This is a genomic window from Mesorhizobium sp. M0768, assembly GCF_040320195.1.
GTDB lineage: Bacteria > Pseudomonadota > Alphaproteobacteria > Rhizobiales > Rhizobiaceae > Mesorhizobium.
The window spans coordinates 228,399-273,733 of the sequence record NZ_JAMYPD010000005.1 but is presented as its reverse complement, the minus strand read 5'-3'; the positions used below and the strand labels follow the sequence as shown (position 1 = coordinate 273,733).

Below are 45,335 nucleotides of genomic sequence, written 5' to 3'. Positions count from 1 at the left end.
GTCCACAACGACCCCTCCCAATGGACACAAGGAGTGGGATGTGGGACGCCGCTCATTGGCGCTGTCGATGCGAAGGCCGCAGAACGGTCGCGGTCAGTCTTCGAACTCGGGCGGAACGTCGGCATCGGAGCCGAGACTTAACATTCACGGCATCACCGGCAAGGTCCGGATATGGCGCAACGTGCTCGTTCTCGCAGATGAGATGTACGGCAACTTCCCGCCCATCTCGGCCATGACGACGGCCTGGGACGTGGCGGTCTCGAAGCAGGTCAGGTATCGAGTTCTTCGACTTCCTCGACGAGTTGGGGACGCATGTGCAGATAACGCGTCGCCTTGCGCTTGGCGATGATATCGGCCCAGACGTGTTCCACTTGTGAGGCGGCCAACCCCGCCGCCTGCCCCACCGCCTCAGCCGCCACGCCGTTGTTAAGACCGTAAAGGCAAAGATCCATACGGTCATAGCGAAGCGAGAAGTAGAACTCCTCCTGGGTCTGCGCCAGCGAGTAGGTATCGGTGGTCGGAGGCCGGTTGCGGATTTCTTCCGGAATACCGAGATGGGCCGCAAGCGCATAGACCTGTGTTTTATAGAGGTGGGCAATCGGCTTGACGTCCGCGGCGCCGTCACCGTTCTTCACGAAGAAACCCTGATCGTATTCCAGCCGGTTCGGGGTTCCAAGAACGGCGAAGTTCAGGCGATCCGCATGATAGTATTCAATCTGCTTGCGGGTGCGCTGCTTCATATTGGTAGCGGCGACGACGCCGAGATAGACAGGCAGCGGCATTCTCAGTTTCGTCTGCTTGCCCTCCGGGTCTTGCACCACCAGGGACGAGATATTGTAGCCCCCGCCCTCAAGCGCGTTCGCGATCACGATCTTCGAAGCCCAGCCTTCGCCGTATTCCGGGACCAATTCGCGGATGAAGGCGTCGCGACGCCTGTAGCAGCCCATTGCGCGCAGGATCGGCCCGATATCCTCCGTCACAGCCTCGACACCGAAAGTTTCGGCGACGAGGCGGCCGAGCCGCAGACTTTCAGGATCGGAATCGCTTTCCGGCATGAACAGGCAAAGTACATTCTTGGGGCCAACGGCTCGTGCCGCCAACGCGACCGACACGCTCGAATCGATCCCGCCCGAAAGACCGAGCACAAGGCCCCGCTTGCGAAGCCCGCGCAACTGCTGGCGCAAGGCCGTTACGATACGGTCCGTTTCGGTGATCAGGTCGATTGCCAGAGCCTGCGCCAGAAAGGTCCGCGCATCCTCGGTCGGGCGAACATTCATTGCGCGGCCTCCATGGTTTCTGCCGCAAGCCGACGGCTGACCTTGCCGGTATCGGTCTTCGGCAGCTCGCGGCGGAACTCGACGACCTTGGGGACCATGAAGTCCTCAAGGTGGCGTGCACAGTGACGTATGATATCCTTTTCGGTAAGCGCCGGGTCGGACCGTACTATAACTGCGCCGATCGCATGCCCGAGCACGGGATCCGGCACACCGACAACCACCGCTTCCGCGATGCCCGGATGAGCGTGAAGCACGGCTTCCACTTCCTTGGGCGCCACCTTCTCTCCCCGCGACTTTATGATGTCGTCCTTGCGGCCGACGAAATAAAGAAAGCCTTCCTCATCGGCCCTGAAAAGATCGCCGGTGTAGAGAACCTTCTCCCAAGGGTTCGGACCCGGGCGCAGGGCTCGTGCCGTCGCAGCTTCGTTTCGCCAATAACCCTGCATGACGTGCGGCCCGCGAATGACCAGCTCACCCGCTACGCCCGGCGGCACCCGTTGCCCCTCGTCGTCGACGACAAAGGCTTCGGTGTTCGGAATGGCTATTCCGACCGAGCCCGGCCGGCGGTCGAGCTCCTCGGGCGGCAGATAGGTGCAGCGCTTGCATTCCGTCAGGCCATACATCGAATAGAGCCTGACGCCGGGGAAAAGGAACTGAAGGCGTTCTATGTGAGGCGGCGGCAAGGCAGCCGCCGTGTTGGAAATATAGCGAAGGCTGGGCAGGAAGCCCGGCGCCAGGTCCCTCATCTGCAGGATCATCGCTGCCATCGTGGGCACGAGCGGAAGCCCGGTGACGCCTTCCTGGCGGATGCGTTCAAAGACCGCCTGGGGAAAAGCGAAGGACTTCTCGAGCACGAGCGTGGCGCCGAGCCTGACGGCCATCAGCAATTGATAGAGGCCGTAGTCGAAAGCGAGGGGCAGAACATTCAAGATGATGTCGTCGGCCGAGTTGCGCAAGTAGTTGGTGATGGAGTCGGCCGCCGCGTCGCAATTGCGGTGCGTCATCATCACACCCTTGGGCCGGCCGGTCGAGCCCGAGGTGTAGATCAACATCGCAAGATCGACGTCAACGCCGCGATGGTCAATCTCCCTGGCTTGGACCGTCAAGCACTCCGCCAGGGATGTGGCCCCTGCCGGGCATTGGCTATCGGCAGCAACGGTGGAAGCCACGAAGATGCCGGTCTTGCCGGAGGACGTCTTGCCGCAGGATCCGGACGCCTCGGCGACTACGGGCATCAGTCTTGCTTGAGTGAGGATCGCGGCGGCATCGCAATCGGCGATGATGTAGGCCAGCTTTTCGGCCTTGGTGGATGCGTTGATCGGACTGAAAGTCGCCCCTGCTTTAAGAACTGCGAAAATCGAAACCGCAGCCTCCCAGCAATTGTCCATGAAGATCAGCACCCGGTCGTCGCGCCTGACGCCATTCATGAAAAGGGCGGCGGCCAGGCGGCTCGAGAGATCGTCCAGCTCTTTGTAGCACAGCCTTTTGTGCTGGGTGATCAATGCCGTTTTGGCTGGATGGGCAGCGGCCTTCGCCGTCAGAAAATGTTCGATCCGCACGGACGCTCCTCACCGATGGCGCCTATGCTGCCAGCGCTTCTGCTTTTGCCTTGACGAAGGCTGAGATACGGTCAATCGAATCCAGATTGGCCGGTACGATGTCGGCATCGACCATCGCTATGCCGAAATCATCCTCTATGAATGCCACTAGCTCCAACACGGCCGTCGAGTCGATGATGCCGTTCTCGATCAGTGATGCGGTGTCTGCAAGCTCGTAGGACCTGTCGCCGAACAGGAAGTTGTCGACGATAAAGGTTTTGACCTTGTCCTTGATTGCTACCATGATTTTTCATTCCCTCGATTTCTCAGGCCGCTCGTGCTTCACCGACCTTTTCGCCGGTGAAAATCTTCTGCCACAGTTGCGCCGACAAAATGCCGACGAAAGCCGCATTGTCGCGGAATCCGGACGCTGGCTGCAAGCGGCATTTCTCGTGCAGGTTCGCCACCGCCTTGGCGTTGAATAGTCCTCCGGAGGCGATACTCGCCTCGCTCAGCGAGTCGCGTACGTAGTCCAATTCTCCGGCTCCCACGAAGGAGCGGGCTTCCGGCGCCCGGTAAGGCTGTTTGGTGCGCTCGCGGATGGCCGTCGGAAGCAGGTGTCTGGCAGCTTTGCGCAATATGTGTTTTTCCACCAGTCCCTTCAGCTTCATCTCCGGCGGAAGTCTTGCCGCAAACTCCACCAAGCGATGGTCAAGGAAGGGGAACCGCCCTTCGATACCGTGCGCCATGGCCATGCGATCGCCCTGGCTGGAGAGGATGTAGCCCGGCAGGAGGAAGCGGGTTTCTAGATATTGCGCCTGATGCAGCGGATGCCACCGGGAAAACGCCTCAGGCAACCGGCTGGCCAGGTCCTCGGCTGCGTCATACCCCTTCAATGTCGCGCGCAGGTCACCGGAAAAGAACATCTTCGCCGCTGATGTGGTCTTGAAACGCGGCCGATGCGAGAACAGCGGATCGTCCAGGGCAGCGCTGCCGGTTCCGAAGAACGCAGCCAGGTACTCCACGGACTGCTGTTGCAGGCCCGGCAGATAGGGATAAAGCTTGCGGAACAGTTGTGGCCTTATGCGCGATGCCGGCTGTCGCGCGCAGAAACGGCGAACCCGCGCTTCCTTGAAGACATCATAGCCGGCAAAGACCTCGTCGGCGCCTTCGCCTGTCAGCACTACTTTCAAACCGGCCTGGCGAACGAGGCCGGACAGTTGATAGAGGGGGGCTGGAGCCGTGCGAATGATCGGCCGCTCGGTAAAGCGGATGACTTCGGGAAACACACCGGCGATATCGCCGGCACGGCACGCAATGGTTCGATGGCGCGTGCCAAGTGCTGACGCCATTTCGGTCTGGAAGGCGCTTTCGTCATGCTCGGCGCTGTCGAACGTCACGGAAAATGTCTGCAGCTTATGAGGAGTCATGCCGGCCGCGAGTGCCGAAACGAGGGATGAATCGAGCCCGCCCGAAAGGTAAGAACCGACCGGCACGTCGGCGCGCATGCGAAGCCTCACCGCGTCGGTCAACAGGGCCTGCAGTTCCTCGGCCGCGTCGTCCTCATTGGTGATCTTCGATGGCCTATCCGGATACGGGTAGTCTAGGTGCCAATATGGTTTGACCGTGACTTGCCCCTGTGTCGCGATCATCACGCTTGCCGGCTCCAGCTCGTGGATGTTGCGGAAAACCGTGCGTGGAGCAATCGGCGCCCACAGCGTAAAGATCTGGTCGAGTGCAATCGGATCGATTTCGGCCGAGACGCCGGGTACCGTCAGCAGGGCCTTTATCTCCGACGCAAAGTAGAGCACCCCGTCCTTGCTGGTGTAGAACAGCGGCCGAACACCCATGCGGTCTCTTGCAAGCACCATCCGCCGCCGCCGGTTATCCCAAATCGCGAAGGCGAAATCACCGTTCAGGAGCGACAGGCAGTCTTCGCCCATCTCGTCATACAGCTGCAGGAGAACTTCGGTATCGCTCGACGTGCGGAAGCGTCGGCCCTTGGCCAGCAGCCCTTCGCGCAATTCCACGTAGTTGAATATCTCGCCGTTGAACGCAATCGTCAAATTGCCGGTTTCGTCGGACATCGGCTGCTGGCCATCACCAATTCCAATCACCGACAGCCGCGCATGCCCAAGTCCAGCCTCGGGCGCTACGAATTTCCCTTGTTCATCCGGCCCGCGATGGGCGATCGCAGACGTCATGCGCGCAAGCAAAGCTTCCGCATCCCGGACTGAACCGAAATAGCCCCCGAATCCGCACATCCACACAGCTCATACTGAACAGCAAGGCACGAAACATAGCGGTCATAAGCGCCTCAAAGGTTAATCGGATACGTTTCAGCGAGCATGTGGTTAACAGGATGTTAGGACAAAATGATGCTTTTGCGGATCGACTTGCGCCCCACTTCAGATGTCAGCTTGAAGGCATCACGGCGAGCGGTGCAAATCACTGCTTCGAGTACGGCCGGTACCAGTCGACAAACTTCTTCAGCCCGTCCTCTATCGAAACGCTAGGCCTGAAGCCGAAATCCCGCCCCAGCGCGGTCATGTCGGCGTAAGTCTTCTCGACGTCGCTCGCCTGCATCGGCTCGTTGTGGCGGATTGCCTTGACCTTGAGCAGCCTTTCCAGAATGTCGATGAAGTCGCCCAGACGCACCGGCCGGTTGTTGCCGACATTGTAGAGCCTGTTCGGCGGAACGTCAGCCGCCGGCGGCTTGTCGAGCACGGCGACAACCGCCTTCACAACATCGTCAATGTAGGTGAAATCGCGCCACATTTCGCCATTGTTGAAGACCCGGATCGGCTTGCCCTTGAGCATCGCCTGGGTGAACATCCAATAGGCCATGTCGGGACGGCCCCAGGGACCGTAGACCGTGAAAAACCGCAGGCCGGTCTGCGGTATGCCGAACAGATGGGCGTAGGTGTGGCTCATCAACTCATCGGTTTTCTTGGTGGCGGCGTAAAGCGAAACGGGCCTGTCGACCTGATCGGCTTCGCTGAACGGCACGCTGCGGTTGCCGCCATACACCGAGCTCGACGAGGCATAGACCAGATGCTCGAATGCCGGTTCGGCGCGACAGAATTCGAGCACTTCGAGGTGGCCCATGACATTGGAGCGGATATAGAGCCGCGGATTGTCGAGTGAGTGGCGCACGCCCGCCTGCGCGGCAAGGTGCACGATCCTAACGATGCCTTGCCCGGCCAAAGCGGCTGGAAGCGCGCCCTGTTCGGCAATATCGATCTGGTGGAACGAAAAATCCTTATGGGGCAGAAGGCCGGCAAGCCGCCCCTTTTTGAGCGCCAGGTCGTAATAGTCGTTCATGTTGTCGACGCCGACGACCGCTTCTCCCCGGTCGAGCAGATGGTGGCAAACGTGGCTGCCAATGAACCCCGCGGCTCCGGTGACAAGTATAGGCAACAAGCTTCTCCACGCGCATAGCCGGGCCGGCATCTGGAGCGGCAGATCCGGCCCATTTTGTCGTGCTATAGTCGAAAGCCGAGGTGGAGACCACCATTAAGCTGATGCGTCAGCTTGCTTCGCGCATGGCTTCGGCCGCCTGCAGGTCAACCGACACCAGTTGGCTGACGCCTTGCTCGGCCATGGTCACCCCAAACAGCCGGTCCATGCGCGCCATGGTGATCGGGTTGTGTGTGATGATGACGAAGCGCGTTTCGGTGGTTGCGGCCATTTCGTCCATCAGATTGCAGAAACGCTCGACATTGTGGTCATCGAGCGGCGCGTCGACTTCGTCGAGCACGCAGATCGGCGCCGGGTTGGTCAGGAACACGGCGAAGATCAGCGACATCGCCGTCAACGCCTGCTCGCCGCCGGACAGCAGCGTCATCGTCTGCGGCTTCTTGCCGGGCGGACGCGCCAGGATCTCGAGCCCCGCTTCGAGCGGATCGTCGGACTCGATCAGTTGCAGCTCGGCGGTGCCGCCGCCGAACAGATGCGAAAACAGCCGTTGAAAATGGCCGTTGACCACCTCGAAGGCGGCGAGCAGCCGCTCGCGGCCTTCGCGGTTCAGGCTATGGATCGCCTGCCGCAGCTTGCGGATCGCCTCGATGATGTCGTCGCGCTCGGAGACGATGGTCTCCAGCCGGTCCGACAGTTCCTTCTGCTCCTCCTCGGCGCGCAGATTGACGGCACCGAGCCGTTCGCGTTCGCCCTTCAGCCGGTCGAGCTGACGCTCGATCTCGGGCATTTCGGGCGTCGGGCTGTCGGGTTCGAGGCCGGTGTGGCGGATCACCAGATGCGGCGGCGTGTTCAGCGTTTCCTGGATGCGCGCCTCGACTTCCAGCCGACGCTCGTCGGCGGCGGTCAGCCGCTCTTCGGCGCGAACGCGGGATTCGCGCGCCTCGGCCAGCGACTGGATGGCAGCAGTCGCAGCCTTGTCCAGCTCGGACTGGCGGTTCTCCGCTTCCTGCAAGCGGTCGCCCGCTGCCTTGCGCAGGCTTTCGGCCTCGGCGAGTTGCGACAGCAGGGCGCGCCGCTTGGCGTCGATCTCGTCGGGGGCGTCGGCCAGTTGCTCGCGCTCGGCCTCGGCCTCTGCCTTGCGTTCGCCGAGCGCCGCGATCTGTGTCGAGGCGTTTTCGGCGCGCTCCACCCAGTTGCGCCGTTCCGCGCCGATGGCATCGAGCCGACGCGCACGTGCCTCGGCTTCCCGCCTCAGGCCCTCGTGAACGGCACGCGCATCGGCAAGGGCGGCGCGATCGCGGGCGACGTTGGCCGCCGACTGCTCGAGCTGCAACTGCAGGTCGCCGAGATCGGGCGCGTATTGCAGCAGCATTTCCGCCTCGACGAATGCCGCCGCCGTTTCCTCATGGCTGTCGACAATGCGTGCGCGCGCCTCGTCAAGTGCGGCACGCCGGCTCGACAGCTCGCCGCCGGCTTTTTCGGCCTCGGCCAGCGTATTGCGGGCAGCGTCGAGCCCGTGCTGGGCGTCGCGCCCGGCCTGTCGGGCGTTGCGTTCGGCCTCGCTCGCCTGGGCAAGCGCCTGTTCGGCCTGGGCAAGGGCTTGTTCAGCTTCGCGCAGGGTGCGCGTGGCATGGACTGCTTCGGCATCGAGTTCGGCCAGCCGGTTTTTCTGCGCCAGCCGCTGCGCGGCGGCGGTCGGGGCATCGGCGCTGGCGGTGAAGCCGTCCCAACGCCAGAGCGCGCCTTCGCGGCTGACCAGCCGTTGACCGGAAGCAAGCAGCGTCTGCAGCCGTCTTCCATCGGCGGCTTCGACAATGCCGATCTGGGCCAGCCTGCGGGCCAGCTGTGCCGGCGCACGCACAACGCTGGCGAGGCTCCTTATGCCTTCGGGCAATGCGGCGTCGGCAGGCTGGATTTCGCTCTGGCCCCAATGCACCGGCGCACTGCGGTCGAGCGGCACGTCGAGATCTTCGCCAAGCGCGGCACCCAGCGCCGTCTCGTAGCCACGCTCGACGCTGATCTGCTCCAGCACCGAGGGAAATAGATCGCCGCTGGCGGCGTTGAGGATCTTGGCCAGCGTGCGGGCCTCGGTTTCGATCCGCGCCAGTTCGGCGTTTGTGTCCTGAACCGGTGGGCGGGCAGCACTTTCGTCTGCACGCGCCTCGGCGACCGCCTGTTCGGCGGCAATGGCGGCTGCCTCGGCCTTTTCGAGCAGCGCCAGCGCCTGATCGACCAGTAGCCGCTTCTCGGCGGGATCGGGCAGGCCGGCGACCCTGGAGACGATCTCCGACAGTTCGCGGTCGACATCGGCAAGCTGGCGGGCAAAGCGGTCGCGGCGCTCAGCGGTGTCGCGCAGCGTCCGTTCGATCTGGTTGCGCGAGGCGGCAGCCTCCGCCCGTTCGGCGGTCAGCGCGGCGAGCCTGGCCTCGCTCGAGGCAAGCGTCGATGCCGCCTGCTCGAAAGCCGCGCGGGTGCTGGCCTCGCGCTCGGCGGCGCCGGCGTTTTCGGCATTGAGCGCGGCTTCTTCGGCGGCGAGGCGTTCGAGGATATCCGCATTATCGCGGACCATGCGCTCCTCGCGGGCAAGGTCGCCATCGAGCTGTTGCAGTCGGCGGTCGAGCTCTGCCTGGCGGGCGCGGATGCGGCCCGCCTCTTCCTCGATCTGCGCCTTGGCGATCGACAGACGCTGGAAGGCGGCGGCGGCAGCGGCTTCCGCATCGCGCAAGTCCGGCAGCCGGTGGGCGTTGATACCTTGTTCCCTGGCGGCAGCCATTTGGGCGGCGGCACGGTCGCCGACCAGCGCGGTGGCAATCGCCAGCGCCGAACGCGCTTCGCCTTCCTGCGTCTTGGCCAGCGTCCAGCGCAGATGCAGCAGCGTCGCTTCGGCCTTGCGGATGTCGGCCGACAGGTTCTTGAAGCGCGAGGCCTGGCGGGCCTGGCGTTTCAGGCTTTCTATCTGGCTTTCCAGCTCGCCGACGACGTCGTCCAGCCTTTCGAGGTTCTGTTCCGCCGCCTTCAGCCGCAGCTCGGCTTCGTGGCGGCGCGTATGCAGGCCGGAAATTCCGGCCGCCTCTTCCAGCAGCGCGCGGCGCGCCTGCGGCTTTGCCTGGATCAGCTCGCCGATGCGGCCCTGGCCGACCATCGAGGGCGAGCGGGCGCCGGTCGACTGGTCGGCGAACAGCAGCTGAACGTCCTTGGCGCGAGCCTCCTTGCCGTTGATGCGGTAGAGCGAGCCGGCCTCGCGCTCGATGCGGCGCGAGACCTGCAACTCATCGGCGTCGTTGAAGGCGGACGGCGCGGTGCGGTCGCTATTGTCGAGGAACAGCGTGACTTCGGCGGTGTTGCGGGCCGGACGCGTTCCCGAACCGGAAAAGATGACGTCGTCCATGCCGGACGCACGCATGTTCTTGTAGGAGCTTTCGCCCATAACCCAGCGCAGCGCCTCGACCAGGTTCGACTTGCCGCAGCCGTTCGGCCCGACTATGCCGGTCAGGCCGCGTTCGATGACGAACTCGCCGGGTTCGACGAAGGATTTGAAGCCGAGCAGGCGAAGGCGCGAGAACTTCATTCGCGCCGGCCCATAGCCAAGTTTCGCAACGCTGTTCCGCGGTTTTGCAAGGAGACCCCGCGGCAAGACAAAGAAGTGCGCACGCCGAAGCGACGCCGCTTCGGCGCTGCCGAAACGTCAGAGCAGAGGGTCGATGATGGCCGACATTTCCGCAATCGACATCGCCCCTTTGTAGGTCTTTCCGTTGATGAAAAAGGTCGGTGTGGAATCGACCTTGAATTCGTCGGCGCCGCGCTTCTGGACGGATCTCACATCGTCCAGAAGTTTCTGGTCCGTCAAGCAGGCCTCGAAGGACTCCTGTGTAAAACCGGCAAGCTTGGCGATTTGCAGCAGTGCGTCCTTGGTATTGTTCACACCAACCCAGTTCGCCTGCTGCCTGAACAGCACGTCGACCATCGGGAAATAGTTGTCCTTGGAGCAGCGCGCCAGCATGAAACCGGCCTCGGCGCTGGGATCGAACGGAAACTCGCGCAGTATGTAACGGGCCTTGCCGGTGTCGATATATTTCGTCTTCAGCTCCGGAAAAGTGGTCTCGGCGAAATGCGCGCAATGCGGGCAGGTCATCGATGCATATTCGACGATAGTGACCTTTGCATCGTCCTTGCCGAATTGCATGTCGGGCAATGCGCCGGGCTTCAGCAGTGCCGCCATATCGACCGTGCCCTGAGCCTCCGGCGCCGCCGCGGCGGCCGGAGCGGCCGGCTTCGCAGGTTCCGGAGCCGCAGGCTTCACATCCTGCGCCTCGGCTTTCTCGCCCGAGTCGCTGCAGGCGGCAAGCAGCGCCACCGCTGGTATTGCGACCAGCGAAGTCAAAAGGTTTCTGCGGGACAAGGAACGGATCATACGAATCACCTGGCAATAGTTGGATTTTGCAATGCAAAGTCTACAAAAAGCGAGAGTTGGCGCGAATTAAGGCATTACCGCCCCTATTCCAATCGCCAAATCCGGGCATACCATCACGATAGCGCGAGATCACGGTTTCTTTTGACCGAGAATGGTGGCGCCAAGCCGCTCTAGCGAGGCGCGCAGCCCGCCGTCCTCGATCAAACCAACGGTGCCCGACAGCTTCGCTTTCTCGGCCGCAGTCAATGGCCGCAAACTGGGTTTCGGCTTGTCCTTGCCCGCCAATATCGGCTTCTGCACGATCCTGATCCGGCCGATCGCATTGAAACCGAGGAAGGCATTGACCCGGTTGATGATCTCGCCGGTCTCGTGCTGCAGATGCAGCGCCGCCACACCCTCGCAGGCAATCACCAGCACCGCCGGTTCGAAAGGATCGTCCTCGTGCATGCGGCGCGGCCACTGGATCTTTTCCGGGCGCGAGCGGCCGGCAAGCCGCGGCCCGGCAATTTCTTCCCATGACTGGACCAGTCCGATCGACATACCGGCCCGTTTGCGCAGCACTGGGTCGAGGATCTCGGTTGCGAGATCGCTCACCGGAACGGGATTGCCGAAGGGCCTTTTCCCTGCCATGTGCGTTCTCCAGCTTCAGCACTAATGGATTAGGGCCGACCCTCGATCAATGGCACTGCACGACCAGACCCGCAAGGCCGTATCCGGAGACAATGTCGAGATCGCCTCCCGGCTGCTTGCCTGGTACGACGCGCATCACCGCGACTTGCCCTGGCGCGTTTCACCGCGCGCGCTGGCGAGCGGGGCGCGGCCCGATCCCTATCTGGTCTGGCTTTCCGAGGTGATGCTGCAGCAAACCACGGTCGAGGCGGTAAAATCCTATTTTCGGGCGTTCGTGCAGAAATGGCCAACGGTCCAGGCGCTGGCGGCGGCACCGACCGAAGACGTCATGAAGGCCTGGGCCGGGCTCGGCTATTATTCCCGCGCCCGTAACCTCAAAGCCTGTGCCGATCTCGTCGCGCGGCAAGGCGGCCGCTTTCCGGACAGCGAGTCCGGCTTGAAGGAACTGCCCGGCATCGGCGCCTATACGGCGGCGGCGATCGCAGCGATCGCCTTCGACCGACCAGCCGCGGTCGTGGACGGCAATGTCGAACGGGTCGTCTCACGGCTGTTTTCGATCGCCACTCCGCTGGGCGAGGCCAAGGGCGAGATACGCGGCCAGGTCGAGCACATGGTTCCCCCGACAAGGCCCGGCGACTTCGCGCAGGCGATGATGGACCTGGGCGCGACGATCTGCACGCCGCGACGGCCCCGCTGCATGCTCTGCCCCGTTCGCGAGAATTGCAGCGCCACGATCTCGGGCGACCCCGAACGCTTTCCGGTCCGCCTGCCCAAGGCCGAAAGACCCTTACGCCGCGGTGCCGCCTTCGTTGCCGTCAGGTGCGACGGCGCCATCCTTCTGCGCAAGCGCGCGGACAAAGGCCTGCTCGGCGGCATGACTGAGGTGCCGACGACCGGCTGGACGGCGCGCATAGACGGCGCTACCACGGAAGCGGCGGCCCCGCTCCCCGGCAACTGGCAGCAGGCCGGACGCATCGGCCATATCTTTACCCATTTTGCGCTTGAACTCGACGTGTTCAAGGCGGAGACCGACGTTGCCGCCCCGGTCGGGCATTTCTGGTCGCTGGCCCATGAAATTTCCGGGGAAGCGCTGCCGAGCGTCATGAAAAAGGTAATCGAAGCGGCGATACCGGGCGCGACGAAAAAGCAGCGGCCGCGTTGAAAGAGAGAAGAATGACTGAAATCCGCCACATCGTTTTCGACATCGGCAAAGTGCTGATCCACTATGATCCGGACCTGCCCTTCAGTCGCTTGATCCCCGATCCCGACGAACGGAAATGGTTCTTCGACAATGTCTGCACGCATGATTGGAACATCGAGCAGGATCGCGGCCGCAGTTGGGAAGAGGCCGAAGCGCTGGCGATCGCGCAATATCCCGAGCACGCCGAAAATATCCGCAATTTCCGCCGGCACTGGCACGAGATGGTGCCTCACGCCTATGAGGACAGCGTCGCCATCATGATCGGCCTGATCGACAGCGGCCATGACGTGACGATGCTCACCAATTTCGCTGCAGATACGCTCGCCGAGGCCCGCGAGCGCTTCGATTTCCTCAATCGGCCGCGCGGCGTCACCGTTTCCGGCGACATCCGCCAGATCAAGCCGGATCGCGCCATCTATGACCACCACGTCGCCGCGTTCAGCCTCGAGCCGTCAGCGACGCTGTTCATCGACGACAGCCAGAAGAACGTCGACGGCGCCAAGGCGGCGGGCTGGCAGTCGGTGCTGTTCACCGATGCAAAGACGCTCAGGGCGGACCTTGAGAGTCTTGGGATCAAAGTGTGATTTGAATCGGTTCCAGGAGTTGGTTGAGCCTTCGCATTAACCGATCTGCCGCAACTCGGAAGCCGTCAGGCGCCCGCCCGCTCCATGCCCAGCCGAGCAATGCGGCGAAGCTCGTCGATCGGGGTCAGGCCGCCGCTGCGCTCATAATGCCAGAAGGTCCATCCGTTGCAGGCGTCCAGCCCCTGCACCTCGGCGCCGATCTTGTGGATCGACCCGGCACTGTCGCCGATGGCCAGCGTGCCGTCGGCGCGCACTTTTGCCGCCCAGCGCTTCTTGGCGTCGTAGAGCGTGGCGCCTGGCGCCACCAGGCCATTGTCGAGAAGGGTGACGAAGGCGACGCGCGGCTCGGCGCGCTTGCCGGTCAGTACCGTCAAATTGGCGCCTTCCAGCGGCCGGACCGCATCGATACGTTCCATGGCGGCATCGATATAGGTTTGTTCGCGCTCGATGCCGACGAAGTGGCGGCCAAGCCGCTTGGCCACAGCCCCGGTGGTGCCTGAACCGAAGAACGGGTCGAGCACGATGTCGCCCGGCCTGGTCGATGCCGTCATGATGCGGGCAAGCAACGCTTCCGGCTTCTGCGTCGGATGCAATTTGTCACCATTGTCGTTCTTCAGGCGCTCGCCGCCGGTGCAGATCGGAAACAGCCAGTCCGAGCGCATCTGGACATCGTCGTTCGATGCCTTCAGCGCCTCGTAGTTGAAAGTGTAGCCCTTGCCCTTCTGGTCGCGCGATGCCCAGATCATCGTCTCATGCGCGTTCTGGAAACGGCGGCCACGGAAATTCGGCATTGGATTGGTCTTGCGCCAGACGACGTCGTTGAGGATCCAGAAGCCCAGGTCCTGCATCTTGGCGCCGACCCTGAAAATATTGTGGTAGGAGCCGATAACCCAGATCGTGCCGTTGGGCTTCAACACACGGCGCGCCGCCAGCAGCCAGGCGCGGGTGAAGGCGTCGTAGGCCTCAAAACTGTCGAACTGGTCCCAATGGTCGTCGACGGCATCGACCTTGGATTGATCGGGCCGGTGCAGATCGCCATCGAGCTGCAAATTATAGGGCGGATCGGCGAAGATCACGTCGATCGACTTTTCCGGCAGCCGTTCGAGCGCGGCAACGCAGTCGCCCTTCAGGATCGTATCCAGCCACTCGGATTGCTGGGGAACATCGGAAAGCTCGTCGAGAAGACGCACGGCAGACATTGTGACACCCAAGGCACGCGTTACTGTTTACTGTCCGTTATGGTTACCGATCAGCGTAAATATTCAGTGAAGCAGCCCGCCGAATTTGCGAAGCCCGGCCTGTTGGTGTATGCCGCGCCGCCTGAGCCGTTTGGACCAAAAAGCCCTCGGCATTCCCTTCATCCCGCTTTCCGGATCACCATGCCCCAGCCAGACCTTGTCATCTTCGATTGCGACGGCGTGCTCGTCGATTCCGAAATCATCGCCGCGCGGATCGATGCCGAGCTGTTGACCTCGGCCGGCTACGAGATATCGGCCGAGGAGATTTCCGAGGTCTATGCCGGGTTGACTTTCAAGGACATCATGATGCGGGTCGAGGAAAAGTCCCGGATCCCGTTCCAGGCCTCGCTGATCGACAAGGAGGAACAGCTGGTCGATCGTAGGCTGCGCAGCGACGTGCGTGCCATCGACGGGGCGCACGAGGCTGTCGCCGCGGTAGCAGTGCCGCGCTGCGTCTGTTCGAATTCGCGCTCGGAGCGGATCGAATTCATGCTGGAGAAGGTGCAGCTTTTGCCGTTCTTTGCCGGCCGTATCTTTTCCTCGCTGGAAACTCCGACCGGGAAAACCAAGCCGGCGCCGGACGTGTTTCGGTTCGCCGCGGAAAAGCTCAAGGCCGATCCTGCCAACACCTTTGTCATCGAGGATTCGGTGCATGGCGTCACCGGCGCCAAGACGGCGGGAATGCGCGTCATCGGCTTCACCGGCGCGGCGCACAGCTATCCCGGCCACGCCGATGCGCTGACCGAGGCCGGCGCGGAAACGGTCATCCGCCGCTGGGCGGAGCTGAAAAGCGTGATCGCCGCGCTGTCGGAATGGTCGGCGGACGCCTGAGAGGCCGCCTCCAACCGCCGTGGCACGAATGCAGCGGCTTAGTTGGTCGCGGCGGCTTTCTTCTTCCTCGGCTTGTCTGTCCCTACTTTCGGAGCGCCCTCGTCATACCCGGCATATGCCTGGTAGTCCTTCGCCGTCGGCTCCGGAACGACGACGTTGGAATCGGTGAAGACGAACTGCGTGGCACTCGAAGGATCGGTAACCTGGACCTGATAGGAGTGAAGCTGCGAATAGAGAACTTCGGTGCCGTGCATCACCGCGATGCGGATCGGCATGGTGATGGTCCCGGGGGTGAACATCGGGCCAGGCACGACCTTGCCGGCGACGGCTATCTTCATCGACAAGGAGCCGTTGGCGCGGCTGCAGTCGCGGGTCACATCGGTGATCGAAGCCTGATAGATGATCTTGGCGGAATCGTCCGGCTGATCGACGCCTGCCGCGTCCACTGCCGGCTGGGCGGCTTCCTCGGCGGCAACATCGGGTTTTTTCTTCGGCTTCGGACCGCTCTTGGCGTAGGTATTGAAGAAGGCGGTGCCGTCACGCAACGTCACTTTCGGGCAATAGGCCTGCAACTGGCTGGAAAGCACCTTTGGATCGGGTGGCGGTGGCGGCGTCGCATCCTTTTTGCCGAAGCCGAGAATTCCATTGTCGCTCGATTGGCAACCTGCGGCGGCAAGCATAAAGCCGGTGAGCGCCACACCCGCGACAAAACGACCGTTGAATGAATGAAACGCCATGAACTGCACTTCCCTCTCGCAAAGCCGGTGACGTATATCAACCGCGCGGCAAAAATGCGACTGATCCAGCGCAGAAATCCACCACCTCGCGGCGGGCGAAAATTCCCGGCAGCAATGGAAACGTGACGATGCAATATGTGAGTACCCGCGGGGAAGCGCCCGCGCTTGGATTTTCCGACGCGGTGCTGGCCGGACTGGCGCGCGACGGCGGGCTCTACCTGCCGAGCGCCTGGCCGCATTTTTCCGCAGCCGAGATCCGCGCCATGCGCGGCCTTGCCTATCCCGATCTTGCCATCCGCGTGCTGTCGCCGTTCCTCGGCGGCGAGATCGCGGCGCCGGTGTTCGAACGGCTGGTGCGCGAAGCCTATGCAACCTTCCGCCATGAGGCCGTCTGCCCGCTGGTGCAGACCGGGCCGAACAGCTTCGTGCTCGAGCTCTTCCACGGCCCGACGCTCGCTTTCAAGGACGTGGCGATGCAGCTTCTTGCACGGCTGATGGACCATGTGCTGGCCGAGCGTGACCAGCGCGCCACCATTGTCGGCGCCACCTCCGGCGACACCGGAGGGGCCGCCATCGATGCCTTTGCCGGGCGCAACCGCACCGACATCTTCGTGCTTTTCCCGCACGGCCGCGTCTCGCCGGTACAGCAGCGGCAGATGACGACCTCGACCGCCGCAAACGTCCATGCGTTGGCGATCGAAGGCAATTTCGACGACTGCCAGAGCCTGGTAAAGGACATGTTCAACGACCACGGTTTTCGTGACCGGGTATCGCTGTCCGGCGTCAACTCGATCAACTGGGCCCGCATCATGGCCCAGATCGTCTATTATTTCTCCTCCGCGCTGTCGCTCGGCGCGCCCGACAGGCCGGTTTCCTTCACCGTGCCGACCGGCAATTTCGGCGACATCTTCGCCGGCTATGCCGCCAAGAAGATGGGGCTGCCGATCGAACGGCTGATCATCGCCACCAACGACAACGATATTCTGGCGCGCACGCTGGCGACCGGCGAATACCGCATGAAGGGGGTCTTTTCGACCACGTCCCCCTCGATGGACATCCAGGTGTCTTCGAACTTCGAACGCTTGCTGTTCGAAGCGTCCGGCCGCGATGCCTCGACCGTGCGGCGCTACATGAACGGGCTCAAGCAGTCCGGCGCCTTCACCATCGAGGCCGGCGAAATCGCCAAGATCCGCTCCGAATTCGACGCCGGCCGCGCCACCATGGACGAGGTCGCCGCCACCATCCGCACCACACTTGCGGCGAGCGGCTATCTGCTCGACCCGCATACCGCCGCGGCCGTGCATGTGGCCGCCGGCAAGGGTGCGGGTGAGGTGCCGATGGTGGTGCTGGGCACTGCGCACCCGGCAAAGTTTCCCGCCGCCGTCGAATCCGCCAGCGGCGTGTCGCCTGCCCTGCCTGCATGGCTAGGCGGGTTGATGAGCGCCGAGGAAAAATACACGGTACTTCCATCCGACCTGAAAATGGTGGAAGATTATGTCGGCCGCCACACGCGGGCGGCGCGTTAGGGAGTAATTGCCATATGGGTGTTGAGGTAAGCCGTCTGTCGAACGGCCTGACAGTCGCCACCGAAACCCTTCCAAGCCTCGAATCTGTTGCCCTTGGCGCCTGGGTCAAGTCGGGCGCACGCAACGAGCGTGACGAAGAGCACGGAATGGCGCACTTGCTCGAGCACATGGCTTTCAAGGGCACCAGTCGGCGAAGCGCCTTCGAGATTGCCTCGGAGATCGAGGACGTCGGCGGCGAGATCAATGCCGCCACCAGCGTCGAGACGACCTCCTATTATGCAAGGGTTCTGAGCGACGACGTGCCGCTGGCCGTCGATATCCTTTCCGACATCCTGCAGGAATCCGAATTCGATCCGCAGGAGTTGGAACGAGAGCAGCATGTGATTCTGCAGGAGATCGGCGCCGCGCACGATACGCCCGACGACGTCGTTTTCGATCACTTTACCGAGACCGCCTTCCGCCACCAGACTATCGGCCGCTCGATTCTTGGCACGCCGGAAACCGTCAAATCCTTCACTTCGAAGCAGCTGCACGACTTCATCGAACGACAGTACGGCGCCGAGAACATGGTGATGGTGGCGGCCGGCGATATCAAGCACGACGATTTCGTGCGGGAGGTCGAAAAGCGTCTCGGCAGCTTCCGCGGCAAGGCCGACGGCACCATCCCGCAATATGCGCAGTATGTCGGCGGCGATTTTCGCGAGGACCGCGACCTGATGGACGCGCAGATCGTGCTGGGTTTCGAGGGCCGCGCCTATCACGTCCGCGATTTCTACGCCTCCCAGGTCCTGTCGATGATCCTGGGCGGCGGCATGTCGTCGCGGCTTTTCCAGGAAGTCCGCGAGAAACGCGGCCTGTGCTATTCGGTCTACGCCTTCCATTGGGGTTTTTCCGACACGGGCGTCTTCGGGGTCCATGCGGCGACCGGACAAAGCGATATTGCCGAGCTGGTGCCTGTGATCATCGACGAGCTGCAAAAGGCCGGTGAAAACATCCTGCAGGAGGAGCTCGACCGGGCGCGTGCGCAGTACCGCGCCGGGCTGATCATGTCGGCCGAGAGCCCGGCCAGCCGCGCCTCGCAGATCGCCAGGCAGTTGCTTCTGTTCGGCAGGCCGATAGCCAAGGAAGAGTTGATGGAGCGGCTGTCGGCGCTGACGGTCGAGCGGCTGACGGACCTGTCGTCGCGGCTTTTTTCGACCAAGCCGACGCTTACAGCCGTCGGGCCGGTGGGTACGCTCGCGCCCTATGAGGCGATCCTCGATTCGCTTTCGGGCACGCAGACCACTGCCCGCAAGCTCGCCGTCTAAGCCTACTCGAGCGTCGTGTTCGCGCTCCCTTTCTTTCGCCGCGACCTGCCGGCACTGAAGGGCGAGCTTGTCACGCTGCGCGTACCGCTGACCAACGACTATCGCGAGTGGTCGGTGCTGCGCAGTGAAAGCCGCGCCTTCCTCGAGCCGTGGGAGCCGCGATGGACGCCTGACGAGCTCGACCGCACTGCGTGGCGGCACCGTATCGGGCGCTACCGCGAGGACTACGCGCAGGGGACGGCGATCGCCTTCTTCATCTTCGAGAAAAGCAGCGGCAAGCTGGCCGGCGGTATCACCCTCGGCAATATCCGCCACGGGGTCGCCCAAAGCGGCCATATCGGCTACTGGATCGGCGAGCGCTTCAGCGGACGCGGCCTGATGACCGATGCCGTCAAAGTGGTGACGCGTTTCGCCTTCGAAACGCTGCGATTGCACCGGATCGAAGCTGCCTGTATTCCCGACAACGCCCGGTCGATCCGCGTGCTTGAAAAAGCCGGATTCCGGCGCGAAGGACTGCTACGATCCTATCTCAGGATCAACGGCATCTGGCAGGACCATTACCTATACGCCCGAATCGCGGACGATCCGCCGGGCGTTGGAACAAAGGGCTGATTTTGACGAATTTTCTGCGCAAGGGGTCGCTGCTTGCCTTTATGCTGGCGGCAATCGTCACGCTCTGCGCGGCGTCCTCGGCCTTTGCCGTAGAACCGATCAAGATCGCCCGCGACGACGTTGCGCTCGATCTTTCGGGGGCCGTCTTGATCTACCGGAACCAGGGCGAGAATTTTCAGGTGTCGACCGCGCCAGGCCCGGACGGCATCGTGCGGCGCATCGAGGTCGAGGCAAATGATGCGCGCTCGAGCGGTGACTGGGCGGTGTTCGCGCTGGCCAATACCACCGACCAGCAGCTCGACAGGCTGATTGTCGCACCGCATTTCCGGCTGGTAAATTCCGGCCTGTTCTGGCCGGATCTCGGCTCGACCCGTATCGCCGCGATCACGCCCAGCGAAGGCTTTGCGCTCGACCGCCAGACCAGCCCCGACGCCGACGTCTTCCGGGTCACGCTGAACCCGGGAACGGTGATTACCTTCATCGCCGAGCTCGCCTCGCCCAAGCTGCCGCAGGTCTATCTGTGGGACCCTGAATCCTACAAGGATTCGGTCAATTCCTACACGCTGTTTCGTGGCATCGTCATCGGCATTGCCGGCCTGCTGGCGCTGTTCCTGACCATCCTTTTCGTCGTCAAGGGGACCTCGATGTTCCCGGCAACGGCGGCCCTAGCGTGGGCGGTGCTTGCCTATATCTGCGTCGATTTCGGCTTTCTCAACAAGATCATAGAGATCTCACCGGGCAATGAGCAGATGTGGCGCGCCGGAACGGAGGTGGCGCTCGCGGCGACCTTCGTGGTGTTCCTGTTTGCCTATCTCAACCTCAACCGGTGGCACGGCCATTTCAGCTACGGCGCGCTGGTCTGGATTCTCGGGCTGGTGCTGATCGCCGGTGTCGCCATCATCGATCCGGCGGTTGCCGCTGGCATTGCCAGGCTGTCCTTCGCCGCCACCTCGCTGACCGGGCTCGGCCTGATCATCTTCCTCGGTATCCGCGGTTACGACCGCGCCATCATGCTGGTGCCCAGTTGGGTGATGGTTCTGCTGTGGCTATGCGGATCGTGGATGGCGATCACCGGCATGCTGGACAACGATATCGCCCAGCCGGCGCTGGGCGGCGGGCTGATCCTCATCATCCTGCTGATCGGCTTCACGGTGATGCAGCACGCTTTTGCCGGCGGCGCCCTGCATCAGGGCCTGTTCTCCGATCTCGAGCGCCAGGCGCTGGCGGTTGCCGGATCGGGCGATACCGTGTGGGACTGGGACGTGCTGCGCGACCGCGTCGTCACTCGTCCCGACGTCAGCATTCAGCTCGGCCTTGCCCCCAACAGTCTCGGCGGGCCCGCCCGCAACTGGCTGCCGGTGCTGCATGCCGACGACCGCGACACGTTTCGCACGACGCTCGACGTGGTGCTCGAGCACCGGCGCGGCCGGGTGTCGCAAAACTTCCGCCTGCGCGGCGCCGACGGGCACTATCACTGGTTTTCGCTGCGCGCCCGGCCGGTGATCGGCTCGGACGGCGAGGTCATCCGCTGCGTCGGCACCATGGTCGACGTGACGGAGCAGAAGAAGTCCGAGGAACGGCTGCTGCATGACGCCGTACATGACAATCTCACCGGCCTGCCCAACCGCGAGTTGTTCATGAACCGGCTGGAGGCGATCATTTCGATCGCCCGCACCGAAGAGAAGGTGCGCCCGACCGTCTTCGTCATCGACATCGACCGCTTCAAGCAGGTCAATGACGGGCTCGGCATCTCGGCCGGCGATACCATCCTTTTGACCATCGCGCGGCGGCTGCACCGGCTGCTCAAGCCGAAGGATTCGCTGTCGCGCTTTGCCGGCGACCAGTTCGCGCTGATGCTTTTGTCGGAGCAGGATCCGGCTCGCATCGCGGGCATTGCCGATGCCATCAAGCACGCCATCAACAACCCGATCACCTTCGCCAAGCGCGAGATCGTGCTGACCGCCTCGATCGGGCTGATCACCTGGACCGCCACGCAGACCTCAGCCGAGGACATGGTCAAGGATGCCGAGCTTGCCATGCATCAGGCCAAGCGCTTCGGCGGCGACCGGATCGAGCCATTCCGTCCCGCCTTCCGCACCGTCGGCACCGACCGGCTGCAGTTCGAGTCCGATCTGCGCCGCGCCATCGAACGACGCGAATTCACGCTTGCCTACCAGCCGATCGTGCGGCTGGAGGACGGCAGCGTCGCAGGCTTCGAAGCGCTGCTGCGCTGGGACCATCCGCGTCGCGGCATGATCCCGCCGGCTGATTTCATTCCGGTCGCCGAAAACTGCGGCCTGATCGTGCAGCTTGGGCTGTTCGCCATGCAACAGGCTGCCGAAGACCTGGCGGGATGGCAAAAGCAGATCGGCGATGCGCCGCTGTCGGTCTCGGTCAATCTGTCCAGCCGTCAGCTCATCCGCCGCGACCTGGTCAGCGACGTCCGCTCGGTGATCGCGCGAGCCAACCTGAAACCGCGCTGCTTCCGGCTCGAACTCACCGAATCGCTGGTGATGGACAATCCCGAGCAGACCGCCCATGTGCTGACCAAGCTGAAGCAGCTTGGCATCGGCCTGTCGCTGGATGATTTCGGCACCGGCTATTCATCGCTGGCCTATCTGACGCGCTTTCCATTCGACACCATCAAGATCGACAAGAGCTTCGTCGACGACGCGACGCCGAAACGTGCGGTGCTGCTCAAATCCATGGTCAATATGGCGCATGAACTCGGCCTGTCGGTTGTCGCCGAAGGCATTTCGGACGAGAGCGATGCGCTGGAGTTGCGGCAGATGGGCTGCGAGTACGTGCAGAGCTTCATGTTCGGCGCGCCGATGCCGGGCGACCAGGTGCTGAAGACGCTGAAGGAACAGTATCCGTTGACCCAAGCGTGACAAGTTTCAGGACGTAATGAGGTTCAGGCGTGACCGGCAGCCAGGCTGAGATGCGCGAGATCAATGCCGATCGAGGCGAGGATCCGGTCATATTTGCGATCGATGTCGGCGTCGAACAGAAGCTCGGCACTTGCCGGGCAAGTCAGCCAGCCATTCTCGACGATCTCGTTTTCAAGCTGGCCCGCACCCCAGCCGGCATAGCCAAGCGCCATCAGAGCCCGCCGGGGTCCGCGGCCGGAGGAGATGGCGCGCAATATGTCGACGGTCGCGGTCAGACAGACATCGTCGGACACGGCGAGCGAGGATTCCACCCGGTAGTCGCCCGAATGCAGAACGAAGCCGCGGCTACGATCCACCGGTCCGCCATTGCGCACGACGAAGTCGCGCGCCGGTGGCGGCAGGCGAATTGCCTCCAGCTCGTTCATGATGCCGAGTTGCACGAGCAGGTCCGGAAACAGCATCTGCTGCGTCTGGTTGATGATCAGCCCCATCGCGCCTTCGTCGCTGTGCGCGCAAATGTAGATGACAGAGCGCGTGAAGCGGTCATCCTTCATGCCGGGCATGGCAATCAGGAACTGATCGTCGAGAAAGCCGGGTCCTGCGGCCGTCCTTTTATGGCGCAACAAATCCATGGCCACAGCGTAACGCGTTTCCGGGGCGTCGAAAAGATGGGCGGCGCCCGATTTGATCGGGCTCGTAAATCGAAGGTCACGCAAATATGATGCCGGCGGCGTCATGAAATCATTGTGCGGCCATCAACAGACGATCAAATCATTGCCATGCAAAGCTTGAAAATCCTGCTGCTTGGCGTAGCCATTGGATCGGCGACCGGCCTCCCCGCCTCAGCCTCCTCATCGGCCTGGTACAACAGCGAAGGCGGCAGGGTGCGGCTGGTGACGAGCGGCAAGGCCGATGAGGCCGGGCGTCTCCAGGGCGTCCTCGACATTGCGCTGAAGCCCGGCTGGAAGACCTATTGGCGCGATCCGGGCGATGCGGGCGTGCCGCCACAGATCGACGTCTCGGCCAGCACCAACATTGCCGACGCGACGCTTTCGTTTCCGCCGCCGCAGCGCCACGACGACGGCTACGGCAAATGGGCCGGCTACGACCACCCCGTTTCGTTGCCGGTGACGTTCACGCTTGCCGCGCCCGGCCAGCCGGCCGTCATCGATGCGGACATTTTCCTCGGCATCTGCGAAACCATCTGCATCCCGGTGCAGACAAGGCTGACCGTCGATCCCGGCGCCGATCCGGACAACGCCGGGGACGCGGCACTGGTCAAGGCAAGCCTTGCCACCCTGCCTGCCACGGCAACGCCCGATTTCGGCATAAACGTACTGCCGGGCGACCATGAAACGCTGATTGTCGAAGCGAGCTTTCCGGGCAGCCCCGAGGGCGCCGACTTCTTCGTTGCCGGCGAACGCGACTACATGTTCGGTGCCCCGGCACGCAGCGAAAAGGATGGCAAGCTGATCTTTACTGTGCCGATCCTCGACAGGCCGTCGACAACGCCAACCGATGGCGGCCTGCACTACACACTGACAAGTGCCGCAGGCGCGGTCGAAGGCCTGTTGCCATTCCCGTGATGCCAACGTCTGGACGGTTGCCGGGCGCGCCTTAATTCGCTATCGCAAGGACACTCCCTTCCATTTCCAAGCGAGGACCATCATGACGATCTCCGTTGGCGACAAACTGCCCGATGCGACCTTCAAGACAATGACCGCCGACGGTGCAAAGCCGATAACGACGGGCGAGCTATTCTCAGGAAAGAAGGTCGTGCTGTTTGGCGTTCCAGGCGCCTTCACGCCGACCTGCAGCAACAATCATCTGCCCGGCTACCTGGACAATTACGACGCCATCCTGGCGCGCGGCGTCGACACTATCGCCGTTGTCTCGGTCAACGATGTTCACGTTATGGGGGCCTGGGCCCGCTTCAGCGGCGGTGAAGGCAAAATCCTTTATCTTGCCGATGGCAATGGCGATTTCGCCAAATCCGTCGGGCTCGACGCCGACCTCTCCAGCGGCGGCATGGGGCTACGCTCGAAGCGTTTTTCGATGATCGTCGATGACGGCAAGGTCACCGCACTCAATGTCGAGACAAAGCCCGGCGTCGACGAATCCGGTGCGGCTCACATTCTCGGACAGCTTTCCGTCCTGGCGACAGCCTAGGCCAGGCACGGCAAAGGGCGTCCAAAGGACGCTGACTTTTGCATCGGCGCATGATCCTTCCGAAAGCCGACCCGGTTTTCGGGACCATGCGTCGGCCCTTCGGGACTGCTTGCTTCTGGGGACCTCGATTATGTCTGACATCGTCTGGCGCAGCGTCGCGATCGGCATCGGCGCAACCGCGCTTATGGATCTCTGGGCGATTTTCCTGAACAAGGCGTTTGCTCAGCCGCGGCCGAACTGGGGGCTGGTCGGCCGCTGGGTCTGGCATCTCAGGGAAGGCAAGGTCTTCCATGACGACATTGGCGAGGCCTCGCCCTACCCGCATGAATCAGTACTTGGCTGGGCCTTTCATTATGCTGTCGGCATCGTCTACGGCGTCATACTGGTCGTGCTGGCCGGAACGGCCTGGCTCACCGCGCCGACCTTCCTGCCGGCTTTTATGCTCGGCATCGTCACCGTCGGCGCCGGGTGGTTTCTGCTGGCGCCCGGCATGGGCGCCGGCTGGGCCGCTTCGAAGCGGCCCAATCCGATGCAGGTCCGCGCCCTCAATCTTGTGTCGCATACGGTGTTTGCCATCGGACTGTTCGGCACCGCCCTTCTGATCCGCTGACACGCCAGTTCAACCGGATCAATAACTCTGGGTCGAGCGGCGAACCTTCTTGGCCGCCGATTGCCTGGACTGGGTGCCTTCCTCCGGCGGCACGGACGCGAGCACGGGTTTCGCCGACTTCGTCTTGAATGGCGCCATGCCGAGCCGCGCCAATTCGTCGGCGCGCTCGTTCTCGGGATGGCCGGCATGGCCCTTGACCCAATGCCAGGTGACCTGGTGGCGGTTGCGCGCAGCGTCGAGCTGCTGCCACAGCTCGGCATTCTTCACCGGCTGCCGGGCAGCGGTCTTCCAGCCGTTGCGTTTCCAGCCGTCGATCCAGCCGAAAATGCCGTCCTTGACGTAGTTGCTGTCGGTATAAAGATCGACGACGCAAGGCTCCTTGAGCGCATTGAGCGCCGAGATGGCCGCCAACAACTCCATGCGGTTGTTGGTGGTCAGAGCCTCGCCACCATGGAGCTCCTTGATTGCGCCGTTGAAGCGCAGGATTGCGCCCCAGCCGCCAGGCCCGGGATTGCCCGAACAGGCACCGTCGGTGAAGATTTCAACGCGCTTGGTCATGTCAGTCCATATTCGGAAGGAGAGTTGATCGCCCGGTGGAAGCGCATCCGGCGGATATACTCGGTCGGGTCGCGTTTCATCACCAGGCCGCCATCCGGGACCGTCAGCCAGTCGTAGAGCCGGGTCAGCATGAAGCGCAGCGCCGAACCGCGCGCCAGCATCGGCAGCGCAGCTTTCTCGTCACTGCTCAACGGCCGCACGCTTTGGTAGCCGGCAAGCAGCGCCGTGCCCTTGGTCAGATTGAAGGAAAAATCCTTCTCGAAGCACCAGGCGTTCAGGCACGTGGCAACGTCATAGGCATAGAGGTCGTTGCAGGCGAAATAGAAGTCGATCAGCCCGGACAGTTTCTCGCCGAGGAAAAACACATTGTCCGGGAAAAGATCAGCATGGATGATGCCTTGCGGCAGACCGTTCGGCCAGTTCCGCTCGAAATCGGCGAAATCGGCATCGACCTCGGCCGCCAGTCCCGGCTCGACCTCGTCGGCGCGGGCGCGGGCGGCATTCCACAGCTTGCGCCAGCCATCGATGGCAAGGGCGTTGGGGCGGGTCATCGGAAAATCCGCGCCGGCGAGATGCAGTGCCGCCAGCGCCTTGCCGACCTCGCCGCAATGTGCAGCCGTCGGCCGCCGCAGCGACAGGCCTTCGAGAAAGGTGATGATGACCGCCGGCCGGCCGGCAAGTGTTCCGATCACGCCGCCATCATGTGCGGTGACCGGGAGCGGACACGAAATGCCCTTTCTGGCGAGGTGGGCCATGAGGCCGAGAAAGAACGGCAGGTCAGCCTTGTCGACGCGCTTCTCGTAAAGCGTCAGGATGTAGGAGCCGCTGCTGGTGTGCAGCAGAAAATTCGAGTTTTCGGTGCCTTCGGCGATGCCCTTGTAGGACAAGAGGTCGCCGACCGGATAGTTCCTGAGGAATGCGCCGAGCTCGCCCTCGTTGACGTCGGTGTAAACCGCCATCGTTGCTACGCGGCCCCGTTGACGAAGGCCATGTCGGCAGCCGTCAGTTCGACATCGCGCAACACCCGCATCACCGGAAAGTCCTCCGTCTCCGTCGCCGTCACGGCCAGCTCGATGGTCACGTCGAAGCGCTGCCTGAACGCATCGACGATCTCGTCGACGATGATCTCCGGCGCCGAGGCGCCCGCCGACAGGCCGAGCGTCGAAATGCCGGCAATCTCATTCCACGGAATTTCGGAGGCGCGCTGCACGAGAAGCGACATCGAGGCGCCGGCGCGCTCGGCCACTTCGACCAGGCGCCGCGAGTTGGACGAGTTAGGTGCGCCGACAACCAGGAAGAGATCGGCGCCGGCCGCTGTTTCCTTGACCGCTTCCTGGCGATTGGTGGTGGCATAACAGATCGATTCCGCCGCCGGCGCGTGCAGCTCGGGAAAACGCTGCTGCAGGGCGCGGACGATACCGGCGGTATCCTCGACCGACAGCGTCGTCTGGGTGACGAAGCCGAGCGCTTGTGGGTCTGCGGGCACGAAGCTTGCGGCGTCGGCCTCGGTCTCGATCAGAGTTACCGCGCCGTCCGGCAACTGGCCCATTGTGCCGATCACCTCCGGATGCCCGGCATGGCCGATCAAGAGCACGTGGCGGCCAAGCCGCTGATGGCGCATCGCCTGCTTGTGGACTTTCGAGACCAGCGGGCAAGTCGCGTCGAGATAGAACAGGTTGCGGGACTGGGCGTCGGCCGGCACCGATTTCGGCACGCCATGCGCCGAAAAGACGACCGGGCTCTGGCGATGCTCGGGCGGGATCTCGGAGAGCTCCTCGATGAACACCGCGCCGAGGCTTTGCAGCCCTTCGACGACGTAGCGGTTGTGCACGATCTCGTGGCGGACATAGACCGGCGCGCCGTATTTCTTCAGCGCCAGCACGACGATCTGGATGGCACGGTCAACGCCCGCACAGAAACCGCGGGGCTGGCAGAGCCGGATGGTCAGCGGCGGCTTTGTGTGAAGCATGATTGCATCTTACGCTGATTGTGGGCCGGTTGATCGGACTATGACTTCTGAGCTCAAGGCGCGAAATGAGGTGCGCGGCCCTGCCCTGTCAAGGGTAGTGGCGGCGATCATTGGTCTTTCGCCGGGCGGCGGAGCCAGGAGATCAGGACGCCGGCAAGGGCGGCGGCAAGGCCGTACCAGGTTATCGCATATTGCAGATGGCTGTTCGGCAGGTCGATGACGGTGACACCGCCAACCGGCAGCCCGCCGGGGTTGGGCGTGGCGTTCGCATCGATGAAGATCGGCACCAGCGCCGCACCTGTCGGCAGGCCGGCGCTCGAGGCCATCGCGTCACGGTCCTTCCAGTAGAAGATGTTCTTCTGCGGGTCATTGTCGGGAAGCATCATCGAGGGCTTGGTCGGCAGCGGGTTGCGGGCGAGCCCCGTCACCGTCACTTTGCCCGTTACCTGCCCCTGCGGCCGCTTGGCTGGATCCTTGAAATCGTAGGGCACGAAGCCGCGGTTGATCAGCACGAAACGGCCATCGTCGAGCTGCAGCGGCGTGAAAACGTCGAAACCGGACTGGCCTTCCCAGGTGGCGAGGAAATGCCGCTCGTCTTGATGCAGGAAAGTGCCGGTCACTATCACCGGCGTGTAGTCCACGTCGCCGGCGGCAGCAAACCGCTTTTCGACCTCGGCCAATGGCACGGGCGCCGAATGCGTGCGCTGGTCGATCGTCTGGAGAAGGCCCTCTTTCCAGTGCAGGCGCTGAACCTGCCAGGTGCCGAGCGCCAGCAGGATCAAAAACACGACGATACCCAGGCCGAGCGCCAATGCGCGCTTGGGCCGCGACCGGCCGGCCACCGAACCTGATGCCTCGCTCATTCGCCGCGGTCCAGCCGGCCCTCGGCCGCCTTGTTGCGGTATTGCAGCGTCAGCAGCACGCCCTTGATCAGCCGGAGCGCCGCCAGGCAAAGCACCAGCGTCAGCGGAATCCACAGCAGCAGATGCAGCCAAAGCGGTGGATTGAGCGTCACCTCCATCCACAACGCCAGGCCGACGACGATGAAGCCGATGATCAGGATAACGAACACCGCCGGCCCGTCACCAGCATCGGCGAAAGAATAATCGAGGCCGCAATTGGTGCAGCGATTGCCGACCGTGAGGAACCCGGAGAACAGCTTGCCCTCGCCACAGCGGGGGCAGCGGCCATGCAAGCCGGCCGAGATCGGATCGATTGGTGGCCAGATCGCCTTGTCGTCGCTCATGGGATCATCCTAGGAGCATTTGCCGCAAAAGATAAGGCGGCCACGTCGCCGCAGCCGCCTTGTCGATTTCCTCAGTTCGATCTCAGTGCGGTTCGATCATCGCGCCGTTCGATGCCCAGACGTAGATCGAGGCAAACAGGAACAGCCACACCACGTCCACGAAGTGCCAGTACCAGGCGGCGGCCTCGAAGCCGAAATGCTGCTTGGGCGTGAAGTCGCCCTTTATGGCGCGGATCAGGCAGACCAACAGGAAGATCGTGCCGATGATGACGTGGAAACCATGGAAGCCGGTCGCCATGAAGAAGGTGGCGCCGTAGATCGAATCCCTGAAGCCGAACGGCGCGTGCATGTACTCGTAGGCCTGCACCATGGTGAACAGCATGCCGAGGCCGACGGTCAGCACCAACCCATTGATCAGGCCCTTGCGGTCGCCGTGGATGAGCGAGTGGTGCGCCCAGGTCACCGTGGTACCCGACAGAAGCAGGATGACGGTGTTGTAGAGCGGCAGATGGAAGGGGTCGAGAACTTCGAGGCCCTTGGGCGGCCAGACGCCGCCAGTGAAGGCGGTACGGGCGTATTGATGGACCTCGCCCGGAAACAGGCTGGCGTCGAAGAAGGCCCAGAACCAGGCGACGAAGAACATCACCTCGGAGGCGATGAACATGATCATGCCGTAGCGCAGATGCAGCGACACGACACGGGTGTGGTGTCCCTCATGCGCCTCCTTGATCGTATCCGACCACCAGGCGAACATCGTGTAGATGACGATCAGCAGGCCGATGAAGAACAGCCATGGATTGGCGACATTGAAACCGAAGATCGGGAAATCGCCGCCCTTGAGGTATTGCATGTAACAGACGCCGCCGAACGCGGTCACCAGCGCCCCGACGGAGCCCAGGAACGGCCACGGGCTCGGGTCGACGAGGTGGTAGTCATGTTGTGGTTTTGCGTGTGCGTCTGCCATATCAACCCCCGAGGCTTGCTTCGGTATCTGAAATCTTGTTGCGGCGGCCGTCGGCCGGCACCGATGATGCGACCGGCTTGGTCTTGTCGACCGGGAACATCGTGTAGGACAGGGTAATCGTCGTCAGATCCTTCAATTCCGGCGCGTTGACGATGTCGGGATCGACATAGAAGACGACCGGCATGTCCAGTGTCTCGCCCGGCTTCAGCGTCGTGTCGGTGAAGCAGAAACACTCGACCTTGTTGAAGTAAGGTCCGGCCAGTTCCGGCTGCACGTTGAAGGTGGCGCGTCCAGTGATGGGACGGCTGAATTTGTTGGTCGCGCTGAAATGCGCCTCGGCGGTTTCGCCGATCTTGATGGTGATCGAGCGAGCGACCGGCTGGAATTGCCAGGGAACGCCGGCGGTGTTGGCGTCGAAGCGGATGGTGATGTCGCGATCGAGCACCCGATCGGCATATTGCTGGGTCGCCCGTTTGACGGTGCCGCCGTAGCCTGTCGCCTGGCAGAACATCGCGTAGAGCGGCACCGCGGCGTAGGCCATGCCGATCATGCCGCCGAAGAACGCGATGCAGACGCCGGCGACGACGCGGTTCGTATTCTTCTTCTTAGGATCGGTGACTGTTTGCCTGGTCATGTTAAGCTCACATCGAGCCGGGGAAACTGTGACCAAATTTCACGATGGTCGCGACGTAGAATATGACGACCAGCGCCGCCAGCGCGAAACCGATTGCGGCCGAGCGATTGCGGCGGGCCTTCTGCTGACGTTCGGTCAACGTGACCAGTTCAAGCTTCTTTTCGGCCATGCTCATGCTCCACCAATGGTCAGCGCGCGCGCGACGACACAATCGCCAAAGTAGGCGGCGAAGATGGCGAAGAGATAGAGCAGCGAATAGCCGAACAAGGCTTTGGCGGGCTTCATCGCCCGGTCGTCATCGGCCATTTGCAGCACCCTCCACGCATACCAGACGAAGCCGGCGCCGAGCAGCAATGCAACGATGCCATAGACCGGCGTGGTGAACCCGAGAACCCAGGGCAGCACGCCAACCGGCGCGAGGACCAGCGCATAGGCAAAGATCTGGCGTCTGGTCGAGGCTTGGCCGGCGACATTCGGCATCATCGGAATGCCTGCCTTGGCGTAGTCCTCCGACTTGAACAGCGCGAGCGCCCAGAAATGTGGCGGCGTCCACAGGAAGATGACCAGGAACAGCACCAAGCTTTCGAGGCTGACCGATCCGGTTACCGCCGCCCAGCCTATGACCGGCGGAATGGCACCGGCAGCCCCGCCGATGACGATGTTCTGCGGCGTCCAGCGCTTCAGCCACATCGTATAGATGACGGCATAGAAAAAGATGGTGAAGGCCAGAAGCGATGCTGCCAACCAGTTGACCAGCACGCCGAGCGTCATCACCGACAGAACCGACAGCACCAGCCCGAAACTCAATGCCTCGCCTGGCCGGATACGGCCGGCCGGCACGGGACGGCCGGCGGTGCGCGTCATCACCGCATCGATGTCTGCGTCATACCACATGTTGAGCGCACCGGAGGCGCCGGCGCCGATGGCAATAGCCAGGATCGCGATCACCGCCAGCAGCGGATTGATGGTCACCGGAGCGGCGACCATGCCGACAAACGCAGTGAACACCACCAGCGACATGACGCGCGGCTTCAGCAGGGCGAAGAAATCGCCCGCCGTCGCTTCCGACATGCGGAAGCCCGGCTCGTCAATCAGTCTGTCTTCGGCAAGGGCCATGCGTACTTAAAGTCCATCATTCCGTTGGCCAAAACCGCCGGTCGGCCGGCGGCTCCGTATTAAAGGAGGCAACCGCCTACTTGATCTTCGGCAACTGTTCCCACTGGTGGAACGGCGGCGGCGAAGGCAGTTGCCATTCCAGCGTGGTCGCACCCTCGCCCCAAGGATTGGCGCCGGCGACCCGCTTCTTCTGGAACGCCTCGAAGACGCCGAACAGGAAGATGACGACGCCGATAGCCGAGATGTACGAGCCGTAGGACGACACCATGTTCCAGCCGGCGAAGGCATCCGGATAGTCGATATAGCGACGCGGCATACCGGAAAGGCCGAGGAAGTGCTGCGGGAAAAAGACCAGGTTGACGCCGACAAAAGTGACCCAGAAGTGGGTGTTGGCGATCACCGGCGAATACATGTAGCCGGTCATTTTCGGGAACCAGTAGTACCAGCCGGCGAAGATCGCGAAGACCGCGCCCAGCGACAGCACGTAGTGGAAGTGCGCGACCACGAAATAGGTGTCGTGCAGCGGGCGGTCGAGGCCGGCATTGGCCAGCTGCACGCCGGTGACGCCGCCAACAGTGAACAGGAAGATGAAGCCGATCGCCCACAGCATCGGGGTCTTGAGCGAAATCGACCCGCCCCACATAGTGGCGATCCACGAGAAGATCTTCACACCCGTCGGCACCGCGATGACCATGGTGGCGAAGACGAAATAGCGCTGGGTGTCGAGCGATAGGCCCGTCGTGTACATGTGGTGGGCCCAGACGATGAAGCCCACCGCGCCGATGGCTACCATCGCATAGGCCATGCCGAGATAGCCGAACACCGGCTTCCTCGAAAAGGTCGAGATGATATGGCTGATGATACCGAAACCCGGCAGGATCAGAATGTAGACCTCCGGATGGCCGAAGAACCAGAACAGGTGCTGGAACAGGATCGGATCGCCGCCACCGTCCGGGGCGAAGAAGGTGGTGCCGAAATTGCGGTCGGTCAACAGCATGGTGATGCCGCCGGCCAGCACCGGAAGCGACAGAAGCAGCAGGAAGGCGGTAATCAGCACAGACCAGGCGAAAAGCGGCATCTTGTGCATGGTCATGCCGGGCGCGCGCATGTTGAAGATGGTGGTGATGAAGTTGATGGCGCCAAGAATCGAGGAGGCGCCGGCGATGTGGATTGACAGGATCGCCAGGTCCATGGCCGGTCCGGGCTGGCCCGATGTCGACAATGGCGGATAAAGCGTCCAGCCGCCGCCGACGCCGTAGGCGCCGGGCGCACTCGGGACGAAGGCCGAGAAAATCAGCAGGATGAAAGCCGGCGGCAGCAGCCAGAACGAGACGTTGTTCATGCGCGGGAAGGCCATATCCGGCGCGCCGATCATGATCGGCACCATCCAGTTGGCAAAGCCGCCGATCAGCGCCGGCATCACCATGAAGAAGATCATAATCAGCGCATGCGCGGTGGTGAAAGCATTGTACATGCTCTTGCCCCCGTCGATGGCGGCGTCGCCATTCATGCCGTAGACCATCTGCGCCAGGCCAGTGAATATCTGGATGCCCGGCTCCTGCAATTCCATGCGCATGACGACCGACAAGGCGCCACCGATGCAGCCCGCCATGATCGCGAAGATCAGATAAAGCGTGCCGATGTCCTTGTGGTTGGTCGAATACACCCACCGGACCCAGCCATGATACGGCTTGTGGTCGTGGTCGTCGTGAGCTGCAGCGTGCGCCATGGTCGGCTCCGTTCCCTGAATCTTTTCTGGTCGCGGCATCAATTGCCGGCGGCCGCTACCTTGTTCGTGCCATCGACCTCGGCCATCAGCGCCTTGTTGGCGCCGGGAAGGTCGGTTTTGGCTGCCGCCAGCCAGGTCTTGTATTGTGCATCGGAGACGACGCGAATGGCGATCGGCATGAAGGCGTGGTCCTTGCCGCAGAGTTCCGAGCACTGGCCGTAATAGAGGCCTTCCTTGTCGGCCTTGAACCAGACCTCGTTGATGCGGCCCGGCACCGCGTCGGTCTTGATGCCGAAGGACGGCATGGCAAAGGCGTGAATGACGTCGGTCGCCGTCACCAGCACGCGGGTCATGGTGCTGACCGGCACCACCATCTCATTGTCGACGGCGAGCAGGCGCGGATACTCGGCGCGATCTTCCTTGCCGGCAGCAGCCCTGTCGGCATCCTGAAGGATCGCGGAATTAAAGGAAAGCGTGTTGTCGACCTGGTATTCGTAGTCCCAGTTCCACTGATTGCCGGTCGCTTTGACGGTCAGCTTGGCTTCTTCCGGCGGCGTGTATTGCGCGGTCAGCAGTTGGAACGAAGGAATGGCGAGACAGAGCAGGATGACCACGGGACCGACAGTCCAGATGACCTCGATCAGCGTGTTGTGGCTGGTGCGCGACGGCGTCGGGTTGACGCTCGCCCGGAACCGCAAAATGCAGTAGGCAATCAGGAAAAGCACCAAGGCGGTGATCACAATGATGAACGCGAACGAGTAGTTCCCGAACCACTCGATCTGCCGCATAATGTCGGTCGCCGGAGGCTGAAAACTGGTTTCCCAAGGTTGGGGCTGGGCTGCATGAGCGGATGCAGCGGCAAACAACGTGGCGGCGGCACTAGCTACGATTTTGGCGGTTGCCAGGAATTTTCTCATCGCCCTCGTCATCTCCCAGTTCCTCGCGATCGGACCGCAAGAATGTCGAACAATGCCGGGACGGGAATCCCGGACAATTCAAGGCTGGTTCAAACCATACTCTATTTGCCTCCGCAAGAAAGGAGCGCCGGAACCCGTGCGGCATTTTTGCGCGCAAGCGCGGCGCTGGCTTCGTGCGGTGACGGCTCGCCGCGAATCACCAGAGCGGCATCCGGGTAGAATGAGCTGCGCGGCGCGCGGAACCGTCGCAATTAGGGCGAAATTGGCACGGAAAAGCGCATTGTTGCCTGTGTCGGGGCAGATCGCCGGGGTCTCGTCCTTTACTTGGGTTTAGTGCGGCTTAAAGTGCCGTGATTCGCAATGGAGCCGTCATGAACCCTTGGCTTTCGAGAACCTTGGCGAAGGTCATCTTTGTTGCCGCCGCAATAGCCTTGTCCGGCGCCGGCCTGGCCAATGCCGCGCAGCCAAGCGGCACGGTGAAGTCAACGCATGGGGCGTGGTCGATCATCTGCGATACGCCCGCCGGTGCTACGTCCGAACAATGCGTGATGATGCAGAACGTCGTCGCCGAGGACCGCCCGGAAATGGGGCTTTCCGTCGTCGTGCTGCGCACAGCCGACAACAAGGCCGAAATCCTGCGTGTGCTGGCGCCGCTCGGCGTGCTGTTGCCCAACGGCCTCGGCCTCAATGTCGACGGCAAGGATATCGGCCGCGCCTATTTCGTGCGCTGTTTCCAGGACGGCTGCTATGCCGAGGTCATCCTGGAAAAGCCGCTGCTCGACACGCTGAAGACCGGTACGTCCGCCACCTTCATCGTCTTCCAGACGCCGGAAGAGGGCATCGGCATTCCCGTCGACCTCAAGGGTTTCGCCGACGGCTTCGCCGCCCTGCCTTGAGACTGGTCTTGTAGCACGATCCAGTGATGTTGACCGGCCGAGGTCACGGCAAATCTCATTTCAGATTGTCTGTGCGGGCCTTCGCGCCTACATCGTGGGAAACAATCCTCCTGCGAATGGACCTGCCATGAACAGCCTGATCGGCCAATTTGACATTTCCGACGATCGCATCAAGCAAATCGTTGCCGAGACTATTAACGGCGCCGACGACGGCGAACTGTTTCTCGAATATAGCGAAAGCGAATCGCTGATGTTCGACAATGGCAAGCTGAAGACCGCGAATTTCAACACCGACCAGGGTTTCGGCCTGCGCGCCGTCGCCGGCGAAGCCAGCGGCTACGCCCATTCCAGCGATCTCTCCGAAGCCTCGCTGCTGCGCGCCGCCGATGCCGTTTCGACGGTGAAGAGCGGCTATTCCGGCACGCTTGCCGCAGCGCCTGCCCGCACCAACCGCCACCTCTACGGCGACGGAAACCCTATCCCCTCGCCTTCCTTCGAGGCCAAGGCCAAGCTGCTTCAGGAAATCGATGCATGGCTGCGGGCCGAGGATCCGCGCGTCAGGCAGGTGACGGCGTCGCTCGCCGCCTCCTGGCAGCATGTCGAGATCATGCGCGCCGACGGCCAGATGGTGCGCGACATCCGTCCGCTGGTCAGGATCAACGTGTCGGTGGTGGTCGGCGACGGCGACCGCCAGGAGAGCGGCTCCTACGGCATGGGAGGCCGCAAGGATTTTGGTGAATTCCTGATCGAGGACAGCTGGCGGCACGCGGCCAAGGAGGCATTGCGGCAAGCGCTGGTCAATCTCGAAGCGGTTCCAGCACCTGCCGGCACTTTCGACATCGTGCTGTCGAGCGGCTGGCCGGGCGTCATGTTGCACGAGGCCGTCGGCCACGGGCTGGAAGGCGATTTCAACCGCAAGAAGACGTCGGCCTTTGCCGGCCTGCTTGGCCAGCAGGTGGCAGCGAAAGGCGTCACCGTCGTTGATGACGGCACCCTGCCCGAGCGGCGTGGCTCGCTTACCGTCGACGATGAGGGCACGCCATCGGCCCATAACGTGCTGATCGACGATGGCAAGCTGGTCGGCTACATGCAGGACCGCCAGAACGCCCGGCTGATGGGCATGAAAGCCACCGGCAACGGGCGACGCCAAGGTTACGCGCACGAGCCTATGCCGCGCATGACCAACACCTACATGACAGCGGGCGACATGGAGCCGGACGAGATCATCGCCTCGGTCAAGAACGGCATCTATGCCGTGTCGTTCGGCGGCGGCCAGGTCGACATCACTTCGGGCAAGTTCGTGTTCGGCTGCACCGAAGCCTACATGATCGAGAACGGCAAGGTGACGCAACCGATCAAGGGCGCCATGCTGATCGGCAACGGGCCGGATGCCATGCATCGTGTGGCGATGATCGGCAACGACATGAAGCTCGACACCGGCATCGGCATGTGCGGCAAGGCCGGACAGGGCGTGCCGGTCGGCGTCGGCCAGCCGCATCTCAGGATGAACCAGATGACAGTCGGCGGCACCAGGGTTTGATGGAGTTGACGCCGAATTATCGCCGCTCCGGAACAACCAATCCCCGCCGCCCACTGCCTTGAAGTAGGAGTAGCTTGCGCCTTGAATTTGCGGAGAGCTTCGACTATCTTACATTCGTCTTACACCTAAGGATGTGCCGAGATGGCTGCCGCAAAAAAGCTCGTAACTACGGTCTCGACCAAGGGACAGGTCATCCTGCCCAGCGCGATCCGGAAACGGAGGGAATGGCATGCCGGCACACGCCTTCTGGTCGAGGATACCCCGGAGGGCGTGCTACTGAAGCCTGCGCCAGTCTTCGCCGAGACACGGCCAGAGGACGTGTTTGGATCGCTGCGCTATAGTGGCAGGCCGAAGACGTTGGAGGAAATGGACGCGGGCGTGCTCGCCGAAGCGCGGCGGCGCCATGCTCGCAATTGATACCAACCTGATCGTCCGCTACCTGACGGGCGATCACCCGTCGCAGTCTTCCCGCGCCCGGGCGCTGATCGATAGCCAGCCGGTCTTTGTCGCCGTCACGGTGATGCTGGAAGTCGAATGGGTGTTGCGCAGCGCCTACGGTTTTGCGCCGCTTGAAATCGCCCGTACGCTACGGGTGTTTAGCGGGCTTCCCACGGTAGAGGTGGAAGACGGGGCGGTCGTGTCGTCCGCGCTCGACCTCTCGGAACAGGGGTTGGATTTCGCTGATGCGCTGCATCTGGGCAAGTCCGCTCACTGCGCTGGCTTCGCGACTTTTGACCGCAAGTTCGTCAGGGCCGCGAAGGCGGCCGGATACGAACGCGTGCAAGAAGCATAGCAGCTCACAGCGGCCCAGCGCGGCACAAAAGCGCGCCACAGGGTCAGCCTGGTTTCAGGCATAGATGCCGGAGCGGACTGCCTCCAGATAGGCAAGCACCTTGTCCGTCTTGCCTTCGCGAACCAGATCGTAGGCGGTCTTTCCGGCCCAACCGGGGATCGGCTGATGCTTGAACCAGATCGCCGCACGATGTTCATCACCGGCCATCTCGCCGGCCATCGCCAGGATACGGACGATGGGACTCAATGCGGCGTCGACCTTGCGCGCACCGGACTTGGCGGCAAGCGTGTTGCGCGCGAGACCGGTCAGCCCCGCCAGTTCTGTCATATTGACCCTTAGCAGTTCAGCGATCCGCCTTGGCGAGAGAAACGGCGCCCGCTCCTCGCCGAAGCACGATGGCGAAATTTCGAAGGCTGCGGTGCTCATGGCAATTCCCTAGCACAGTCTGAACGACGTGCGCTAAAAATGTGCTTTTTTGGTGCGCGTTTCAGGCCCTGGCTGCTAGCGCCTTCGTCTCGGCTTCTCCAACAGCGCCACGGCCTCGACATGCGGCGACCACAGGAACTGGTCGATCGGCGTCACGCTCTTCAGGGTATAGCCGCCGTCCATGAGGATGCGTAGGTCCCGCGCCAGCGTTACCGGATTGCAAGACACCGCAGCGACGAGCGGCACGTCGGAGCGCGCGATCTGCTTCGACTGGTCCTCGGCGCCGGCGCGAGGCGGGTCGAAGACAACGCCGTCAAAGGCATTCAACTCCTTGAATGTGAGCGGCCTCCGGAACAGGTCGCGACGTTCGCCGGTCACCCGCTTCAGGCCGCTGGCGAAACGGAATGCCCGGTCGAGCGCCGCGAGTGCCGCCGCATCGCCTTCCGCCGCGTGAACCTCCGATCTTGCGGCCAGGCGCAGCGCGAAGCTGCCGCAGCCGGCGAAGAGATCGGCGACCTTTTTGGCGCGCGCGAAATGCTGGCCGACAATGTTGGCCATCGCCTGTTCGGCAGCCTCGGTCGCCTGCAGGAAAGCGCCCGGAGGCACTGCGACGGCGACGCCACCAAACAGGACGACCGGTTTGTTTGGTTCGATAATGACCTCGCCGTCGACCGACAGCCTGGCTAGCCCCTCGGCGATGACGAAGTTGGAAGCGACGCGGCGCTGGTTCTCGCCGAGCTTGCCGGAATCGTGAACCGCGACATCGAGGCCGGAACCGGTCACCGTCACCGCCATGTGGAACGATTTGGTCGTGGTGCAGATCAGTCCGGCAAGCATCCTCAAACGGTCGAGCGCAGCGACGATCTGCGGCGCCGAGATCGGGCATTCCTCGATCGAGATGATCTCGGATGACAGCGCGCGAACGAAGCCGAACTGCATTCCCGCCTCGCTCCGCCGGGCGGTGAAGACGACGCGGCGGCGCGTGTGCGGCGCGCACGGCACCAGCGCCCCGACATCGCAAGCGATGCCCTTGCTCTTCAGCGCATGCACGACCTTTTCGCGCTTCCACCGGTGATAGGCTTCAGTCTCGAGATGCTGGACGGCGCAGCCGCCGCATGCGCCGAAATGCCGGCACGGCGGATCGACCCGCAACGGCGAAGCCTCAACGACCGACATCAAGGTGGCGCGATCTTTCTCCCGCGCGGCGGTGACGACCTCTCCCGGCAGCGCGAACGGAATGAAAACCTCGCCGGTTTCCGTCTCGGCGATGCCGTCGCCCTGCGAGCCCAACCTTGCGATCGTGAAACGGGTGCTCATCGCTTCTGGGTCTCGACGTCCTTGATGCCGCCGAGCAGGAACTCGCGGTTGCCGTCGCCGCCCTCTATCGGTGACAGATGAAGCCCCAGCGAGCGCCAGCCGGGAATGGCATCGAGCCAGTCCTGCATCAGGCCGGCAATGCGCGCCGCATCATAGGGGTCCTTAAGCAGGCCGCCCTTGCCGATCGCCTCGCGGCCGGCCTCGAATTGCGGCTTGACCAGAAACACAGCTTTTGCGCCATTCCTGGCCAAGGCAAGCGCCGGCGGCAGCGCCAGTTTCAGCGATATGAAGCTGACATCCGAGACGATGAAATCCGGCACACGGCCGCCGAGATCGGCGGCCGACAGTTCGCGCGCATTCAGGCCTTCAATTACCGTCACGCGCGGATCGCCGGCAATGTCGGAGTGCATCTGGCCGTGCCCGACATCGATCGCGGTGACATGCGCCGCGCCGCGTTCGAGCAGCACCTGCGTAAAGCCCCCGGTCGAGGCGCCGACATCGAGCGCTTCGCTGCCGGTGGGGTCGAGGGCGAAATGGTCGAGACCAGCCTTCAGCTTCAGTGCGGCGCGCGACACGTAACCCTGCGCCGGATCGTCAACGACAATGTTGCACTCAGGCAGAACGGCCTGGCCCGGCTTGAGGGCGACGATGCCATCGATCGTCACGGTGCCGCGCTCGACCGCGTCGCGGGCACGCGAGCGGCTGGCAAACAGACCGCGCTGGACGAGCAATTCGTCGAGCCGCTGGCGTATGCTGGCTGGCGGAAGGGAAGTCATCGGCCTTCATGGCGAATGCCAACGATGATGGCAAGGATATTGGCGATGAGACAATGCATAGTTGGAAACGGGTGAACGCATCAAGCCACTCCGCTGTTTGTCGAACCTCGCACGAGATCCGACGCAATGCTAAGAAAGAGATGCCGTTTAGCCGTCGAAACGTGGAGGAGGAAACATGCTGACGGGAACCTGCCACTGCGGCGCAGCCCACTGGACCCTGGAGGGCGATCCCGGTTCGATCACTGCCTGCAATTGCACACTTTGCCGTCGCTACGGCACGCTCTGGACTTATGACCATGTCGACGAACGCATCCGCCTTGCCGGGCCCGTAAGCGCCTATCGGCGCGTCGGAAAGGCTCATCCTTCGCTTGAGATTCTCTTCTGCCCAACCTGCGCTTGCGTCCTGGCCTGGCGCGGTTTGCATCCCGATGCGGCTGGGCGCTACCGCATCGCCGTCAATGTGAGGCTTGCGCCGCCCGAGGCCGTCGCCGATCTCCCGATCGACCATTTCGATGGTCTCGATGCATTCGAGGATTTGCCGAGAGATGGTCGCTGTGTGCGGGACATGTGGTTCTAGTCTCTAGAGTCTCTTCGGGATCATGCTTTAGAATATGGTCCGCGAAACCCGCCGTTCGACGGCCGGCACCAGACCGTCGCTGCTGTCGCCGAACACCTGCGGGCGCGGCCGGTCAACGGAAATTGACGCCTTCGGTGAGGTATCTGGCATGACGACAAATTGCGGCGCCTGCCTGTAGGAGAAGCCGCCGCGGATCTCGCCGATCTTGCCGGCGACGATGCCCATCACCGCCTCTTCGAGTTTGCGGTCGTAGCGCGTTTCGGCCCCGGCCGACGCGGCGAAGATGGCCGCAAGCGCAATGCCGCCCAAAAGCGATCTCATTGGTCTTCTTTCACCTGCCTGGTTGCCTTCTAGCAGGGCAGCGTTGAAGAACGGCCAAAGGACACGGTAAGCAAATCGCCAAACGACAGCGTAAACAGCATGTTACGACTGTGCGCCGGCAATTTGATTCAAGCAGTTGAGATTTTGATTCAGACTGGCATCTTGCAGCCAAGTTGAATCGCTTCGGCGTCGCCGGAATGCGTCTAACAGCTAAGCGCGCTGGGCCTGCGCGGTATGCCCCAACGCCACGAACACTGTGCGCACGATGCCGGCGCTGTCCAGCCCGGCATCGGCATACATCTTTTCCGGCTTGGCATGGTCGACAAATGTGTCGGGCAGCACCAGCGGGCGCACCTTCAGGCCGCTCTCCAGCAGCCCTTCATGGGCCAGGAACTGCAGCACATGGCTGGCGAAGCCGCCGACCGCGCCCTCTTCCACCGTCACCAGTATCTCGTGTGAACGGGCCAGCCGCCGGATCAGGTCCTCGTCGAGCGGCTTGGCAAAACGGGCATCGGCGACCGTGGTCGAAAGCCCGGCCGCGCCAAGCTCCTCGGCCGCGGCCAGGCAATCCTGCAGCCTGGTGCCGAAGGAAAGCAGCGCAACCTTGGTGCCCTCCCTGACGATCCGGCCCTTGCCGATCTCCAATACCGAGCCGCGTTGCGGCATCTCGACACCAACGCCGTTGCCGCGCGGGTAGCGAAAGGCGATCGGGCCGTCATCGTAGCTTGCAGCGGTGCGTACCATGTGGCGCAGCTCGGCCTCATCGGCCGCGGCCATGACGACGAAACCGGGCAGCGTCGCCAGGAAGGTCGTGTCGAAGGCGCCGCAATGGGTGGCACCATCGGCGCCGACGAAGCCGGCGCGATCGATCGGAAAGCGCACCGGCAATTTCTGGATCGCCACGTCGTGGACGACCTGGTCGTAGGCGCGCTGCAGAAAGGTCGAGTAGATCGCAGCGAAAGGCTTGAAGCCTTCCGTGGCAAGGCCGGCGGCGAAGGTCACTGCATGCTGCTCGGCAATGCCGACATCGAAGGTCCTCGCCGGAAACGCCTCGCCGAACAGGTCAAGCCCGGTGCCGTTCGGCATGGCGGCGGTGATGGCGACGATGCGGTCGTCCTCTCGGGCCTCCTGGATCAGGCTTTCGGCAAACACCTTGGTGTAGCTCGGCGCATTGGCGGGCGCCTTGGCCTGGGCGCCGGTGATGACGTCGAATTTGTTGACGCCATGATATTTGTCGGCCGCTGCCTCGGCCGGGGCGTAGCCCTTGCCCTTCTGGGTCACGACGTGGATCAGCACCGGGCCGTCGGCATTGTCGCGGACGTTCTTCAGCACCGGGATCAGGTGCTCGAGGTTGTGACCGTCGATCGGGCCGATGTGGTAGAACCCCATTTCCTCGAACAACGTGCCGCCGGTGACGTAACCGCGCGCATGCTCGACCGCTCGCTTGATGGCGCGATCGGCGCGCTCGCCGAGATACGACGTCAGCTTCTTGCCGAAATCGCGCAAGCCCAGATAGGTCTTGCCCGACGCCAGACGGGCCAGATAGGCGCTCATTGCGCCGGTCGGCGGAGCGATCGACATATCGTTGTCGTTCAAGATGACGATCAGCCGGGCATCGAGTGCGCCGGCATTGTTCATCGCCTCATAGGCCATGCCGGCCGACATGGCGCCGTCGCCGATGACGGCAATGACATTGTTGCGGCCATCGGACAGATCGCGCGCCATCGCCATGCCGAGGCCGGCTGAAATCGAGGTCGAGGAGTGGGCTGCGCCGAACGGATCGTATTCGCTCTCGACGCGACGGGTGAAGCCGGACAGGCCGCCCTCCTGGCGCAGCGTGCGGATGCGATCGCGGCGGCCGGTCAGGATCTTGTGCGGATAGGCCTGGTGGCCGACGTCCCAGATCAGCCGGTCGTCCGGCGTGTTGAAGACGTAGTGCAGCGCGACGGTCAACTCGACCACGCCAAGGCCGGCGCCGAGATGGCCGCCGGTGTGGGAAACGACGTCGATCAGTTCGGCGCGAAGCTCTGACGCAAGCTGCGGCAGGTCGCCTTCGGCAAGCGTGCGCAAATCGGCTGGGACGCGGACCTTGTCGAGAAGCGGCGTATCGGGCTTTGCGTTCACTGTTTGCGAGCCTGGTCAGATTTTCTGTTCATCGTGAAATATGCCGCTGGCCGGCGAATGTAAATGTGGCGGTAACGCGCATCAGCTTTCGGGCAGCGGGATGAACTCTTGCTCGTCTCCAGGAACGATATCGAAGCGGCCTGTCTTCCATTCTTCTTTCGCCTGCTCGATGCGTTCCTTTGAGGACGATACGAAATTCCACCAGATATAGCGTTTCGAACCGAGCGAGGCGCCGCCAAACAGCATGAAATGGGCGCCGCGTTCCGATGAGACAACGATTTCGTCGCCGGGCCGGAAGACCAGCAGCCGCTCGGCAGGGAAGCGGTCACCGGATATCGAAACCTCGCCTTCCAGCGTATAGATGGCGCGCTCCTCGGCATCGGCCGGGATTTTCACGCCGGCACCCGGCGCCAGCCTGAGATCGGCATAAAGTGTGTCCGAAGCGGTGGCGACCGGGGAGCGCAGTCCGGAAAACGCACCGATGATCACACGGCCGCTGACCCCCTCGGCCTCGACTTCGGGCAGGCGCAGGGCTGCGGTGTTCTCGAAAACCGGCGCGACCTCCTCCTTGCCGTCCGGCAGCGCCAGCCATGTCTGCAGGCCGGAAACCGACATCGGCGTGCCGCGCAATTCTTCCGGCGTGCGCTCGGAATGGACGATGCCACGGCCGGCGGTCATCAAATTCACATCGCCGGGCTGAATTACCATCTCGGTGCCGAGCGAATCGCGGTGCCTGATCTTGCCGTCGAACAGGTAAGTCACCGTAGACAGGCCGATATGTGGGTGCGGACGCACGTCGAGCGCCTGGCCCGCTCGCAGAACGGCTGGACCCATGCGGTCGAAGAAGATGAAAGGTCCGACCAGCCGGCGCCTGGCCGTCGGCAAGGCGCGGCGAACCTGAAATCCGCCAATATCCTTGGCATTCGGAATGACCATCAGCTCGATCTGATCGCTGGCGAAGGCATCGCCCATCTGCGGATCGTTTCCGGGAAAGAAGCTCACGCGGTCCCCTCAGGCGAAGCGAAGTGCGGATTTGGCCTTCGCCTTGGCCGCCACCTCTTCGCGATTGCGCGGATGCTGCGTCGTCTCGAGGCTGTCGAGCAATTCGCGCGCCGAGGCGGCAATGGCCTCGACGGCATGGTCGAACGCATGCTGGTTCTGTTTCGACGGCCGCGTCGTTCCGCTCAGCTTGCGGACAAACTGAAGTGCGGCATCGCGGACCTCGTCATTGGTTGCCGGCGGATCGAAATTGAACAGGGTCTTGATGTTTCTGCACATCCTTCGCAATCTCCTCTCGTCCTGGAGCCGTTTCAAACGGGATGAGTTTTACCCTCAATCGTGATGATGTCCAAAGCCGGTAAGCAAAATTGTCGTTCGACGCCGCGCCTCAATCCGCGTCCAACGGCTCTGTCCCCACCGGCTTGCCGTCACGCGACAGCCTGATTTTCTCGACCTTGTCCTCGGCCGCCTTCAGCAGCCGATCGCAATGCGCCTTCAGCGCCTCGCCGCGCTCGTAGATGCGGATCGACTGGTCGAGCGGAACGTCGCCGCGCTCCAGATCGTCGACGATCCTCTCCAGCGCCTCGAGCGCCTGCTCGAAGCTCATCGCCTTGACGTCCTCGTTGGTCTCACCAGCCATCATCTATCCCTTCATCAGCCGCCCGACATGGGCGGCGACTGAAAATGCCAATCCCTGCAGATCGTAGCCGCCCTCGAGCACGCTGACGAGCCGGTTGCGGCTATGGCGCCCGGCTCGTTCGAGCAACTGGCCGGTCGCCCAGTCGAAATCATCCTCAGTCAGGTTGATCTCGGCCAGCGGATCGCGGTGGTGGGCATCGAAACCGGCGGAGATGATGATGAGATCGGGCGCAAAATTGTCGAGCGCCGGCAGGATGCGTGACAGAAAGGCGTCGCGAAAACTATCGCTGCCGCTCTGCGGCGCCAGCGGCGCGTTGACGATGTTGCCGGCGCCGGTTTCGCTCACAGCCCCGGTTCCCGGGTAAAGCGGCATCTGGTGTGTCGAGCAATAGAGCACCGATGGATCGTCCCAGAAAATGTCCTGCGTGCCGTTGCCGTGATGTACATCCCAGTCGACGACGGCGACACGGTCGGCGCCATGGTTCTTCTGCGCGTAGCGTGCCGCGATCGCGGCGGTGTTGAACAGGCAAAAACCCATAGAGGTGGTCTTTTCGGCATGATGGCCGGGCGGCCGTGCGGCGACGAAGACGTTTTCGGCACGGCCGGTGAAGACGTCGTCGACCGCGGCGTTGGCTGCGCCGATCGCGGTCACGGCCGCCTGCCAGCTCTTCGGGCTGGCGGTGGTGTCGGCATCGATACGGGCGATGCCGGTGTCCGGTATCGCTGCACGGACCCGTTCGACGAATTCGGGCGGATGTGCGTAGAGGATGGTTGCCTCGTTGCCTTCCGGCGCCTGGACGCGATCGAGCGCC

The 45,335-nt window shown here is 62.8% G+C and carries 46 protein-coding genes (1 of these 46 only partly in view); 15 read left to right on the top strand and 31 right to left on the bottom strand.

Going from position 1 to position 45,335, the window contains the following annotated elements; translation table 11 throughout:
• Positions 1–269 precede the first annotated feature (269 nt).
• From nadE to NKI08_RS10070, 8 genes are all read right to left on the bottom strand, one after another.
• Positions 270–1,277, bottom strand: coding sequence for an NAD(+) synthase (gene nadE / locus NKI08_RS10105; protein ID WP_352768771.1), 1,008 nt, complete (start codon positions 1,275–1,277; stop codon positions 270–272).
• Positions 1,274–2,836, bottom strand: coding sequence for a class I adenylate-forming enzyme family protein (locus NKI08_RS10100; RefSeq protein ID WP_352768768.1), 1,563 nt, complete (start codon positions 2,834–2,836; stop codon positions 1,274–1,276). Before NKI08_RS10100 ends, nadE begins: the two co-directional genes overlap by 4 nt.
• Before the next feature lie 22 nt (positions 2,837–2,858).
• Entirely contained in the window at positions 2,859–3,122 is a 264-nt protein-coding gene (locus tag NKI08_RS10095; RefSeq protein WP_352768797.1) for an acyl carrier protein, read from the bottom strand.
• A 19-nt stretch (positions 3,123–3,141) separates the two neighbouring features.
• Entirely contained in the window at positions 3,142–5,079 is a 1,938-nt protein-coding gene (gene asnB, locus NKI08_RS10090; RefSeq protein WP_352768765.1) for an asparagine synthase (glutamine-hydrolyzing), read from the bottom strand.
• A gap of 184 nt (positions 5,080–5,263) precedes the next feature.
• The gene (locus tag NKI08_RS10085) at positions 5,264–6,235 is read right to left on the bottom strand and encodes an NAD-dependent epimerase/dehydratase family protein (protein WP_352768762.1); all 972 of its coding nucleotides are present in this window, start codon (positions 6,233–6,235) and stop codon (positions 5,264–5,266) included.
• 109 nt (positions 6,236–6,344) lie between these two features.
• The gene (gene smc, locus NKI08_RS10080) at positions 6,345–9,803 is read right to left on the bottom strand and encodes a chromosome segregation protein SMC (protein WP_352768759.1); all 3,459 of its coding nucleotides are present in this window, start codon (positions 9,801–9,803) and stop codon (positions 6,345–6,347) included.
• Positions 9,804–9,920: 117 nt separating this feature from the next.
• Positions 9,921–10,646, bottom strand: a complete 726-nt coding sequence (locus tag NKI08_RS10075; RefSeq protein ID WP_352768756.1) for a DsbA family protein — start codon at positions 10,644–10,646, stop codon at positions 9,921–9,923.
• A gap of 129 nt (positions 10,647–10,775) precedes the next feature.
• On the bottom strand, positions 10,776–11,276 hold the full coding sequence (locus tag NKI08_RS10070) for a DUF721 domain-containing protein (RefSeq protein ID WP_352768754.1): 501 nt from the start codon (positions 11,274–11,276) through the stop codon (positions 10,776–10,778).
• A gap of 49 nt (positions 11,277–11,325) precedes the next feature.
• Between NKI08_RS10070 and mutY the strand changes: the two genes are divergently transcribed.
• Entirely contained in the window at positions 11,326–12,438 is a 1,113-nt protein-coding gene (gene mutY / locus NKI08_RS10065) for an A/G-specific adenine glycosylase (RefSeq protein ID WP_352768751.1), read from the top strand.
• A gap of 11 nt (positions 12,439–12,449) precedes the next feature.
• Positions 12,450–13,061 (top strand): HAD family hydrolase, encoded by a 612-nt coding sequence (locus NKI08_RS10060; protein WP_352470642.1) that lies wholly within the window; start codon positions 12,450–12,452, stop codon positions 13,059–13,061.
• A gap of 65 nt (positions 13,062–13,126) precedes the next feature.
• Here the strand turns inward: NKI08_RS10060 and NKI08_RS10055 are convergent, their stop codons facing one another.
• Positions 13,127–14,260 carry a site-specific DNA-methyltransferase gene (locus tag NKI08_RS10055; RefSeq protein ID WP_352768748.1) on the bottom strand — a complete coding sequence of 378 codons (1,134 nt, stop codon included), beginning with the start codon at positions 14,258–14,260 and terminating at the stop codon, positions 13,127–13,129.
• Between the two features lie 180 nt (positions 14,261–14,440).
• On the opposite strand from NKI08_RS10055, the gene NKI08_RS10050 reads away from it, so the two are divergent.
• Positions 14,441–15,130 (top strand): HAD family hydrolase, encoded by a 690-nt coding sequence (locus NKI08_RS10050; RefSeq protein WP_254818468.1) that lies wholly within the window; start codon positions 14,441–14,443, stop codon positions 15,128–15,130.
• Positions 15,131–15,168: 38 nt separating this feature from the next.
• Here NKI08_RS10050 and NKI08_RS10045 read toward each other — a convergent pair whose 3' ends face one another.
• On the bottom strand, positions 15,169–15,867 hold the full coding sequence (locus NKI08_RS10045; protein ID WP_352768744.1) for a hypothetical protein: 699 nt from the start codon (positions 15,865–15,867) through the stop codon (positions 15,169–15,171).
• Between the two features lie 128 nt (positions 15,868–15,995).
• Between NKI08_RS10045 and thrC the strand changes: the two genes are divergently transcribed.
• Genes thrC through NKI08_RS10025 form a run of 4 tightly spaced genes read left to right on the top strand, consistent with a single transcriptional unit; the run spans position 15,996 to position 22,203 of the window.
• A complete protein-coding gene (gene thrC / locus NKI08_RS10040) occupies positions 15,996–17,393 on the top strand; it encodes a threonine synthase (RefSeq protein WP_352768741.1) in 1,398 nt (465 codons plus the stop codon).
• Between the two features lie 14 nt (positions 17,394–17,407).
• Positions 17,408–18,700 carry a M16 family metallopeptidase gene (locus tag NKI08_RS10035; RefSeq protein ID WP_352470646.1) on the top strand — a complete coding sequence of 431 codons (1,293 nt, stop codon included), beginning with the start codon at positions 17,408–17,410 and terminating at the stop codon, positions 18,698–18,700.
• Positions 18,701–18,715: 15 nt separating this feature from the next.
• Positions 18,716–19,312 (top strand): GNAT family N-acetyltransferase, encoded by a 597-nt coding sequence (locus tag NKI08_RS10030; protein WP_352449873.1) that lies wholly within the window; start codon positions 18,716–18,718, stop codon positions 19,310–19,312.
• A gap of 2 nt (positions 19,313–19,314) precedes the next feature.
• A complete protein-coding gene (locus tag NKI08_RS10025; protein ID WP_352768738.1) occupies positions 19,315–22,203 on the top strand; it encodes an EAL domain-containing protein in 2,889 nt (962 codons plus the stop codon).
• 23 nt (positions 22,204–22,226) lie between these two features.
• Here NKI08_RS10025 and NKI08_RS10020 read toward each other — a convergent pair whose 3' ends face one another.
• The gene (locus NKI08_RS10020) at positions 22,227–22,835 is read right to left on the bottom strand and encodes a YqgE/AlgH family protein (protein WP_031211061.1); all 609 of its coding nucleotides are present in this window, start codon (positions 22,833–22,835) and stop codon (positions 22,227–22,229) included.
• A gap of 147 nt (positions 22,836–22,982) precedes the next feature.
• Between NKI08_RS10020 and NKI08_RS10015 the strand changes: the two genes are divergently transcribed.
• From NKI08_RS10015 to NKI08_RS10005, 3 genes are all read left to right on the top strand, one after another.
• Entirely contained in the window at positions 22,983–23,789 is an 807-nt protein-coding gene (locus tag NKI08_RS10015; RefSeq protein WP_352768734.1) for a protein-disulfide reductase DsbD domain-containing protein, read from the top strand.
• A gap of 82 nt (positions 23,790–23,871) precedes the next feature.
• Positions 23,872–24,372 (top strand): peroxiredoxin, encoded by a 501-nt coding sequence (locus tag NKI08_RS10010; RefSeq protein ID WP_352470649.1) that lies wholly within the window; start codon positions 23,872–23,874, stop codon positions 24,370–24,372.
• A gap of 130 nt (positions 24,373–24,502) precedes the next feature.
• Entirely contained in the window at positions 24,503–24,982 is a 480-nt protein-coding gene (locus NKI08_RS10005) for a DUF2938 domain-containing protein (protein WP_352768730.1), read from the top strand.
• Between the two features lie 18 nt (positions 24,983–25,000).
• On the opposite strand, the gene rnhA is transcribed toward NKI08_RS10005, so the two are convergent.
• The 11 genes from rnhA to coxB form a co-directional block, all read right to left on the bottom strand.
• On the bottom strand, positions 25,001–25,540 hold the full coding sequence (gene rnhA, locus NKI08_RS10000; RefSeq protein ID WP_352501954.1) for a ribonuclease HI: 540 nt from the start codon (positions 25,538–25,540) through the stop codon (positions 25,001–25,003).
• Complete coding sequence (locus NKI08_RS09995; protein ID WP_352456890.1) at positions 25,537–26,499, bottom strand: homoserine kinase; 963 nt, start codon at positions 26,497–26,499, stop codon at positions 25,537–25,539. Before NKI08_RS09995 ends, rnhA begins: the two co-directional genes overlap by 4 nt.
• A gap of 5 nt (positions 26,500–26,504) precedes the next feature.
• Positions 26,505–27,509 (bottom strand): 4-hydroxy-3-methylbut-2-enyl diphosphate reductase, encoded by a 1,005-nt coding sequence (gene ispH / locus NKI08_RS09990; protein ID WP_352768726.1) that lies wholly within the window; start codon positions 27,507–27,509, stop codon positions 26,505–26,507.
• Positions 27,510–27,616: 107 nt separating this feature from the next.
• Complete coding sequence (locus tag NKI08_RS09985) at positions 27,617–28,372, bottom strand: SURF1 family protein (protein WP_352768723.1); 756 nt, start codon at positions 28,370–28,372, stop codon at positions 27,617–27,619.
• Positions 28,369–28,755 carry a DUF983 domain-containing protein gene (locus NKI08_RS09980; protein ID WP_352470653.1) on the bottom strand — a complete coding sequence of 129 codons (387 nt, stop codon included), beginning with the start codon at positions 28,753–28,755 and terminating at the stop codon, positions 28,369–28,371. The genes NKI08_RS09985 and NKI08_RS09980 overlap by 4 nt, the downstream gene beginning before the upstream one ends.
• A gap of 82 nt (positions 28,756–28,837) precedes the next feature.
• Positions 28,838–29,719 carry a cytochrome c oxidase subunit 3 gene (locus NKI08_RS09975; RefSeq protein ID WP_352449883.1) on the bottom strand — a complete coding sequence of 294 codons (882 nt, stop codon included), beginning with the start codon at positions 29,717–29,719 and terminating at the stop codon, positions 28,838–28,840.
• A gap of 1 nt (position 29,720) precedes the next feature.
• A complete protein-coding gene (locus tag NKI08_RS09970) occupies positions 29,721–30,353 on the bottom strand; it encodes a cytochrome c oxidase assembly protein (protein ID WP_352593359.1) in 633 nt (210 codons plus the stop codon).
• Positions 30,354–30,360: 7 nt separating this feature from the next.
• Complete coding sequence (locus NKI08_RS09965; RefSeq protein ID WP_023674135.1) at positions 30,361–30,528, bottom strand: cytochrome c oxidase system small membrane protein; 168 nt, start codon at positions 30,526–30,528, stop codon at positions 30,361–30,363.
• A complete protein-coding gene (locus NKI08_RS09960) occupies positions 30,525–31,469 on the bottom strand; it encodes a heme o synthase (RefSeq protein WP_352768718.1) in 945 nt (314 codons plus the stop codon). The genes NKI08_RS09965 and NKI08_RS09960 overlap by 4 nt, the downstream gene beginning before the upstream one ends.
• A gap of 76 nt (positions 31,470–31,545) precedes the next feature.
• On the bottom strand, positions 31,546–33,198 hold the full coding sequence (gene ctaD / locus NKI08_RS09955) for a cytochrome c oxidase subunit I (RefSeq protein WP_352470655.1): 1,653 nt from the start codon (positions 33,196–33,198) through the stop codon (positions 31,546–31,548).
• Positions 33,199–33,236: 38 nt separating this feature from the next.
• On the bottom strand, positions 33,237–34,115 hold the full coding sequence (gene coxB, locus NKI08_RS09950; RefSeq protein WP_352456886.1) for a cytochrome c oxidase subunit II: 879 nt from the start codon (positions 34,113–34,115) through the stop codon (positions 33,237–33,239).
• A gap of 371 nt (positions 34,116–34,486) precedes the next feature.
• On the opposite strand from coxB, the gene NKI08_RS09945 reads away from it, so the two are divergent.
• The 4 genes from NKI08_RS09945 to NKI08_RS09930 all read left to right on the top strand — a co-directional run bounded on the left by NKI08_RS09945 (position 34,487) and on the right by NKI08_RS09930 (position 37,344).
• Positions 34,487–35,011, top strand: coding sequence for an invasion associated locus B family protein (locus NKI08_RS09945; protein WP_023674131.1), 525 nt, complete (start codon positions 34,487–34,489; stop codon positions 35,009–35,011).
• 127 nt (positions 35,012–35,138) lie between these two features.
• Positions 35,139–36,551 (top strand): metalloprotease TldD, encoded by a 1,413-nt coding sequence (gene tldD / locus NKI08_RS09940; protein WP_352501957.1) that lies wholly within the window; start codon positions 35,139–35,141, stop codon positions 36,549–36,551.
• A gap of 141 nt (positions 36,552–36,692) precedes the next feature.
• Positions 36,693–36,968 carry an AbrB/MazE/SpoVT family DNA-binding domain-containing protein gene (locus NKI08_RS09935; protein WP_352449889.1) on the top strand — a complete coding sequence of 92 codons (276 nt, stop codon included), beginning with the start codon at positions 36,693–36,695 and terminating at the stop codon, positions 36,966–36,968.
• Positions 36,955–37,344: a type II toxin-antitoxin system VapC family toxin gene (locus NKI08_RS09930; RefSeq protein WP_023674128.1), complete on the top strand. Its 390-nt coding sequence runs from the start codon at positions 36,955–36,957 to the stop codon at positions 37,342–37,344. The genes NKI08_RS09935 and NKI08_RS09930 overlap by 14 nt, the downstream gene beginning before the upstream one ends.
• Before the next feature lie 54 nt (positions 37,345–37,398).
• On the opposite strand, the gene NKI08_RS09925 is transcribed toward NKI08_RS09930, so the two are convergent.
• The 3 genes from NKI08_RS09925 to NKI08_RS09915 form a co-directional block, all read right to left on the bottom strand.
• Positions 37,399–37,770: an antitoxin Xre/MbcA/ParS toxin-binding domain-containing protein gene (locus tag NKI08_RS09925; protein WP_352768711.1), complete on the bottom strand. Its 372-nt coding sequence runs from the start codon at positions 37,768–37,770 to the stop codon at positions 37,399–37,401.
• A 75-nt stretch (positions 37,771–37,845) separates the two neighbouring features.
• Positions 37,846–39,087 (bottom strand): class I SAM-dependent RNA methyltransferase, encoded by a 1,242-nt coding sequence (locus tag NKI08_RS09920; protein WP_352768709.1) that lies wholly within the window; start codon positions 39,085–39,087, stop codon positions 37,846–37,848.
• The gene (locus NKI08_RS09915; protein ID WP_352768706.1) at positions 39,084–39,863 is read right to left on the bottom strand and encodes a TlyA family RNA methyltransferase; all 780 of its coding nucleotides are present in this window, start codon (positions 39,861–39,863) and stop codon (positions 39,084–39,086) included. Before NKI08_RS09915 ends, NKI08_RS09920 begins: the two co-directional genes overlap by 4 nt.
• A 175-nt stretch (positions 39,864–40,038) precedes the next feature.
• Here NKI08_RS09915 and NKI08_RS09910 point away from each other — a divergent pair, with 175 nt between their 5' ends.
• Complete coding sequence (locus tag NKI08_RS09910) at positions 40,039–40,440, top strand: GFA family protein (RefSeq protein ID WP_352768703.1); 402 nt, start codon at positions 40,039–40,041, stop codon at positions 40,438–40,440.
• A gap of 27 nt (positions 40,441–40,467) precedes the next feature.
• Here NKI08_RS09910 and NKI08_RS09905 read toward each other — a convergent pair whose 3' ends face one another.
• The 6 genes from NKI08_RS09905 to NKI08_RS09880 form a co-directional block, all read right to left on the bottom strand.
• Positions 40,468–40,761, bottom strand: a complete 294-nt coding sequence (locus NKI08_RS09905) for a hypothetical protein (RefSeq protein WP_352768701.1) — start codon at positions 40,759–40,761, stop codon at positions 40,468–40,470.
• 210 nt (positions 40,762–40,971) lie between these two features.
• Positions 40,972–42,885, bottom strand: a complete 1,914-nt coding sequence (gene dxs, locus NKI08_RS09900; protein ID WP_023674120.1) for a 1-deoxy-D-xylulose-5-phosphate synthase — start codon at positions 42,883–42,885, stop codon at positions 40,972–40,974.
• A gap of 81 nt (positions 42,886–42,966) precedes the next feature.
• Positions 42,967–43,887: a pirin family protein gene (locus tag NKI08_RS09895; RefSeq protein WP_352768697.1), complete on the bottom strand. Its 921-nt coding sequence runs from the start codon at positions 43,885–43,887 to the stop codon at positions 42,967–42,969.
• Between the two features lie 9 nt (positions 43,888–43,896).
• Positions 43,897–44,163, bottom strand: coding sequence for a DUF2277 domain-containing protein (locus NKI08_RS09890; protein ID WP_023716908.1), 267 nt, complete (start codon positions 44,161–44,163; stop codon positions 43,897–43,899).
• A 109-nt stretch (positions 44,164–44,272) separates the two neighbouring features.
• Positions 44,273–44,524 carry an exodeoxyribonuclease VII small subunit gene (locus tag NKI08_RS09885; protein WP_031211056.1) on the bottom strand — a complete coding sequence of 84 codons (252 nt, stop codon included), beginning with the start codon at positions 44,522–44,524 and terminating at the stop codon, positions 44,273–44,275.
• Between the two features lie 3 nt (positions 44,525–44,527).
• On the bottom strand, positions 44,528–45,335 hold the 3' portion of the coding sequence (locus tag NKI08_RS09880; RefSeq protein WP_352768694.1) for a histone deacetylase family protein. It continues 119 nt past the right edge of the window; the window shows 808 of its 927 coding nt (coding positions 120–927); its start codon lies beyond the right edge, outside the window — the gene reads right to left on this strand; its stop codon occupies positions 44,528–44,530.

Excerpts from the sequence above, each read along its gene's own strand:
- nadE (WP_352768771.1), bottom strand. The coding sequence starts at position 1,277 with ATGAATGTTCGCCCGACCGAGGATGCGCGGACCTTTCTGGCGCAGGCT.
- asnB (WP_352768765.1), bottom strand. The coding sequence starts at position 5,079 with ATGTGCGGATTCGGGGGCTATTTCGGTTCAGTCCGGGATGCGGAAGCT.
- smc (WP_352768759.1), bottom strand. The coding sequence starts at position 9,803 with ATGAAGTTCTCGCGCCTTCGCCTGCTCGGCTTCAAATCCTTCGTCGAA.
- NKI08_RS10075 (WP_352768756.1), bottom strand. The coding sequence starts at position 10,646 with ATGATCCGTTCCTTGTCCCGCAGAAACCTTTTGACTTCGCTGGTCGCA.
- NKI08_RS10070 (WP_352768754.1), bottom strand. The coding sequence starts at position 11,276 with ATGGCAGGGAAAAGGCCCTTCGGCAATCCCGTTCCGGTGAGCGATCTC.
- mutY (WP_352768751.1), top strand. The coding sequence starts at position 11,326 with ATGGCACTGCACGACCAGACCCGCAAGGCCGTATCCGGAGACAATGTC.
- NKI08_RS10060 (WP_352470642.1), top strand. The coding sequence starts at position 12,450 with ATGACTGAAATCCGCCACATCGTTTTCGACATCGGCAAAGTGCTGATC.
- NKI08_RS10055 (WP_352768748.1), bottom strand. The coding sequence starts at position 14,260 with ATGTCTGCCGTGCGTCTTCTCGACGAGCTTTCCGATGTTCCCCAGCAA.
- NKI08_RS10050 (WP_254818468.1), top strand. The coding sequence starts at position 14,441 with ATGCCCCAGCCAGACCTTGTCATCTTCGATTGCGACGGCGTGCTCGTC.
- NKI08_RS10045 (WP_352768744.1), bottom strand. The coding sequence starts at position 15,867 with ATGGCGTTTCATTCATTCAACGGTCGTTTTGTCGCGGGTGTGGCGCTC.
- thrC (WP_352768741.1), top strand. The coding sequence starts at position 15,996 with ATGCAATATGTGAGTACCCGCGGGGAAGCGCCCGCGCTTGGATTTTCC.
- NKI08_RS10035 (WP_352470646.1), top strand. The coding sequence starts at position 17,408 with ATGGGTGTTGAGGTAAGCCGTCTGTCGAACGGCCTGACAGTCGCCACC.
- NKI08_RS10020 (WP_031211061.1), bottom strand. The coding sequence starts at position 22,835 with ATGGATTTGTTGCGCCATAAAAGGACGGCCGCAGGACCCGGCTTTCTC.
- NKI08_RS10015 (WP_352768734.1), top strand. The coding sequence starts at position 22,983 with ATGCAAAGCTTGAAAATCCTGCTGCTTGGCGTAGCCATTGGATCGGCG.
- NKI08_RS10010 (WP_352470649.1), top strand. The coding sequence starts at position 23,872 with ATGACGATCTCCGTTGGCGACAAACTGCCCGATGCGACCTTCAAGACA.
- NKI08_RS10005 (WP_352768730.1), top strand. The coding sequence starts at position 24,503 with ATGTCTGACATCGTCTGGCGCAGCGTCGCGATCGGCATCGGCGCAACC.
- rnhA (WP_352501954.1), bottom strand. The coding sequence starts at position 25,540 with ATGACCAAGCGCGTTGAAATCTTCACCGACGGTGCCTGTTCGGGCAAT.
- NKI08_RS09995 (WP_352456890.1), bottom strand. The coding sequence starts at position 26,499 with ATGGCGGTTTACACCGACGTCAACGAGGGCGAGCTCGGCGCATTCCTC.
- ispH (WP_352768726.1), bottom strand. The coding sequence starts at position 27,509 with ATGCTTCACACAAAGCCGCCGCTGACCATCCGGCTCTGCCAGCCCCGC.
- NKI08_RS09985 (WP_352768723.1), bottom strand. The coding sequence starts at position 28,372 with ATGAGCGAGGCATCAGGTTCGGTGGCCGGCCGGTCGCGGCCCAAGCGC.
- NKI08_RS09980 (WP_352470653.1), bottom strand. The coding sequence starts at position 28,755 with ATGAGCGACGACAAGGCGATCTGGCCACCAATCGATCCGATCTCGGCC.
- NKI08_RS09975 (WP_352449883.1), bottom strand. The coding sequence starts at position 29,719 with ATGGCAGACGCACACGCAAAACCACAACATGACTACCACCTCGTCGAC.
- NKI08_RS09970 (WP_352593359.1), bottom strand. The coding sequence starts at position 30,353 with ATGACCAGGCAAACAGTCACCGATCCTAAGAAGAAGAATACGAACCGC.
- NKI08_RS09965 (WP_023674135.1), bottom strand. The coding sequence starts at position 30,528 with ATGAGCATGGCCGAAAAGAAGCTTGAACTGGTCACGTTGACCGAACGT.
- NKI08_RS09960 (WP_352768718.1), bottom strand. The coding sequence starts at position 31,469 with ATGGCCCTTGCCGAAGACAGACTGATTGACGAGCCGGGCTTCCGCATG.
- ctaD (WP_352470655.1), bottom strand. The coding sequence starts at position 33,198 with ATGGCGCACGCTGCAGCTCACGACGACCACGACCACAAGCCGTATCAT.
- coxB (WP_352456886.1), bottom strand. The coding sequence starts at position 34,115 with ATGAGAAAATTCCTGGCAACCGCCAAAATCGTAGCTAGTGCCGCCGCC.
- NKI08_RS09945 (WP_023674131.1), top strand. The coding sequence starts at position 34,487 with ATGAACCCTTGGCTTTCGAGAACCTTGGCGAAGGTCATCTTTGTTGCC.
- tldD (WP_352501957.1), top strand. The coding sequence starts at position 35,139 with ATGAACAGCCTGATCGGCCAATTTGACATTTCCGACGATCGCATCAAG.
- NKI08_RS09935 (WP_352449889.1), top strand. The coding sequence starts at position 36,693 with ATGGCTGCCGCAAAAAAGCTCGTAACTACGGTCTCGACCAAGGGACAG.
- NKI08_RS09930 (WP_023674128.1), top strand. The coding sequence starts at position 36,955 with ATGCTCGCAATTGATACCAACCTGATCGTCCGCTACCTGACGGGCGAT.
- NKI08_RS09925 (WP_352768711.1), bottom strand. The coding sequence starts at position 37,770 with ATGAGCACCGCAGCCTTCGAAATTTCGCCATCGTGCTTCGGCGAGGAG.
- NKI08_RS09920 (WP_352768709.1), bottom strand. The coding sequence starts at position 39,087 with ATGAGCACCCGTTTCACGATCGCAAGGTTGGGCTCGCAGGGCGACGGC.
- NKI08_RS09915 (WP_352768706.1), bottom strand. The coding sequence starts at position 39,863 with ATGACTTCCCTTCCGCCAGCCAGCATACGCCAGCGGCTCGACGAATTG.
- NKI08_RS09910 (WP_352768703.1), top strand. The coding sequence starts at position 40,039 with ATGCTGACGGGAACCTGCCACTGCGGCGCAGCCCACTGGACCCTGGAG.
- NKI08_RS09905 (WP_352768701.1), bottom strand. The coding sequence starts at position 40,761 with ATGAGATCGCTTTTGGGCGGCATTGCGCTTGCGGCCATCTTCGCCGCG.
- NKI08_RS09890 (WP_023716908.1), bottom strand. The coding sequence starts at position 44,163 with ATGTGCAGAAACATCAAGACCCTGTTCAATTTCGATCCGCCGGCAACC.
- NKI08_RS09885 (WP_031211056.1), bottom strand. The coding sequence starts at position 44,524 with ATGGCTGGTGAGACCAACGAGGACGTCAAGGCGATGAGCTTCGAGCAG.